Here is a 56,181-nt window from a genome sequence, read left to right as displayed (position 1 = left end):
CCACCATGCCCCGCCGCTCGGCGCGATGGGGCGGCGGCGTTTCGATCGACGATGGCGTGCAGGCATGGACCAGGGCATTGACCGACATGGGATGAACCTTTGAAAGCAGGGCTGGGGTGGCGACGCTGGGCGGGTGCATTGCCGTTTGTGCAGGGACACGTTTCGCAATGCCTGGACAAAGTCTAGAAAGCGGCCTGGCGGGCGTCCATCGCACAAATGGACTAGTGGGCAACAGCGGTTTGTGCGCAATACTTGCTGTATGCCTGCCCGTCTTCTGCTTGTGGATGACCACACCCTGTTTCGCACCGGACTGCGCCTGATCGTGGAGGACCACCCCGAGGTGGCCGCCATCGCGGAAGCAGGCTCGGTAGCAGACGCCTGCGCGCAGTCGCGCGCAGACATTGACCTGGTGCTGCTGGATATCCAGATGCCCGGCATGAGCGGCCTCGATGGCCTGCGCCTGCTCCGCCAGCACTGCCCCAGAGCGCGCATCGTGCTGGTGTCGGCCAGCGTGGCGCCCGATGCGGTGCATGAGGCCTGGTTGCGCGGCGCAGACGGCTTCCTGTTCAAGTCCGCCAGCGGGGATGACATCCTGAACGCCATCACGCTGGCGCTGGCAGGGCAGCCGTGCTTTCCCGTTCCGCTCGGGGGCGCGGCCAGTGCCGGTACCGCTCGGCCTGCCGGTACGCCGACGCTCACGGCGCGCCAGCTTGATGTGCTGGAACTGCTGTGCACCGGCAAGCCCAACAAGGTGATTGCGCGCGACCTGGGTCTGAGCGAGAACACCGTGCGTGTGCATGTGGCCGCCATCTTTGCCCAGCTGGGCGTAAACAGCCGCAGCGCAGCGCTGCTGACGGCACAGCGCATGGGGCTGTGCACTCCGCAGTTCCATGACGCCACCTGAACCTGCCCCCGCGGCGCCCGCGACTCCCGCGACTGGCTCCGGCACGCGCTGGAGCTGGCCCGGGCGCGAACCCGACGAGGTGCTGCGCGAGCAGGTGACCCTGCTGCGGCAGAACTTCCCGATGACGCTGCTGGCCTCGCTCGCCACGGCGTTCGGCACGCTGTGGGTGATGGCACGCGTGGCCGACACGGACATGGTCACCCTATGGCTCATCGCCCATGCTGCAGTGGTGTGCGGTGTGTACCTTTCCGTGCGTGGCATCTCGCCCCTTACCGACCCGCCCGCGCGCGCAGCGGCCAAGCTGGTGGCCTGCATGGCGCTCATGGGCATCAGCTGGGGCAGCCTGGGCTATGTGGTGCTGTACTGGGGCACCGCCGACAGCGTGGTCTATGCCATCGGCATCATCAGTACCGTGTCGTCGGGCGCGCTGGGGCTGGGTGCGCCGCTGTACCGCGCCTACATGGCGTACCTGAGTTGCGCCATCGGCGGCGTGATGCTGTCGATCGCGCTGGCCGGAGGCCCCGCGATGTGGCCCGCGCTGTTCCTGACTGGCGTGTATTACGCCCTGACCTGCATGCAGGCGGGTACGGCAGACCGCGCCACGCGGCGCAGCATCGCGCTCATGCTGGAGAACAACCGCCTGGTGACCGAGCTGCGGGCCGAATCACACCGTGCGCTGGCCGCGCAGCAGGCTGCAGAGCGTGCCGACCGCGACAAGTCGCGTTTTCTGGCCGCAGCCAGCCACGACCTGCGCCAGCCGTTGCATGCCATGGGGCTGTTTCTCGAATCACTGCAGCGCAGTCCGCTCAACGACCACCAGCGCACGGTGCTGGGCCACGCCCACGCCGCATCCGGTGCGGCGGCCGAGATGCTCACGACGCTGCTCGATTACTCGCGGCTGGAAGCAGGCGTGGTCAAGGTCCGGCCCGAGGCTTTTGCCGTGCAGCCGCTGCTGACCGTGCTGGAGCAGGAATTCGGTGTGCAAGCCGATGCCGCGGGCCTGGTTTACCGCACGCGCGAAACGTCGGCGGCTGCCTTTGCCGATCGCTCCCTCGTGGGGCTGGTGATGCACAACTTCATCTCCAACGCCATCCGGTACACCGCGCGCGGCGGGCTGCTGATTGCCTGCCGCACCCGCGGTAAACGCCTGGCGCTGGAGGTGTGGGACACCGGAGCGGGCATCCCCGAAGCGCATTGGGAGGACATCTTCAAGGAGTTCCACCAGCTCGGAAACCCTGAACGCGACCGGCGCAAGGGGCTGGGCCTGGGCCTGGCCATCGTGCAAAGGCTGGTCCGCGAGATGCATACCTCGGTGGAAGTGCGGTCCATTCCCGGCCGTGGTTCGGTTTTTCGCCTGTGGCTTGACCGTTGGCAGGGTGCCCTGGACGACCACATCACAACACCGCTGGATGCGCGCATTCTGGTGGGCCTGAGGGTGCTGGCCGTGGATGACGATGAAACCGTGCGACTGGGCATGCAGTCACTGCTGCACAGCTGGGGCTGCCAGTGCATCACGGCAGAGTCGGGCACCGATGCGCTGGAGCGCCTGGAGGACCTCACGCCAGACCTCATCATCACGGACTTTCGCCTGCGGCACGAAGAGACGGGCAAGCAGGTGCTGCAGGCGCTGCGTGCCTATCTGGGCACACATGTGCCGGGCATCATCATGACGGGCGATACATCGCCCCAGCGGCTGCGCGATGCACAGACCGCTTCTGCCTACCTCCTGCACAAGCCGGTCTCCACCGGCCAGCTGCGCGAAGCCATGGTGCGGCTGATGACCGGACAGCTGCCGGAGTACGAATACGACTCCGCGCCCGCCCCCCTGGCTGAAGACGGACCCGTAGCTACAGCCAGCGGCGCAGCATCCCCATGAGCTGATCGAAGCGCGGGCCGTACGGCGGATAGAACAGCGAACCCATCGACCAGCGCGACTGCACCAGCACCGACTTCTGGTGGCAAAACCGCAGGAAGCCCTGCTCGCCGTGGTACGCACCCCAGCCGCTGTCGCCCACACCGCCAAACGGGAGGTTGTCGTGTGCGATGTGCATCAGCGTGTCGTTCACCGTCACGCCCCCGCTCACGGTGCGGCGCAGTACATCGTCGCGCACCGATTCGCTCTGGCCGAACCAGTACAGCGCCAGCGGGCGCGGCCCGGCGTTGATGTGGGCAATGGCGTCGTCCAGCTTCTCGTAGGCAATGACCGGCAGCACCGGGCCGAAGATTTCTTCCTGCATGAGCTGCATGCCAGACGTGGCACCAAACACCAGCACCGGCAGCATCTGGCGGCTGGCCCCGTCGCCCAGTGTGCCTTGTGTGGTGACTTGTGGCTTGCCTTCGGTGGGGTCGATCACCTGCACCTCGGCGCCCTGCGTCTGCGCCTGCTGCAGCATGGTGCGAAGCCGCGCGTGGTGGCGCGCCGTGATGATGGAGGCGTAGTCGCCATTGCCCTCGATGGTGGGAAACAGCCGCGCCACCGCCGCCCGGTAGGCCTGCGCAAACTCGGCCTCGCGCCCGCGCGGCAGCAGCACGTAGTCGGGGGCAATGCAGGTCTGCCCGGCATTGAGCAGCTTGCCGTGAGCGATCTTCAGGGCGGCGTCCTGAATGTCGCAGTGGCCGTCGATGATGCAGGGTGACTTGCCGCCCAGCTCCAGCGTGGTGGGTGTGAGGTGCTGGGCCGCCGCCTGCGCCACCTTGCGACCCACGGCGGTGGAGCCGGTGAACACGAGGTGGTCAAAGGGCAACGATGCAAACAGCGCCGACAGGTTGGCGTCGCCCTGCACCACGCAGAACTCATCGGGCGTGAAGAACTGGGCCACCAGCCGCGCCAGCTGGGCCGACGTGTGCGGCGTGAGCTCGCTGGGCTTGAGCATCACACGGTTGCCGGCGGCCAGGGCCGTGATGGCGGGCGCCAGTGCCAGCTGCACAGGGTAGTTCCACGGCGAGATCACGCCCACCACGCCCAGCGGCTGGCGGTGGATATAGCCCTGCGCGGGCTGAAGATGCAGCGGGGTGCGCACCTTCTGCGGCCTCGTCCAGCTGGCCAGATGCTTAAGGGTGTGCGACAGCAGGGTGCGCAGTACCAGGAAATCTGCCACCTCCGTGAGGCGCGGCGAGCGCATGCCGAAGTCGGCCTGCACAGCCGCGGCCAGCACGGGGCCGTTTTCATCCAGCAGCTTGCGTATGCGCAGCAGCCGCTCGCGGCGTACCAGCAGGGGCACATCGACGTGTTCGCGGCTGGCCTGGCGCTGGAGCTCGAAATGGGAATGGATGTCGGCGGGTGTCATGGCTGCATCATAGAAGAGGCCCCGGAACACGCAGGGCGCAACAGGGCGAATCAAAAAGACCGCCAGCAGGCTGTGAAGCCGGGCGGTCTGTAGGGAGTCTGCGAAGGGCGCTACCGAACCTGTCGCGGCTCGACGTCCGTCACCTCTTGCACACCTGGCAACACGCCGCCGCGGCGCGAGGGCGAGGCGGTGGCACCCGCGTCATCCGGCGTTACCGGGGCGGACCGGGCAGACTGGGCGTCAGCCGACCAGCGCGCAGAGCGGAACACCGTTCCAAACCCGGTGCGCGGGTCCATGCGCATCACCCACGGGTTGACCGGACGACCTGTGAGGCGCGCCCATCCCGCCCGTAGGCCCCAGGCCGCAGCCAGCACCAGCGTGGCCAGCAGAAGGCTCGCAAACAGCACCAGGCCGGCAGCCGCGGCGATGAGCCACATCAGCAACCGGGCGATCCCGGCAACAAAGTCATTCAAGCGAAACCTCCTGTTCAACATGCGCGTAGCGGGCCTGCCCGCCACCGCGCCACCTTACCGCACACGGGTAGCAACCCCTTATGCAAACTGGAACACCCCCGGCTCCAGCACCGGATTGACCGTGACCGCAATCGTGCTCTTGGGCGGAAAGCGCCCTTCCAGCAGCAGCTTGGACAGCGGGTTCTCGATGCGCTGCTGGATGGCCCGCTTGAGCGGTCGCGCACCGAACACGGGGTCGAACCCCACCTTGGCCAATTCTGCCAATGCAGCGTCGGACACCTGCAGCTCCAAATCCATCTTCGCGAGCCGGTTTTGCAGCAGCTGCAGCTGGATCCTGGCGATGGACGCGATATGCGCAGCATCCAGCGCGTGGAACACCACGGTCTCGTCGATGCGGTTCAAAAACTCGGGGCGGAAATGGTTCTTGAGCTCGCCCCACACCGCATCCTTGATGTCCTCATAGTCCTGCCCCACCATGGCCTGGATCAGGTGCGAGCCGATGTTGCTCGTCATCACGATCACGGTGTTCTTGAAGTCCACCGTGCGGCCCTGGCCGTCCGTCAGGCGGCCATCGTCCAGCACCTGCAGCAGCACGTTGAACACATCGGGGTGGGCCTTTTCCACCTCGTCGAGCAGAAGCACGCTGTAGGGCTTGCGGCGTACGGCTTCGGTCAGGTAGCCGCCCTCCTCGTAGCCCACGTAGCCGGGCGGCGCGCCAATCAGGCGGGCCACCGAATGCTTCTCCATGAACTCGCTCATGTCGATGCGCACCAGGTGGTCTTCGCTGTCAAACAGGAAGCCTGCGAGCGCCTTGCACAGCTCGGTCTTGCCCACGCCCGTGGGGCCCAGGAACAGGAACGAGCCCGTAGGCCGGTTCGGGTCCGACAGGCCCGAGCGCGAGCGGCGGATGGCGTTGGCCACGGCGGCAATCGCTTCCTCCTGCCCCACCACGCGTTCGTGCAGCTTGGTTTCCATCTGCAGCAGCTTGTCCTTTTCGCCCTGCATCATTTTCGACACCGGAATGCCCGTCGCGCGGCTCACCACCTCGGCGATCTCTTCCGCGCCCACCTGGGTGCGCAGCAGGCGGTTGGGGGTCGATGCGCCGTCCTTGCCGTCTTCCTTGGCCTGGGCTTCCTTGAGCTTGCGCTCCAGGTCGGGCAGGCGGCCGTATTGCAGCTCGGACACCTTGGTCAGATCGCCCTTGCGGGTGAATTCGACAATCTGCAGCTTGATGCGCTCTATCTCCTCGCGCACCTGGGCCGAGCCCTGGGCCTGGGCTTTCTCACTGGTCCAGATTTCTTCCAGGTCGGCAATTTCCTTTTGCAGGCGCTCGATCTCTTCCTCGATGAGGCCGAAGCGCTTTTGCGAAGCCTCGTCCTTTTCGCGGCGCACGGCTTCGCGCTCGATCTGCAGCTGGATCAGGCGGCGGTCGAGCTTGTCGATGGCTTCGGGCTTGGAGTCGATCTCGATCTTGATCTTGGCCGCGGCCTCGTCGATCAGATCAATCGCCTTGTCGGGCAGGAAACGGTCGGTGATGTAGCGGTTAGAGAGCTCGGCCGCGGCCACGATGGCCGGGTCGGTGATCTCCACGCCGTGGTGCGCCTCGTACTTTTCCTGCAGGCCGCGCAGGATGGCGATGGTGGCTTCCACGCTGGGCTCGCCCACCAGAATTTTCTGGAACCGGCGCTCCAGCGCAGCGTCTTTTTCGATGTACTTGCGGTACTCGTCGAGCGTGGTGGCGCCCACGCAGTGCAGCTCGCCACGCGCCAGCGCGGGCTTGAGCATGTTGCCCGCGTCCATCGCGCCCTCACCCTTGCCGGCGCCCACCATGGTGTGCAGCTCGTCAATGAAGACGATGGTCTGGCCCTCGTCCTTGGCCAGCTCGCTCAGCACGGTTTTCAGTCGCTCTTCAAACTCGCCGCGGTACTTGGCGCCGGCCAGCAGGGCAGCCATGTCGAGGCTGAGCACGCGCTTGTTCTTGAGCGACTCGGGCACCTCGCCCGCCACGATGCGCTGGGCCAGACCTTCGACAATCGCCGTCTTGCCCACGCCGGGCTCGCCGATCAGCACCGGGTTGTTCTTGCTGCGCCGCTGCAGCACCTGGATGGCGCGGCGGATCTCGTCGTCGCGGCCGATCACGGGGTCGAGCTTGCCGGCGCGGGCGCGCTCGGTCAGGTCCATGCAGTACTTTTGCAGCGCGCCGCGCTGGCCCTCGGCCTCGGCGCTGTCCATCTTCTGGCCGCCGCGCACGGCGGTGATGGCGGCCTCCAGACTTTTGCGGGTCAGGCCGTTGTCCTTGGCGATCTGGGCGGCTTCGCCCTTGCTGTCGATCAGCGCCAGCAAGAACAGCTCGCTGGCAATGAACTGGTCACCACGCTTGATGCCTTCTTTTTCGGTGGCCTGCAGCACGCGGCCCAGCTCGGGCCCGCCCTGCACCTGGTCGTGCCCCTGCACCTGGGGCAGGCGCTTGACGGCGGCCTCGGCCGCGGCCGTCAGGCCGGGTACGTTGGCGCCCGCCCGCTGCAGCAGCGCCTTGGGGCCGTCGTCCTGCTTGAGCATGGCCAGCAGCACATGCACGGGCTCGATGTAGGCGTGGTCATGGCCGAGCGCAATGCTCTGCGCATCGCCCAGAGCTTCCTGAAACTTGGTGGTGAATTTGTCGAGACGCATGGTCTAAGTCCTCCGAATTACCCAGCACGTGGGGCGGGCGCTGCCTTATTTCAAGGCAGCGCCCGCATCGGGGGATTGACCTGTGTCAGCAACGCGCGCAGGTTGCTACATCTCGTTTGCTATACTTTTCATAGCTACCAGACATTGATTTACGTGCGCTATCGGCCTATTTGGCTTGAAAACCGCCCTGCGACCACAAATCTATGCATTGCTGGCCACAATGCCCCAGCGCGCCAGTGCCGCGTCGTCGCTCACGCGGGCGTCCACCCAGCGTGCGCCACCGGGCGTTTGCTCCTTTTTCCAGAACGGCGCCTGCGTCTTGAGGTAGTCCATCAGGAACTCGCAGGCCTGAAAGCTCTGGCCGCGGTGCGCGCTGGTCACGGCCACCAGCACGATCTGGTCGAGCGGCTGCAGCAGCCCCACACGGTGGATCACGCGCGCGCCGAAGATGTCAAACCGCCGGAAGGCCTCGTCCACCATGGCCTCGATGGATTTTTCGGTCATGCCGGGGTAGTGCTCCAGCTCCATGGTCGATACGGCGTCGCCCTCGTTGCGGTCGCGCACGGTGCCCACAAAGCTGCACACGGCGCCCACGCCAGGCTGGCCCTGGCGCAGCGCCGCGATCTCGCGGCTCAGGTCGAAGTCTTCGGTCTGGATGGAAACACGGGGCTGGCTCATGGCAAGACTGGGAGATAGGCAAAACGAACGGCGGCAGGCGGGGGCCGGGGGGGGGCCGGGGTTATGGCGAGCGATGCAGGCGCGGCGCGGCCAGCATGGCGCGCTCTTCCTCCAGCACCTTGTGCAGCTGGATGTGGGCCGGTGTAGGCGGCAGCCGGGCCGCCAGGGCCTGCAGCCGCGTGATGTCGCCCACCGTGGGCGCCACCTTGATCTGGGCAATGGCGGCAGCCACGTTGCCGCCCTGGATGAGGGCCATCACCTTGGCGGGCCACTCGCTTTTGTTTCTGGACATGGGTTGAAGCTGCGGTTGTCGACAGCAATTGTCGGTAGGATCGCCGCACTGTACCCGCACCTTGCCCGCACCGCGGGCTGTGCCGCACATTGCACCCACACCCATGGCCACCCAGACCATCGAGACCGCCCTCTACAAGCTGTACCCGTCGCCCCGCAACGCCACGCGCGATGTGTTCGCGCACCAGGTGTTCGTGCCGTACCCGTACGCGCTGATCGACCTGCCCAGCATGGACCTGGCGGGCAAGACCACGCTGTTTGGGGCCTGCCGCCTGTCCGACATGAAGATGGGCCAGGTCGTAACCTTCGAGCTGCCCGCCGATCAGGCACGCTTTGAGCGTCTGTTCACCCCAGACTGAAGCGCCCGCCACGCCATCACGCCGCAACCCGATGTACGAAGACGACAACCAGATCCACGTGCCGCCATCGTTCATGGCCGTGTACACCGACGCGCGTGGCCGCCTGAACGAGAAAGCCGCCACGGTGCGCACGCGCTACGAGCTGTGCGAAGACCTGGCTGGCCACCTGGTCGAGCATGCGCAGACGCTTTACCACGTGCAGGCACCGTCCGAGGCCGAGATCCTGCGGCGCATCCATGCCGGGTTGTGCACCGCCGAGTCGGGCGTGTCGGTGGCCGAGGCCACCTGGATCGTCACCCGCCTGGCCGAGCTGCTGAACTGGCAGTGCCCGGACCTGCCGGCTCCCGCGCCGGATGCCGGGCCGCAAGGCACTGTTGCGGGCTGAACACGCCCGCCACGGCTTACCCTCGCAGGTACACGGCATGTCAACAGCCCCGCCTATACTGGCCGCCATGCCCGCGCACCGCACTCCTCAGACTGCCAACACCCCCGTGGTGGCAGCGCAGTGCGCAGGCAAAACCAAAAAACCAGAGCTCATCTGACCGGAGCTGTGGTTCCGTCCGGATGAGCGACGGAACCACCTGGCAGACAGACAGCCCCCGGCCCCCTGCCCTCGCGGCCCTTCGTGCGCACACCCTGACGGTTCTTCCACTGGTCGAACCCGCAAAGGACTTGCTGCACCATGACTGTTTCCGCCCTCTCCTCCATCTTTCCCGCCGCGCCCATGGCAACCCTAGCGTCTGCCGAACCACGCTTTCGCGGCCTGTGGATCGCCCTGGTCACGCCGTTTCTGGACGACGGCAGCGTGGACCACATCGCCCTGGCAGCGCTTACCGAACGCATGCGGTCCGCAGGCGTGTCAGGCTTGGTCGCCTGTGGCTCGACCGGCGAGGCAGCAGCGCTGTCCAAGGCCGAGCAGCTGCAGGTGCTGGAGACCGTGCTGCAGGCCGCCCAGGGCCTGCCCGTGGTGATGGGCGTATCCGGCTACCACCTGGGCCAGACGTTAGAACAGGTACAGGCTTTGGCGGCATACCCACAGCTGGCGGGCGTGCTGGTGCCGGCGCCGCACTACATCCGGCCGTCGCAAGACGGGTTGCTGCACTGGTTCAACGCCATTGCCGATGCCAGCCCGGCGCCGATCATCGTCTACGACATCCCCTACCGCACGGGTGCCGTGCTGGCCGCTGATACGCTGCTGAGCCTGGCCCGCCACCCGCGCATCGTCGCCATCAAGGACTGCGGCGGCGACATGGCCAAGATCCAGGCGCTGATCGCCGATGGCCGCCTGGCCGTGCTGACCGGCGAAGACGCGCAGATTTTCAGCACGATGGCACTGGGGGGCGCGGGCGCCATCGCAGCCAGCGCGCACTGGCAAACCGAACGCTTCGTGGAGCTGGTGCGACTACTGGAGGCCGGACATCTGCCGCAGGCGCGCAGGCTGTGGCATGGGCTGCTGCCCTGGGTGCAGGCCTGCTTTGCCGAGCCCAACCCCGCACCGCTGAAGGCCGTGCTGGCGCACGCTGGCTGGATGCGCAATGTGCTGCGCGCGCCGATGATGCCGGCCTCCCTGGCGCTTGCCGAGCGTCTACAGGGCCTAGTGGCGGAAGGGGAGTTGCGCCAGCGCATCTCATAAACAGGCATCGCCACCGCAAGCAAGCGGGGCTTTGAGACCGCGCGCAAGCCCGTGCAAGGCTGCCCGAGACGCGCTGCGCGGGTTGACTTGCTCAGCCCTCGCCTCGCACCCCGCCGGCGGAGCAGTACAGCTGGGGTGCCGCGCGCCTACCCGCCCGTCACCGGCGGGAAAAACGCCACCTCGGCCGCATCCGGCAGCGCGGCCGATTCATCGCTGAGCGTCTGGTCCAGCGCCATGCGCACGGCCTTGCCGCGTGCCAGGCTGGCAGCGTGGGCACCGCCGCGGGCAATCAGCTCGTCGCGCAGCGCGCCCAGCGTGGCGGCAGCGGTTTCCACCACCTCCTGCCCGGCGCCCACGGCCTCGCGGATGGATGCGAAATAGCGCACGGTGATCTTTTTCATCGCCCTACCGTTCAAAAACAAAAACCGATGCGGCGACTGGCGCACGCGGCAGCGCAGCGTGGCAACCACCGGTCATGACAGGAGATCCGAGAACGCGATGTACTGCACCGTGTCGCCGGGTGCAATGGTGCAGCCGGCCGGGTTGTCGACCACGCCATCGCCCCACGCGGCCGAGGTCAGCACGCCCGAGCTCTGGTTGCCAAACAGCTCCAGCCCGCCTTCTGCCCGGCGGCGCACGCGCAAGAATTCACGGCGTTTGTCGGCCCGGGCCCAGGTGAAGTCTGCCGTGGCAGCTATGGATTTGGGAGCAACATCGCGCACTCCCTGCAACCGCAGCACAAAGGGCCGCACCAGCAGCGCAAATGTCAGAAAGCTCGACACCGGGTTTCCGGGCAGCCCCATGAAATGCGCGGTGCCACCTCCACGCGGGATCTGGCCATACGCAAAGGGCTTGCCCGGCTTCATGGCGATCTGCCACAGGTCGAGCCGGCCCAGCGACTCGACGGCGGGCTTGATGTGGTCTTCCTCGCCCACACTCACGCCGCCGCTGGTGAGGATGAGGTCGTGCGCGCTGCTGGCCTGTCGCAGTGCGTCGATGGTGGCGTCGCGCCGGTCGGGCACGATGCCAAAGTCGGTGACCTCGCAGCCCAGGCGCAGCAGCATGGCGCGCAGGAAAAACCGGTTGCTGTTGTAGATGGCGCCCGGGCGCATCTGCTCGGGCGGCACATCGCCGGGCATCACGAGTTCGTCGCCGGTGGAAAACAGCGCCACCCTGGGGCGGTGCGCCACCTGCAGCTGGTGCAGGCCAATGCTGGCGGCCAGGCCCAGTTCGGCCGGCGACAGGCGCGTGCCTGCGGCCAGCACCACGGCGCCGCGGGTGACGTCTTCGCCTGCGCGGCGAATCCACTGGCCCGCCTGGGGCACGGCGTTGATGCGCACCCGGGCCGCGCCACCATCGCCCGAGTTGGCGCCCAGGCCGGCATTGAGCGCTTCGCAGTCTTCCTGCATCAGCACGGCATCGGCCCCGGCGGGCACGGGGGCGCCGGTAAAGATGCGCGCGGCGGTGCCGGGCTGCAGGGGCTCGCCTGCACTGCCGGCGGGAATGCGCTGGGACACGGGCAGCTCGGCGCCCGGGGCGGTCACGTCGGCGCGGCGCACGGCGTAGCCGTCCATCGCGCTGTTGTCCTGCGGCGGCACCTGCAGGGCCGAGATGCAGTCTTGCGCAAGCACCCGGCCATCAGCATCGAAGGTGGTCACGATGTCGCAGCCGGGCAGCGGTACAGCCTGCTCCAGCAGGTCGGCCAGGGCATCGTCCAGGGGCTTCAGGGGCTTGGGGGTAGGCTTCATGGTGGGCAGAAAACGGGGGATCTCAGGCGATCTCAACGCACTGTGGCAGGCAGCACGCCACCGTGCAGTTCCCAGTCGTATTCAAAGCGGTGGGCCTGCTCCAGCAGGAAGTCGGCCACGGCCGACGGGGAGTTGAGGTCGAGCACCGGCAGGCCCGTGCGCACGGGCAGGTGTTCCGGTGCGTCGGTGGCTACGGCCACCACAAAGTCGTCGTCGGGGTAGCGCACGGGCCGGGCCGTCTGGCCCGCCTCGGGAAGGCGCCATACCTCGATCTTGAGCAGGTCGCTTTCCTTGAAACCCTCGACCAGCACCCAGTCCACGCCCTGGTACAGCTCGGCCAGCAGATGGTGCACGCTGAGCACGGCAGGCTGCTCGAACTCGCGCACCAGCATCAGCCGCTTGTCCGACGCGGCCACCACCTCAAAGGCACCGGCCTCGCGGTGACGGTAGGTGTCCTTGCCGGGGTGGTCCACGTCAAAGCTGTGGTGGGCGTGCTTGACCACCGAGACGCGCAGCCCTCGCATGCGCAACTCGGGGATCAACTGCTCGACCAGCGTGGTCTTGCCACTGCCGGAAAAGCCGGCAAAACCTGCAACCTTCATCCAACGCTCCTTGTATAGCTATGCTATTTATAGCTGCCAACGCTTACCAGACAAGCGCGTGGGGCATTTTTTATCTAAAAACCGGTTTCAGCCGACCCTGACGGGCTACGCCACAGCCGAATCGCAGTGGCGCTCGATGTAGGCCTTGACCAGTTCCACGTCGGCCGGCATCACCTGCACGCGCTTGGGCAGCGCTTCGATGCCGTCGAACTTGGCAGGCCGCTCGGGCGCGTGGCCCAGCGCCTCGATGATGGTCTCGGCAAACTTGATGGGCAGCGCGGTCTCCAGCACGATCATGGGCACGCTCGCGTCCTGGTGGTGCTCGCGCGCCACCTTCACGCCGTCGGCCGTGTGAGTGTCGATGGTGACGCCGTGGCGCTCGAAGTTGTCACGGATGGTGGCCAGGCGGTCGGCATGCGTGCTCCTGCCGCTTTCAAAGCCGTATTTGGCGGCGGCCTCGGCGAATAGCGGGTCGGCGCTCAGGTCGAACCGGCCGTAGGTTTGCAACGCAGCGCTGAACAGCGCCTTGGTGCGCTGGCCGTTGCGGCCCAGCAGGTCAAAAATGAAGCGCTCGAAGTTGCTGGCCTTGCTGATGTCCATCGAGGGGCTGGATGTCTCGTGCGTGTCGGCCGCGGCCCGCACGCGGTACACGCCGGTGCGGAAGAACTCGTCGAGCACGTCGTTTTCGTTGGTGGCCACCACCAGCTTGTGGATGGGCAGGCCCATCATGCGCGCCACATGGCCTGCGCAGACGTTGCCGAAGTTGCCCGACGGCACGGTGAAGCTGACCTTCTGGCTGTTCGTCTCCGTGGCCTGGATGTAGCCCGCAAAGTAGTACACCACCTGCGCCAGCAAACGGGCCCAGTTGATGGAGTTGACGGTTCCGATCTTGTACTTGCGCTTGAAATCCAGGTCGTTGCTCACGGCCTTGACGATGTCCTGGCAGTCGTCGAACACGCCTTCGATGGCGATGTTGTGGATGTTCTCGTCCTGCAGGCTGAACATCTGTGCCTGCTGAAAGGCGCTCATGCGGCCGTGCGGGCTGGTCATGAAGACGCGTACGCCTTCTTTGCCGCGCATGGCGTATTCGGCGGCGCTGCCGGTGTCGCCACTGGTGGCCCCCAGGATGTTGAGCTGCTCACCGCGGCGCTTGAGTTCATATTCGAACAGGTTGCCCAGCAGTTGCATGGCCATGTCCTTGAAGGCCAGCGTGGGGCCGTTGGACAGGGCTTCGAGCCAAAGGCCGTCTTCGAGATGGCGCAGAGGCACGATCTCGCCGGTGCCGAACACTTCGGCGGTGTACGTTTTGGCGCACAGGGCTTTCAGGTCGGCCGCAGGAATGTCGTCGATGTACAGCGACAGCACCTGGAACGCCAGCTCGGCGTAGCCCTGCTCGTGGTAGGCCTTGCGCAGCCGCGTGAGCATGGCGTCATCCACCTTCGGGTAGTGCTCGGGCAGGTACAGGCCGCCATCGGGGGCCAGACCTTCGAGCAGGATGTCGCAGAACTGCTTGCGGTCGGCATGGCCGCGGGTGCTGAGGTATTTCATGGGAATTCCCGTGGGTAGCTGGTCTCGGATGCTGCGCTCAAAAGCTGATGCCGTAGACCTGGATGTCAATGTAAAAGCGCGAGGCGATCAGCGCCGCGAAGCCGCCGATCAGCACCAGCCAGTGCAGGGGCTTGTCCTGCAGGTTGTCGGTGCGATCGAGGAGCACGAAATACAGCCACGCTGCCGCAAAGCTGCCCGCGCCGTTGAGCAACGCATCGGCCCGCGACATGGAACCCGAAAGGGCCAGCGTGACCAGCACCCCGAACCAGAAGGCCAGGTGCCAGCGCGGCATGTCGACCGCGGACAGCTTGAGCAGCGCCACCAGCGTCAGCACGGCAACGAGGGTGGGCATGGCACTGCGCAGGGATCATGGGCGGGCGACTGATGCGGCAACGGTCAGTTGAGCTCTTCCTTGCGGATGCGCGTGATGGGCGCCAGCACCGTGGGCAGGGCCTGCATCTGGGCGATGACAGCGTCCATGGTGCCTTCGCGGGTGTTGTGCGTGAGGATGATCAGGTCCGTCTGCGTGGAACCTTCGCCCCCCACCTCGTCGGCCTCGCGCTGCAGCACGGCGTCGATGCTCACGCCGGCCTCGGCCAGCAAACCCGTGACCTTGGCGAGCACGCCGGCCTGGTCGGCCACGGAGAGCCGCAGGTAGTAGCTGGTGACCACCTCGCTCATGGGCAGCACGGGCAGGGCGTCCATGGCGTCGCTCAGCGTCTGCGGCTGGAAGGCCAGATGCGGCACGCGGTGTTCAGGGTCGGCCGTGTGCAGGCGGGCAATGTCCACCAGGTCGGCAATCACGGCGCTGGCGGTAGGCTCGCTGCCCGCGCCCTTGCCGTAGTACAGCGTGGTGCCCACGGCATCGCCCTGCACTACCACGGCGTTCATCGCGCCTTCCACATTGGCAATCAGGCGCTTGGTGGGCACCAGGCTCGGGTGCACGCGCAGTTCCACGCCCTTGTCGGCGCGCTTGGTGATGCCCAGCAGCTTGATGCGGTAGCCCAGCTGCTCGGCGTACTTGATGTCGGCCGCGCCCAGCTTGGTGATGCCTTCCACGTAGGCCTTGTCGAACTGCACCGGGATGCCGAAGGCGATGGCGCTCATCAGCGTGACCTTGTGCGCGGCGTCCACGCCTTCGATGTCGAAGGTAGGGTCGGCTTCGGCATAGCCCAGGCGCTGGGCTTCCTTGAGCACCACGTCGAAGTCCAGGCCCTTGTCGCGCATCTCCGACAGGATGAAGTTGGTGGTGCCGTTGATGATGCCGGCAATCCACTGGATGCGGTTGGCCGTGAGGCCTTCACGCAGCGCCTTGATTATGGGGATGCCACCGGCCACGGCGGCTTCAAACGCCACCATCACACCCTTGGCCGATGCGGCCGCAAAGATCTCGGTGCCGTGCACGGCCAGCAGCGCCTTGTTGGCGGTGACCACATGCTTGCCGGCGGCGATGGCTTCGAGCACCAGCGCGCGGGCAATGCCGTAGCCGCCGATGAGCTCGATCACGATGTCGATATCGGGGTTGGCAATGATCGCGCGCGCATCGTTGACCACCTGCACTCCAGCGCCCACCACGCTCCTGGCGCGCTCGACATCCAGGTCCGCCACCATGGTGATCTCGATGCCGCGGCCAGCGCGGCGGCTGATCTCGTCCTGGTTGCGCTGGAGCACGCTGAACACGCCGCTGCCGACGGTACCGATGCCCAGCAGGCCTACTTGGATGGGTTTCATGGTCATAACTCTTGTGAACTCGAAATCGTTGTAAATACAGATGGGCGGGGAGGCCCGCAGCTACCGGGTCACGTACGCGGGCAGTTGCCAGGCGCCGCCGGGGAACCCGCGGCACATGCTGTCGCCCTGCTCGCCCGTCAGCACAAAACCCTTGCCATCAAAGCGCCAGGAGCGCATCCACCAGCAGTCGCCAATGCCGCGGCCCTTCATGGCCGAGCGCACCTCGCCGGTGGCGGGGTCAAACTCGCCGTCCACATCCTCCAGCAGCCGGGGCTGGTAAGGCGCGCGGTCATTGGTCATGAAAAGGAGGCTGCTGAAGTTGTAAGCGCCCATGCCGCACGGCACCTCCAGCAGCAGCTTGCGGTCGGTCAGGCGGTGGACCTTGACATCAGACGCATCCGGCAGGCCACCATTGCACTGCCCTTCCAGGTCGGCACGGCCCACAGCGGCCAGCAGTGGCCCGGCCAGCGCCGCATCGCCCTTGCGGGCAGGGATGGGTTTGACGGATTTCACGACCGGAGCGGGCACCGCCGGCGGCACGGTGGATTCGGGCTGTGTGCCTTTGCGCACGATTGCGCCAGGTGTGTTCAGACGGCCCTGAACCTCATCCATTTTCAGCAGCACCGCATTGGCCCCCGCCAGGGACAGCACCCAGCGGTCCTTGCCGGCAGTCACGATGGCCTCTTCGCTGCGCAGCAACTCCTGCAGCAGGCGTGGCACCTGCGCGGCAGGCACTTGCGGGCTGTTGCCATCAAGGCCCGTCAGCCTGAACTTACCCGCCGTGACCTGGAGAGCCGCCGGGCTGGCTTTTTCGGTGTAGACCTGCAGGTCGACCTGCACCGCAGTCCCCGGGCCAGCCGCGCGGGTCAGCCGGATCGACACGGGTTCAGAGTCTCCGCTTTCAGCCTGGTAACCCACCGCGGCGCAGGCACGGGTGTTATCGCACTGCAAGGCCCAGTCCTTGTGCGAAAAGCTCACCGCAGCAGGGTCGGCAGCCAGTGCGCCTGCGGGCACCATCGCGAATGCCAGCAACCATCCCGCACGCCCGAGGCTGCGAACATTCACATGGGTTGCGCGCACGGCAAGGGCTCCCGGGACGGGTCAGGCCGCAAGCGCCTGATTGCGCTTGCGGTACTGTTCCAGGAACCGCGCCACACGCCCGATGGCATCACGCAGGTCATCCTCATGCGGCAGGAACACGATGCGGAAATGGTCTGGCGCGGCCCAGTTGAAGCCCGTGCCCTGCACCAGCATGACCTTGGTTTCCTGCAGCAGCTCCAGGAAGAACTGCTGGTCGTCCTTGATGGGGTACACGGCCGGGTCCAGACGCGGGAACATGTACAGCGCGGCGCGCGGCTTCACGCAGGTGACGCCCGGGATCGCGGTGATCAGCTCGTACGCCAGGTCGCGCTGCTTGCGCAAACGGCCGCCTTCGCATACCAGCTCGTTGATGCTCTGGTGACCGCCCAGCGCGGTCTGGATGGCCCACTGGCCCGGCACATTGGCGCACAGCCGCATGTTCGAGAGCATGTTCAGGCCCTCGATGTAGTCGCGCGCGGGCTTCTTGTCGCCCGACACCACCAGCCAGCCGGCGCGGTAGCCGCACGAGCGGTAGCTCTTGGACAGCGAGTTGAAAGTCAGCGTGAGCACGTCCTCGCTCAGCGAGCCGATGGCGGTGTGCTTTGCGCCGTCGTACAGCACCTTGTCGTAGACCTCGTCGGCAAAGATCACCAGGCCGTGCGCCCGTGCGATCTCGACAATGCCCTTGAGCAGCTCGTCCGAGTAGAGCGCACCGGTAGGGTTGTTGGGGTTGATGACGACGATGCCCTTGGTGCGGGGCGTGATCCGGGCGCGGATGTCGTCAAGATCGGGCATCCAGCCATTGGCCTCATCACACAGATAGTGCACCGGTGTGCCGCCCGACAGGCTGGCCGCGGCGGTCCACAGCGGGTAATCGGGCGATGGGAGCAGCAGCTCATCGCCCGTGTCCAGCAGCGCATTCGTGGCCATCACGATGAGCTCGCTGGCGCCATTGCCCAGATAGATGTCATCCAGGGTCACCCCCTTGATACCCTGCTTCTGGGTTTCGTGCATCACCGCCTTGCGCGCTGCAAAGATCCCTTTGCTGTCCGAATAGCCTGCCGAGTTGGGCAGGTTGCGGATCATGTCCTGCTGGATCTCTTCCGGGGCGTCGAAGCCGAACACGGCCAGGTTGCCGATATTGAGCTTGATGATCTTGTGGCCGTCTTCTTCCATCTGCTTGGCCGCATCCATGATCGGGCCCCGGATGTCATAACAGACGTTGGCGAGCTTGGCGGATTTATGGACGGTTTTCATGCGCTGGCAATGGTGCTGGGGCCTTGTGCCGCCGACGGGCGGGCACACTGGGGCGAAACCTATAATTTGACCACAGTTCAGCAGCGCGCCTGGGTGCCAGCGCCTGTACGAGCCTGTACCAGCCACCCCTTACACGCTTCGCCCGAAGACCCCATCCCCATGAAATTCCAGCCCGACCGCTCAGAAGCGCAAACCATCAGCGGCTACGGGCCGGGATGGATCACGGTGGATGGGGAAAAGATTGCGCAAAGCGTCATTCTCGGATCGAAAGGAACGCGCGAGCCCTGGGCCTGCGCGCGGTTCGAGGACCTCACCGCCGAGCATTTCGCGCAACTGGCCCTGCTGGAAGCCGAGCTGGTGATCTTCGGCAGCGGCAAGCGCAACCGCTTTCCGCCTCCGGCCTGGCTCGCCCCCCTGATGGCCCGTCGCATGGGCCTCGAAACCATGGACACGGCGGCGGCTTGCCGCACGTACAACATCCTCGCCAGCGAAGGCCGCACTGTGGTGGTGGCGCTCTTGCTGGAAGGTGAGTGAGGGGCGAATCGCCGATTCCGCTCGCCTTCTGTCACCGTCTGCGAAGCAGCTCCGCCTGAGACACAGCACAGCCGACCGACGGGGAGCAGCGCGGCGCCCATAGCGCCCCTCGGCACAGAGCCGACACACTGTCTTACATTTGGTCGGGAAGGGGTTTCGGGGTAAAATCACGGGTTGCGGTCGGGGCCACTCACAAGAGCAATAACACACCCAACACCCCGACTTACCAACGACTACACCTGAGAGATTGAAGTGCTATGGCGATCGTTGTCAACAAACCCCTCCCTGAATTTGAAGCCAACGCGACCGGTGGTATCAAGGTCTCCAACACCTCCCACCTTGGCCAGGTCATCGTTCTCTATTTTTACCCCAAGGACAATACCCCTGGCTGCACCACGGAGGCCATGCAGTTTCGCGACAAGTACAAGGACTTCGTGAAGGCCGGGGCAGCTGTTTTCGGTGTGTCGCGCGACAACATGAAGTCGCATGACGAATTCAAGGAAAAGCTGGAACTGCCCTTTGAACTCATCGCCGACACGGAAGAAAAAATGTGCCACATGTTCGGTGTGGTGAAGAACAAGATCATGTACGGCAAGAAGGTCAAGGGCATCGAGCGCAGCACCTTCCTGGTCGGCCCTGATGGTCTGCTGGTGCAGGAATGGCGCGGCCTGAAAGTACCCGGCCACGTGGATGACGTCCTCAAGGCGGTGAAGTCCATCAAGGCGCTGAAGAAGGCCGCCTGACTGTTCATTGCGTCTGGCAGACGCTGTCGTTTTATCCCTACTCGCCCTGCGCTGTTCCGCCTTGGCCTGTAGGCATAATGGATCGATGCTGCCGGTACACGCAACGCTTGCCCCCACACGAAAAGCCGCCTTGGCCTCCAGGCGGCTTTTTGCTTTCTGATCACCCCACTGACCGAGGCCCTGCCACCCATGCCCCTGCCACCCGCACCCAGCCGACGTGCTGCGCTCCTGGCGCCTGAAGCATTCGAGATCACTGCCCGCCCCCGTAAGCCCGCCGCCGACACCGCAGAGGTGACGGCAACCGATGCGCCCGCACGCTCCAGCGCCACCGGCCGCAGTGGCCGCAAGGCAGACAGCGTTGCGTCGGCCTCCATGCCTGCCGCCAGCGGCGGCATGGTGCAGGTCGAGACGCGCGGCCGCGCGGCAGCGCCCGCCCCTGCGATGGCAGCCCCGGAACGCGCCGAAGCACCTGCACGCAGCACGCCCCGCCGCACCGCCAAGGCACCTGCGGCAGCCACGCAGTCCGTTGCCGAAGCCGTGGCTCCGGCCACCACGCCAGCGGCAGGTGGCCGCACCAAGCGTGCCAGCCGCCCACGCGGCCCCGCCAAGCTGTTCGTGCTGGACACCAACGTGCTGCTGCACGACCCGACCAGCCTGTTCCGGTTTGAAGAGCACGACATCTTCCTGCCGATGATCGTGCTGGAAGAGCTTGACGGTCACAAGAAGGGCATGACCGAAGTCGCCCGCAATGGCCGCCAGACCAGCCGCACGCTCGATGCCCTCGCCGGCGTCCAGGGTGCCGACATCGGCCGCGGGCTCAAGCTGGACTCCACCGGCCAGCGCGCCGCTGGCGGATGCCTGTACTTCCAGACCGCACCACTGGACTACAGCCTGCCCACCAGCCTGCCCCCGGGCAAGGCCGACAACCAGATCCTGGGCGTGGTCGCGGCCCTGGCAAAGGAGCACACTCAACGGGAAGTGGTGCTGGTGTCCAAGGACATCAACATGCGCGTCAAGGCGCGCGCCCTGGGCCTGAACGCCGAGGACTACCAGAACGACAAGACGCTGGAAGACGGCGATCTGCTCTACGCCGGCGTGCTGGCCCTGCCACAGGATTTCTGGTCCAAGAGCGGCAAGAATGTGGAGAGCTGGCAGAGCGGCGCACACACGTACTACCGCATCGGCGGGCCCATCGTGCCGCAGCTGATGATCAACCAGTTCGTGTACTTCGAGGCGCCCGGCGAGCCCAGCCTGTTTGCGCGCGTGAGCGAGATCCGCGAAAAGACCGCGGTGCTGCAGACGCTCAAGGATTACGGTTCGGCCAAGAACGCGGTGTGGGGCGTGACCACCCGCAACCGCGAGCAGAACTACGCCATGAACCTGCTCATGGACCCGGAGATTGACTTCGTGACGCTGACCGGCACCGCTGGTACTGGCAAGACGCTGCTGGCCCTGGCCGCGGGACTCACGCAGGTGCTGGACGACCGGCGCTACACCGAGATCATCATGACCCGCGCCACGGTGAGCGTGGGCGAGGACATCGGTTTCCTGCCCGGCACCGAGGAAGAAAAGATGGGTCCCTGGATGGGCGCGCTGGACGACAACCTTGAATTTTTAGCCAAGGGCGATGGCGGCAACGCCGGCGAGTGGGGCCGCGCAGCCACCAACGAGCTGATCCGCAGCCGGATCAAGATCAAGAGCATGAACTTCATGCGCGGGCGTACCTTCCTGAACAAGTACGTGATCATCGATGAGGCGCAGAACCTGACGCCCAAGCAGATGAAAACGCTGATCACACGCGCGGGCCCGGGCACCAAGATCATCTGCATGGGCAACCTGGCGCAGATCGATACGCCGTACCTCACCGAAGGTTCGTCGGGGCTCACGTTTGCCGTCGACCGCTTCAAGGGCTGGCCACACAGCGGACACATCACGCTGGCGCGCGGTGAACGCTCGCGCCTGGCCGACTTTGCCAGCGAGGTACTCTGACCATGGTCGGCTGGGTCACCGCACTCAAGCTCGTGCCCTGGGGCGATGTCATCGAGGCCACGCCCCAGATCCTCAACGCCGCCAAGAAGCTGCTGGGCACCACACGCAAGGGCAAGGCCGATGCGCCGGGCGCCGCATCCATTGCGGCATCCGGTGAAGAGGCCGCCCTGCCTGTGGAAACCCAACTGCTGCACCTGCGCGAACGCGTCGGGCAACTGGAGCAGGAGCAAATCGATGGCGCAGCGCTGATCCAGTCACTTGCGCAGCAAAACGCGCAGGTGATACGGGCCGTGGAAGACCTGCGCAAGCGCAACCGGCGCCTCACCCTGGCGATCACGGTACTGGGAGCGACCTGCCTGGGGCTGCTGATCTGGGCAGTGACGCAATAGAGCCGCGGGCTGCGGCTGCTGTACGCGCTGACAACGCCGAAAAGTGCCTGGCAGGCCCACGCGGCACGGCAGCGCGTTTGCCGGGCCTTTGGCGACAAGCGGGGAGCAGGTGTCGGGCCTCAGCAGGTGCGTACGGCTGGTGCTGTTGCGCGGATTAGGGTGGACGCCAGCGCTGTGACACGCCAGCACATTTGCTATGTTTTAGATAGCAATAGGTGCTTGCAAATCAAGCGCTACAGCCCATTTTGACTAGTAATCGTCTCCAGAACCCATCGCCAGGTTCTCGAAACGCGTCTGGTTCTTCTGGAAGTACAGCTTCACCGTGCCGGTGGGGCCGTTACGCTGCTTGCCGATGATCACTTCGGCCACATTGGGCTCCTTGGAGTCCTTGTTGTAGTAATCGTCGCGGTAGATGAACATGATGATGTCGGCATCCTGCTCGATGGCGCCGGACTCGCGCAGGTCGGACATCATGGGGCGCTTGTCGGTGCGCTGTTCGACCGAGCGGTTGAGCTGCGACAGCGCGATCACCGGGCACTGCAGCTCCTTGGCCAGCATCTTCAGCCCCCGCGAGATCTCACCCAGCTCGGTGGCGCGGTTGTCGGAGCCTGATGAACCGGAGCCGCTCATCAGCTGCAAATAGTCCACCACGATCAGGCCGAGCTTGCCACACTGCCGCGCCAAGCGCCGCGCGTTGGCGCGCAGTTCGCTGGGCGTGAGGCCGGGGGTTTCGTCGATGTGGAGCGACACGGTGCGCAGCTTCTCGATGGCTTCCGTCAGGCGGGGCCATTCCTCGTCGGTCAGCTTGCCGGTACGCAGGTTGCCCTGGTTCACGCGGCCGATGGAGCCCACGATACGCACGGCCAGCTGGGCCGCGCCCATTTCCATCGAGAAGATAGCCACGGGCAGGCCTTCGTTGAGCGCCACATGCTCGGCGATGTTCACCGCGAACGAGGTCTTGCCCATGGAGGGGCGCGCTGCCAGCACCACCATGTCGCCCGCCTGCAGGCCGGACGTCATGCGGTCCAGGTCGGCAAAGCCGGTGGGCACGCCCGTCACGTCCACCGGGTTGTCGGCCATTTCCTGGACGCGGTCGAGCAGGTCGATCACCAGCGTGTCGAGCGACTGGAAGCCCTGCTTGGTGCGCGAGCCCTCTTCACCGATGGCGAAGATCTTGGCCTCGGCCTCGTCCAGGATGCGCTCGACTGTCTTCCCCTGCGGGTTGAATGCGTTGGTGGAAATCTCGTCGCTGGCCGTGACCAGCTTGCGCAGGATGGCCCGCTCCCGAACGATCTCGGCATAGCGCCGGATATTGCTGGCACTGGGCACGTACTGGGCCAGGTTGTTCAGGTAGGTGAGCCCACCGATATCCTGCGCCTTGCCCAGGTTGGTGAGGTGCTCGAACACGGTGATCACATCGGCCGGCTTGCTGGCATTGATGAGCGCGCCGATGGCCGTGTAGATCATCTGGTGCTCGTGCCGGTAAAAGTGGCTTTCGACCAGCAGGTCGCCCACGCGATCCCAGGCGTTGTTGTCCAGCAGCAGCCCGCCCAGCACGCTCGATTCCGCCTCGATCGAGTGCGGGGGCACGCGCAGCTTGGCTATCTCGCGGTCTGGCACCGGGGTGAAGCCGTCGTCGAGGGGGGGAAACACAGCAGACATGAAATCCTTTGACACCGAGAGCAGAGAGCCCTCCGAAAATACGGCCCGGGGACGCAATGTCGCCCACGGCCTTCGCCCAGCGGGTACTTGGTGACCCTGCTCCTACGGGCGCCTTGCGGTCGCCGCGTTTGTCATCGCTAACCGCGCCTCGGGCGCGGCCGCTGCTGTCGGCTTGACCAGTCGTTTCGCAGACCCATTGCGAGCCACGAAGCAGATCGAGGCCCGCGCCAGACATCCCGGGACAATCGCACGCAACCGTGGGCAACCCGTGATGCTATCGCCGGCGCAGCGCGCCGTCATTGCACAAGTCTGTGGATAACGCGTGCACTGCCGGTGGGCAGATGTGTATGAAACCGCTGGTTCGCGGCTGCACCACCGGTACAAAAAGAAAAGCCGCCCGAAGGCGGCTTTCTTTCGTGGCAGTTGCCGGGGAATCGGTCAGGCGGTTTCGCCGAGCACCGTCACCGTCACGTCCACCACCACGTCGGTGTGCAGGGCCACGCTCACAGTGGACTCGCTCACGACCTTGATGGGGCCATTGGGCATGCGGACCTGGGCCTTGACAACCTTGTAGCCTTGCTTGTTCAGCTCTTCGGCGATGTCATGGTTGGTCACGGAGCCGAACAGACGGCCGTCAACGCCAGCCTTCTGGGTCAGCTTGACGGTGGTGCCGCCCAGCTTTTCGCCTTGAGCCTGGGCTTCGGCCAGCTTGGCAGCTGCAGCCTTTTCCAGTTCAACGCGCTTGGCTTCGAACTCGGCCTTGTTGGCTTCGGTGGCGCGGCGTGCGCGGCCCGAAGGGATCAGGAAGTTGCGGGCGTAGCCGTCCTTGACCTTGACGATTTCGCCGAGGTTGCCGAGGTTCACAACCTTGTCGAGCAGGATGATTTGCATGGGTTGTGCTCCTTAGATCTTGTGCTGGTCGCTGTAAGGCACCAGGGCCAGGAAGCGGGCGCGCTTGATGGCGGTGTTCAGCTGGCGCTGGAAGATGGCGCGCGTGCCCGTCAGGCGTGCGGGGATGATCTTGCCGTTTTCGGCGATGAAATCGCGAAGCGTGTCGACATCCTTGTAGTCGATTTCTTCAACACCCGTCACCGTGAAGCGGCAAAAGCGCTTGCGCTTGAACAGCAGGGACTGGGTGTTGCGCTTTGGGCGCTTGTCTTTGTTGAACTTCTTGAATGCGGCCATTGCGGACCCCTTGCAAATTAATTTTGTTGAATATCCTGGATGTGCAGCACCGCGGTCTTGCCATTGCGCGGGGTGGCCAGAAAACCGGTGAAAGTCCAGAGACTTCCGATGTTCTGCCTTGCCAGGCGCTCGGCCATTGCTCCAAAAGCAATCGCCTTCATGGCAGCCTTGACTTCGCGCGGGGTGCCTGCTTCCGTCTGCCGGGACTCGTGTTCGAGTCGCAGCGTGATGGCGGGCAGTCCGGCGGGCGTGTAACGCAGGGGCTCAGCCTCTGCAATACAGGCGGTCAGGGCTACGCGGTTCTCCACTCCAATGAAGATGGATCAGCGGTCGCCGCGATCCGGGCGGTCACCGCGGTCTTGGCGCTCACCGCGCTCGCCACCGGCAGCTGCGTATTCCGCCTGGCTAGCCTTGCGGGCTTCTTCGCGCTCGACAGTCTTCATCATCGAAGATGGACCCGTGTCGGCCTTCTTCTTCTGGACCGTCAGGTGGCGCAGTACGGCGTCGTTGAACTTGAAGGCGTGCTCCAGTTCAGCCATCACAGCCTGGTCGGCTTCGATGTTCACGCACAGGTAGTGGGCCTTGGCCAGCTTGTTGATCAGGTACGCCAGTTGACGGCGGCCCCAGTCTTCCACGCGGTGCACCTTGCCACCGCCAGCGGTGATCATGCCCTTGTAGCGCTCCAGCATTGCTGGAACTTGCTCGCTTTGATCCGGATGGATCAACAAAATGATTTCGTAATGACGCATGCATACTCCTTTTGGGTAAGACCACCCGTTGCGTCCCGACCCGGATGGGTCGTGCGGTGTGGCAAGGCAAAGCCGGCGATTATAGCCCTGACTTGGCGGGCTTGTACACTCCCGCTGGCAAAACGGCTGTCTGCAGTGGCTCTGCATCAGGCAAACCGCCCGGTGGCACTTGCAAAAACGCAAGACGGGCCGACATCTGAGGCACCACCGGCCATCACCAGCAACAGCCCAGGCAGCCCCCGCGTTCCAAGCTGACCATGCCCCTACACGGGGGCTTGAATTCCGGCCGAAGGCCCGCAGCTACCGCGCGTACCCGCTCCATTACCTCTACAAGACCATGTCAGATCACAGCGAAACCAATCTCTCCCAGAGCGCTCCCGCCCCTGAAGAAGTCGAAGCCGCCATGGCCGCCCACGCGTCGGACGAACTGGCCCGCCTGCAGGGCGAGCTGGCCGAGCTCAAGGCCAAGAGCGCCGATCTGGCCGACCAGTTCCTGCGGGCCAAGGCCGAAGCCGAGAACGCCCGCCGTCGCGCCGAGGATGAAGTGTCCAAGGCCCGCAAGTTCGGTATCGAGAGCTTTGCCGAGAGCCTGCTGCCCGTGGCTGACAGCCTGGACGCCGCCCTGTCCATCAAAGAGGCCACGCCCCAGCAGCTGCGCGAAGGCGCTGATGCCACGCTGCGCCAGCTCACCTCGGCCCTGGAGCGCAACAAGGTGATGGCGATCAACCCCGCCGCAGGCGCGAAGTTCGACCCGCACCAGCACCAGGCCATCAGCGTCGTGCCTGCCGAGCAGGAACCCAACACCGTGGTCGCCGTGCTGCAAAAAGGCTACGTGATTGCAGAGCGCGTACTGCGCCCGGCCCTGGTCACCGTGACCGCGCCCAAGTGAGCTTTTGCAGATAAATCGACACGGATGACTTGAAGCAACGCAAGTTATCCACAAGTTACCAGTCATCCAAACCATTCAAGCATTCGGAGAAAAATCATGGGAAGAATCATCGGCATTGACCTGGGCACCACGAACAGCTGCGTTTCCATCATGGAAGGCAACACCACGCGTGTGATCGAAAACAGCGAAGGCGCCCGCACCACGCCTTCCATCGTGGCCTACCAGGAAGACGGCGAGATCCTCGTCGGCGCCTCGGCCAAGCGCCAGGCCGTGACCAACCCCAAGAACACGCTGTTCGCCATCAAGCGCCTGATCGGCCGCAAGTTCACCGAAAAGGAAGTGCAAAAAGACATCGACCTGATGCCCTACTCCATCGTGGCTGCCGACAACGGCGACGCCTGGGTGGAAGTGCGCGGCAAGAAGCTGTCAGCCCAGCAAGTGTCGGCCGACATCCTGCGCAAGATGAAGAAGACCGCCGAGGACTACCTGGGCGAGCCCGTGACCGAGGCCGTGATCACCGTGCCTGCGTACTTCAATGACGCACAGCGCCAGGCCACCAAGGACGCCGGCCGCATTGCAGGCCTCGATGTAAAGCGCATCATCAATGAGCCTACCGCTGCAGCCCTGGCCTTTGGCCTGGACAAGCAGGAAAAGGGCGACCGCAAGATTGCCGTGTATGACCTGGGTGGCGGCACGTTCGACGTGTCCATCATCGAGATCGCGGATGTGGACGGCGAAAAGCAGTTCGAAGTGCTGTCGACCAACGGCGACACCTTCCTGGGCGGCGAAGACTTCGACCAGCGCATCATCGACTACATCATCGACGAGTTCAAAAAGGAATCCGGCGTCAACCTCAAGAACGACGTGCTGGCCCTGCAGCGCCTGAAGGAAGCCGCCGAAAAGGCCAAGATCGAGCTGTCGAACTCGGCCTCGACCGACATCAACCTGCCCTACGTGACGGCCGATGCCTCGGGCCCCAAGCACCTGAACATCAAGCTGACCCGCGCCAAGCTGGAAGCCCTGGTGGACGAGCTGATCGAGCGCACCATTGCGCCCTGCCGCATGGCCATCAAGGATGCTGGCGTTTCGGTGTCCGACATCCATGACGTGATCCTGGTGGGCGGCATGACCCGCATGCCCAAGGTGCAGGAGAAGGTCAAGGAATTCTTCGGCAAGGAACCCCGCAAGGACGTGAACCCTGACGAAGCCGTGGCCGTGGGCGCTGCCATCCAGGGCCAGGTGCTGTCGGGCGACCGCAAGGACGTGCTGCTGCTGGACGTGACCCCTTTGTCGTTGGGCATTGAAACCCTGGGCGGTGTCATGACCAAGATGATCACCAAGAACACGACCATCCCGACGAAGTTCGCACAGACCTTCTCGACGGCCGATGACAACCAGCCTGCCGTGACCATCAAGGTGTTCCAAGGCGAGCGCGAGATGGCCTCGGGCAACAAGCTGCTGGGTGAGTTCAACCTCGAAGGCATTCCACCCGCAGCCCGTGGCACGCCACAGATCGAAGTGTCGTTCGACATTGACGCCAACGGCATCCTGCACGTGGGCGCCAAGGACAAGGGCACGGGCAAGGAAAACAAGATCACCATCAAGGCCAACTCCGGCCTCTCGGAAGAAGAAATCCAGAAGATGGTGAAGGATGCCGAGCTGAACGCCGCCGACGACAAGAAGAAGCTGGAGCTGGTGCAGGCCCGCAACCAGGGCGAAGCCGCTGTGCACAGCGTCAACAAGAGCCTGGCCGAGCATGGCGACAAGCTCGACGCGGGCGAAAAGGACGCGATCACTGCGGCCGTGAAGGCCCTGGAAGAAGTCTTGAAGGGCGAAGACAAGGCCGCCATTGACGACAAGACCACCGCGCTGATGGCCGCCAGCCAGAAGCTGGGCGAGAAGATGTATGCCGAGTCGCAAGCGGCGCAGGCAGCCCAGGCGGCCGGCGGTGCAGAGGCCGCAGGTGCATCGGCCGGCGCGTCCGCCAAGCCCGCTCACGACGACAACGTGGTCGACGCCGAGGTCAAGGAAGTCAAGAAGGGCTGAGCGAGCCCCCGTTGATCCGAGCCGCCGCGCATTGCTCGTAACGGGCTGCGCGGCGTTCCTGTTCCAACCGGGTTCTGAATGACCATGTCCAAAAGAGACTTTTACGAAATCCTGGGCGTTCCCAAGAACGCTTCGGACGAAGAAATCAAGAAGGCGTATCGCAAGCTGGCGATGAAGCACCACCCTGACCGCAACCAGGGTGATGCCGCCAAGCCTGCCGAAGAGAAGTTCAAGGAGGCCAAGGAGGCTTACGAGATGCTCTCCGACCCGCAAAAGCGGGCTGCCTATGACCAGTACGGCCACGCCGGCGTAGACCCGAACATGCGCGGCCCCGGTGGCGCGGGCGCGGAAGGCTTCGGCGGCTTTGCCGAGGCGTTTGGCGATATTTTTGGCGACATGTTCGGCCAGCAGGGCGGACGCGGGCGCGGTGCCGGTGGCCGCCAGGTCTACCGCGGCAGCGACCTCAGCTACGCCATGGAAATCACACTGGAAGAGGCCGCCCGCGGCAAGGACGCGCAGATCCGCATCCCGTCGTGGGAGAGCTGCGACACCTGCCACGGCAGCGGTGCCAAGCCCGGCACCAGCGCCAAGACCTGCGGCACCTGCCAGGGCGCGGGCACGGTGCAGATGCGCCAGGGCTTCTTCAGCGTGCAGCAGACCTGCCCGCACTGCCGCGGCACGGGCAAGATCATTCCCGAGCCGTGCACCACCTGCCATGGCCAGGGCAAGCTCAAGAAGCAAAAGACGCTGGAAGTGAAGATCCCCGCCGGCATTGACGACGGCATGCGCATCCGCAGCACGGGCAATGGCGAGCCGGGCACGAATGGCGGCCCGCCGGGCGACCTGTACATCGAGATCCGCCTGAAGAAGCACGACATCTTCGAGCGCGACGGCGACGACCTGCACTGCCAGGTGCCGGTGAGCTTCATCACCGCCGCACTGGGTGGCGAGATCGAGGTGCCCACGCTGCAAGGCAAGGCCGCCATCGACATCCCTGAAGGCACGCAGGCCGGCAAGCAGTTCCGCCTGCGCGGCAAGGGCGTCAAGGGCGTGCGCGCCAGCTACCCGGGCGACCTGTACTGCCACATTGCGGTAGAGACGCCTGTCAAGCTGACCGAGCACCAGCGCAAGCTGCTGCGCGAGCTGGAAGACTCGCTCAAGAAGGGTGGCGCACGCCACTCGCCCAGCGGCGAGAGCTGGACCGACCGGCTCAAGAACTTCTTCAGCTGACCACGCACAGGGCCCTGCAGGCCCGTGCCCACAGAACCGCCCGCCGCCGCACAGGCCCGGGCGGTTTTCTTTTGTGGCGCCTGCAGCGGGGCTGCCCACATGGCAGCTTGATGACACCCATCGCCCCGACCTTGACCTGAAGCAAGAAACCCCGGCTCACCCCAAGGGCGGCGCCCACAGCGCAGTAGGATGATTCATCAACGCTGGCGTATGGCCAGCTGCGGCTTCAGCCAAGGATCCGACATGGACGTCAACATCACTTTTCTCGGTGGCTCGGGCACCGTCACCGGCTCCAAGTACCTGGTGCGCCACGGCGGCAAGTGCCTGCTGGTGGACTGCGGGCTGTTCCAGGGCTACAAGCAGCTGCGCCTGCGCAACTGGCAGCCGCTGCCGGTCACGCCCGGGCAGATCGACGCGGTGCTGCTGACCCATGCCCACCTGGACCACAGCGGCTACCTGCCGCTGCTGGCGCGCGACGGCTATACGCGCGCCATCCATGCCACACCGGCTACCCGCGACCTGTGCGCCATCCTGCTACCCGACAGCGGCCACCTGCAGGAAGAAGACGCCGCCTTCCTGAACCGCCACCAGCTCAGCAGCCACAGCCCTGCCCTGCCGCTGTACACGCGGCTCGATGCGGTGCACTGCATGCGCCAGTTCAAGGTGCACACCATGAACGCCGCGTTCGAGCCCCTGCCCGGCTGGCGCGCCACCTTTTCGCCTGCAGGCCACATCCTGGGTGCGGCCAGCGTCTTGCTGGAAGTGGGCGGGCGGCGCATCCTTTTCTCGGGCGACCTGGGCCGGCCAGACGACCTGCTGATGAACCCACCCGACGCGCCCCCCGTGGCTGACACGGTGCTGATCGAATCGACCTACGGCGACCGCCAGCATCCACCCGAAACCCTGCTGGAAGAACTGGGCCCTGCCCTGCAGCGCTTGGCAGGCCGCGGCGGCGTGGCCGTGGTGCCCGTGTTTGCCGTGGGCCGTGCGCAGATGGTGCTGCACGCCATCGGGCTGCTGAAGGCGCAAGAGGCGGTGCCCAAGTCACTGAAGGTGTTTCTCGACAGCCCCATGGCCGTGAGCACCACGGGCCTGTACCAGCACCACCTGGGCGAGCACCGGCTGAATGCGCGCGAGGTGCAGGCCATGGAGCACGGTGCCACCATGGTGCAGACGCCGGAGCAATCGAAGGGGCTGGCGCGCCTGCACGGGCCGATGGTGATCCTGGCGGCCAGCGGCATGGCCACCGGCGGGCGCGTGCTGCACCACCTGGCGCTGCATGCAGGCGACCACCGCAACATGATCATCCTGACCGGCCACCAGGCACCGGGCACGCGCGGAGCCCGGCTGGCCGACGGCGAAAAGACTATTCGCATCCATGGGCAGGACGTGAGCGTGAGCGCCGAGGTGGTCAAGCTCTCGTCTGCATCGGCCCATGCCGACGGCAACCAGCTCATCGCGTGGCTGCGCAGCATGGGGCACGCGCCCGACCAGGTGTTTGTGGTGCACGGGGAGATGAGCGCAGCCGACCACCTGCGCCAGCGCATTGCGCACGAGCTGCGCTGGCGGGTGAGCGTGCCGGAGCATGGGAGCACGGTGGCGGCGTGATCAGGGTGTGATGGGCAGAGTTGCGGAGCCGATGGTTGCGCACGGCCCAGCCACCTGCCTGGATTGCGCGTACTTCTCCCGCTGTCGTCGCCCCGCCAGCATTGATCATTGCCTTAGTGCCAACCCGCACTGGCTCAACCTGGGGTTGCCCCCCTCCCAGTCGCATCCCCCAGTGCTGCACCAATATGCTATACATTTGATAGCTACAAGTGCAATAAATACGTGCGCTAGCGGTATATTTGACCGAGAAGTTGCTGGAAAAGGCTCTTTTGACCGCCAGCCCAGCGCCAGAAAAAACGTCCATTCAGCGACCTCGGCCATCGCATTCCACGATGACAACGTGATGAAATGCCGCTGAAAATAACGATCCTTCTCCGAACAAGAGGCCTCCACCCTCCATGAAAAGCTCCGAGCGCAGTTTTGCGCGCCGCATTGACCTGACCTCGCTCCAGCTGTTTGTGGCGGTGTGCGAGCTGGGCAGCATCGGCCGCGCTGCGGAGCGCGAATTCATTGCGGCGTCAGCCGTCAGCAAGCGCCTGTCGGACCTGGAAACGGCGGTGGACACCCCCCTGCTGTACCGCCACAGCCGCGGCGTCACGCTGACACCCGCGGGAGAGAGCCTGCTGCACCACGCACGCACGGTGCTGTTCGGCCTGGAGCGCATGCAGGGCGAGCTCAGCGAATACGCCGACGGTGTGCGCGGCCATGTGCGCATGCACGCCAACATCTCGGCCATCTTTCAGTTTCTGCCCGAAGACCTGGGCGCTTTTGCCCGGCTGCACAGCCAGATCAAGATCGACCTGCAGGAGCACCTCTCCAGCGCCGTGCTGCACGCCGTGCAGGAAGGCGCCGCCGACCTGGGCATCTGCAACCTGGGCCAGGCCAGCACCGCACCCGCACCGGGCCTGGCCGAAGCGCCTCTTGCAGAGCCACCAGGCGCTACGGCTGCCGCGCCGCGCACTGCCGCCGGTTTGCAAAGCCGCCCCTACCGCACCGACCGCCTGATGCTGGTAGTGCCGCAGGGCCATGCACTGGCCGCCCGCGACAGCATTGCTTTTGAAGAAGTGCTCGACTGGGACATCGTAGGACTGCATGCCAACAGCAGCATCAGCCTGGCGATGCGCGCAGCCGCCGCCACGGCTGGGCGCACGCTGCGCCAGCGCATCCAGGTCACCGGCCTCGATGCCATGTGCCGCATGATCGACAACGGCCTGGGCGTGGGCCTGCTGCCCGACCGCGCCTTTGAGCTGATGCAGAGCGTGGGCCACCTGCACGCCGTGCCGCTGACCGACGCCTGGGCCCACCGCGAACTGCGCGTGGTGGCCCGCGACTTCGACGCACTGCCGGTGACGGCGCGCCTGCTGGTGGAGCACCTGGCACCGCGCGAGCCGCTACCCGTACAGGCCATTACGTCCGCCACGGCGGCTGCTGCGCCTGCACGCCAGGCACACCACTAGAATTTCCCACCCACCTGAAAACCAAGAAAGCCTCGCCATGGGACGCACCCTCTACGACAAGATCTGGGACGAGCACGTTGTGCACACCGAAGAAGATGGCACGTCCATCCTCTACATCGACCGCCATCTGGTGCACGAGGTGACCAGCCCCCAGGCCTTTGAGGGCCTGCGCGAAGCCGGTCGCAAGGTCTGGCGCATGAGCTCCATCGTGGCCACCGCCGACCACAACACGCCCACCACCGGCTGGGAAAACGGCTACGACGGCATTACCGACCCGATCAGCAAGGAGCAGATCACCACGCTGAACGACAACATGGCGCAGATCACGCCCGCGGCGTTCTTCCCGTTCATGCACAAGCGCCAAGGCATCGTCCATGTAATTGGCCCCGAAAACGGCGCCACCCTGCCCGGCATGACGGTGGTGTGCGGCGACAGCCACACCAGCACGCACGGCGCGTTTGGTGCACTGGCCCACGGCATCGGCACCTCCGAGGTCGAACACGTGATGGCCACGCAGACCCTGCTGGCCAAAAAGGCCAAGAACATGCTGGTGCAGGTGGACGGCACGCTGGCCAAAGGCGTGACGCCCAAGGACGTGGTGCTGGCCATCATCGGCAAGATCGGCACGGCGGGCGGCACGGGCTACACCATTGAATTTGCAGGCTCCGTCTTCCGTGCCATGAGCATGGAAGGCCGCATGACGGTATGCAACATGGCCATCGAAGGCGGCGCGCGCGCGGGCCTGGTGGCGGTGGACGACAAGACCATCGAATACGTCAAGGGCCGCCCTCTGTCACCCACGGGCGTGGAATGGGACCAGGCCGTGGCGTACTGGAAGACGCTGCACTCCGACCCCGACGCGAAGTTCGACACCGTCGTCAAGCTCGATGCCGCCGATATCGTGCCGCAGGTCACCTGGGGCACCAGCCCCGAGATGGTGCTCGGCGTGGATGCTCGCGTGCCCGACCCTGACAAGGAAAAGGATGCGAACAAACGCGGTGCCATCGAACGCGCCCTCACCTACATGGGCCTGCAGCCCGGCAAGGCCATCAACGACATCACCATCGACAAGGTATTCATCGGCAGCTGTACCAACAGCCGCATCGAAGACATGCGCGAAGCCGCTGCCGTGGTGAAGAACCTGGGCCGCAAGGTGGCCAGCAATGTGAAACTGGCCATGGTGGTGCCCGGCTCGGGCCTCGTCAAAGAGCAGGCCGAGCGCGAAGGCCTGGACAAGATCTTTCTGGCCGCAGGCTTTGAGTGGCGCGAGCCGGGCTGCAGCATGTGCCTGGCCATGAACGCCGACCGCCTGGAGCCCGGCGAGCGCTGCGCATCCACCAGCAACCGAAACTTTGAAGGTCGTCAGGGCGCTGGTGGCCGCACCCACCTGGTGAGCCCCGCGATGGCTGCAGCCGCTGCCGTGCACGGCCATTTCGTAGACATTCGCCAGTTCGCCTGACCCCATCCACCCACGCATCAAGACTGAAGGAACCTCGCCATGAAGAAGACCGCCACCCTCATCGCCCTGTCCCTGGCTTTTGTGCTGGCCGGCTGCAACACCGTCAAGGGTGTGGGCCAGGACATCGAACGCGCAGGCAACGCCATCGAGCGCGCAGCCAAGTAAACAAGGTCCCCATGCAGAAATTCACCTTACTCAAGGGCCTCGTGGCCCCGATGGACCGCGAGAACGTCGACACCGACGCCATCATCCCCAAGCAGTTTCTGAAGTCGATCAAGAAGACCGGCTTTGGCGTGAACCTGTTTGACGAATGGCGCTACCTGGACCACGGCGAGCCGGGCCAGGACCCGGCCAGCCGCAAGCCCAACCCCGACTTCGTGCTGAACCAGCCACGCTATGCAGGCGCCTCCGTGCTGCTGGCGCGCAAGAACTTCGGCTGCGGCTCCAGCCGCGAGCACGCGCCGTGGGCGCTGGACCAGTACGGCTTTCGCGCCGTAATTGCGCCCAGCTTTGCCGACATCTTCTTCAACAACTGCTTCAAGAACGGCCTGCTGCCCATCGTGCTGCCCGAGACCACGGTGGCCCAGCTGTTTGATGAAGTGCACGCCTTCCCCGGCTACCAGCTCACCATCGACCTGGAGCGCCAGGTCATCGTGCGCCCCCAGGGCGAAGAGATCCCGTTCGAGGTGCAGGCCTTTCGCAAATACTGCCTGCTCAACGGCTTTGACGACATCGGCCTGACCCTGCGCCAGTCCGACAAGATCAAGGCTTTTGAAGCCCAGCGCCTGGCCACCAAGCCTTGGCTGGCGCATTCGATGGTCTCCTGATCCACATTTCAAGCAAAAACGGCCTGTAGCGCATGCAAATCATGCGCTGGCAGCTATCAATAACAGAGCAAACAACAATGAAGATCGCAGTTCTGCCGGGTGACGGCATCGGCACCGAAATCGTGGCCGAGGCCGTCAAGGTTCTCAAGGCACTCGACCTGAAGTTCGAGATGGAATCCGCACTGGTCGGCGGCGCCGCGTACGAGGCCCACGGCCACCCGCTGCCCGAGTCCACGCTCAAGCTCGCCAAGGAGGCCGACGCCATACTGTTCGGCGCTGTGGGCGACTGGAAGTACGACAAGCTCGACCGGCCGCTCCGCCCTGAGCAAGCCATTCTGGGCCTGCGCAAGAACCTGGGCCTGTTCGCCAACTTCCGCCCCGCCATCTGCTACGAGCAACTGGTGGGTGCATCCAGCCTCAAGCCCGAGCTGATCGCAGGCCTCGATATCCTCATCATCCGCGAGCTGACGGGCGACATCTACTTCGGCCAGCCACGCGGCCGCCGCGTGGCTACCGACGGCCACTTCCCTGGCGCCGAAGAAGCCTTCGACACCATGCGCTACAGCCGCCCCGAGATCGAGCGCATCGCCCACGTCGCCTTTCAGGCCGCCCGCAAGCGCAGCAAGAAGGTCACCAGCGTGGACAAGGCCAACGTGCTGGAAACCTTCCAGTTCTGGAAGGACGTGGTCACCGACGTGCACAAGGAATACCCCGACGTCGAGCTGCAGCACATGTACGTGGACAACGCGGCCATGCAGCTGGTGAAGGCCCCCAAGGCGTTCGACGTGGTGGTCACCGGCAACATGTTCGGCGACATCCTGTCGGATGAAGCCTCGATGCTCACCGGCTCCATCGGCATGCTGCCATCGGCCAGCCTGAACAGCAGCAACCAGGGCCTGTACGAGCCCAGCCACGGCAGCGCGCCGGACATCGCCGGCAAAGGCGTGGCCAACCCGCTGGCCACCATCCTGAGCGCCGCGATGATGCTGCGCTTCAGCCTGAACCAGGAAGCCGCCGCCCAGCGGATTGAAGCGGCTGTGCAGAAGGTGCTGGCGCAAGGCCTGCGCACGCCAGACATCTACAGCGAAGGCACCACCAAGGTGGGCACGGCGCAGATGGGCGATGCCGTGGTGAAGGCGCTCGCCAGCTAAATTTGGCAGCTTTATCCACCCCGCAAAGCGCCGGTTATCCGGCGCTTTTTCTTTGGGGGTTCGCCCGCTTTAGACCCACCCGTTGTCGATGAATTCCAGGATGGAATAGCGCCGGTTTTCCAGCGCCTGCCGGCGCACAGCGGCCACGATCTGCGCGACGCCGTCGGCGTACGGTGCGTCGCCATACACGCGGGTTTCCATCCGGATGCTGCAGGCGCCGTCCTCGATCGCCACCTCATGGAAGGCGTGTCGCGCCAGATGCTCGGGCGGAATCTGCAGTGCGTTTTGCTGAACCTGTACGTCTCGCACCGACCTAATCTCCGACGCATCCAGCCCCAGTGACTCGGCCATGCTGACCGCCGTGCCCGGCACGGACGTCTTGCCCGCCTGGTGGGATTCGACCAGCCCGATGCGGTAACCGCGGAACAGCGCCCCGCTGCGCCCGAGCATCGCCATGAACTTGAGCATCAGGATGTTGGTGTTGGGGCACAGGATCACGGGGCACGCCACCGGGCCCTCTTCGAGCACAGAGCCGGTGGCCAGCTCCACCAGCGCCGACTGCGTGGTTTCGCAAAAGCGCCGGACCTCGTCGATCTCGCGACCCGAGCCCGCGTGGACGACGACAGATTTGGCGGTTTGCAACTCCCCCGACCGCCATGCCACGACACGGCCACCAAGCCCGGCATCCAGCGCCGCCAGCAACTCCCGGGCGAGCTTGCCCGACCCCACGACGATGACTTGCATGTTCCGCAATCCGATCCAATGACGACGAGGGAGCGACTGTAGACGCTGGAGCGGGACCAGAAGATAGCTGCAGGCCTATTGCGGTCACCAGACCGTGCCAAACGCCGCGGCATCCGTGCACAGCCTGACTGCGGCGGAGCTGCGTTCACCGCATCAGCTACAATTCCAGCCCATGTTTGCCGCCCGCCCGTTCGCCCTGAACACAGCATCCGCCGCCCAGGCCGGTGTGGCTGCGCGCGCAATCATGATCAAAACCACGACCACTATTAAGGGCTGATCCAGCTCCGGTATCGTCGTGCGCCCTCCCTGGCCCAGACGAGCCGGGGCAGACAGTCCGGTCGGGCACTGTTTGTAACTATGAAAAGGGGCGAGAAATGAGCAAGTTGGTAGGTTTGGTCGGCTGGCGCGGCATGGTCGGCTCGGTGTTGATGGACCGCATGGTGCAGGAAAAGGACTTCGACCTGATCGAGCCCCTGTTCTTCTCCACCTCCAACGCAGGCGGCAAGGCCCCGGCCCAGGCCAAGAACGAAACCACGCTGCAGGACGCGTTCAACATCGAGCAGCTCAAGCGCTGCGAAATCATCATCACCGCCCAGGGCGGCGACTACACCAGCGAGGTGTACCCCAAGGTGCGCGCTGCCGGCTGGAACGGCCACTGGATCGACGCCGCATCCTCGCTGCGTATGGAAAAGAACGCGGTCATCGTGCTGGACCCAGTCAACATGCCGGTCATCAAGAATGCGCTGGCCAACGGCGGCAAGGACTGGATCGGTGGCAACTGCACCGTGAGCTGCATGCTGATGGGCGTGGGCGCGCTGTACAAGGCAGGCTTGGTGGAGTGGATGAGTACCCAGACCTACCAGGCGGCGTCGGGCGGTGGCGCCCAGCACATGCGCGAACTGCTCACGCAGTACGGCACGCTCAATGCTGAAGTGAAGGCGCTGCTGGACGACCCAAAGAGCGCCATCCTGGAGATCGACCGCAAGGTCATCGCCAAGCAGCGCAGCCTATCTGCAGCCGAAACGGCCAACTTCGGCGTGCCTCTGGGCGGCTCGCTGATCCCGTGGATCGACAAGGACCTGGGCCTCGGAAAAAGCCAGGACGAGCTTGGCTGGGGAATGTCCAAGGAAGAGTGGAAGGGCATGGCCGAGACCAACAAGATCCTCGGCATGGGCGAAGGCTTCAACTCGGCCGCCATCCCGGTCGACGGCTTCTGCGTGCGTGTAGGCGCCATGCGCTGCCACAGCCAGGCGCTGACTTTCAAGCTGAAGAAGGACGTGCCCGTGGCCGACATTGAGGCCATGATCGCCGCCGACAACGAGTGGGTAAAGGTAGTGCCTAACACCCGCGAGGCAACCATCAAGGACCTGACTCCCGTGGCCGTGACCGGCACCATGACCATCCCGGTCGGCCGCGTCCGCAAGCTGGCCATGGGGCCGGAATACGTTGGCGCCTTCACCATTGGTGACCAGCTGTTGTGGGGCGCTGCCGAGCCCTTGCGCCGCATGCTGCGCATCCTGCTCGACGCCTGATCCGCACCCTCGAAAGCGCGCACAACCTTCGATGTGCGCGCTTTTTCGTTGGCGATGCCAAGACACAACCAGTTACGCCTCGTTGGCAATAGGCAACATGTGTTCGCACCAAAGCGGGGCGCTAACCGGGCGCTGAAAGCTTCCGCAGCACCTCAGCTTGTCAGTGCAAAACATTGATGCTATGGTGCTTTTTACATATTTTCACGCGCCGGGGCGGGACCAGACCATGCGAAAAAAAACGCCGCTCGACCGAGCCGTTCAAAAACCTCATCAGTTGTTGGCAAACATGCATCGTTGGAAATTTTCTGTCCTGGCGGCCGCGGCCGTCGCGTCGGCCGGCTTTTACTCGGCTGACGCGTCCGCGCTGGCGCTGGGTCGCATCACAGTGCAGTCTGCCTTGGGCGAGCCGTTGCGCGCCGAAATCGACATTCCCCAGATCACCCCTGCCGAGGCAGACACCCTGCGGGCAACCACGGCTACGCCCGATGTCTTCCGCACGCAAGGGATGGAGTACACCCAGCTCGTCAGCAATCTGCAGTTCCAGTTGCAGCGGCGCCCTGACGGCACGGCGTTTTTGCGGCTGAGCAGCGAACGGCCCGTGAACGAGCCGTTCCTCGACATCGTTCTGGATGCCAACTGGGGTTCTGGTCGCATCGTGCGCAGCTACACGATGCTGTTTGACCCGCCAGCCTTGCGCCGCCCAGCGCCAGCAGCCACTGCAGCTCCACAGATCTCGGCACCCGCTTCGCCCGCAGTGCAGGCACCGTCGGCTGCGCCACGTTCGCCAGCAGCCGTGCGATCTGCCGAGCCCACGGCCCCACGATCTGCACCTGCGCCCGCAGCTGCCCGCGCTGCCCCAGCCGGGGGTGTGACCGTACAGTCCGGCGACACGGCCGGCCGTCTGGCCAGCGCTTACCGACCCGCAGATGTTTCCCTCGACCAGATGCTGGTTGCCATGATGCGCGCTAATCCGGACGCATTCATCCAGGGCAACGTGAACCGTCTCAAGGCCGGCGCTGTGCTGCAAATGCCTGACCAGGCAGCAGCCCAGGCCACTCCGGCGCCGGAGGCGCGCCAGATTCTTGCAGCCCAGGCCCGCGACTTCAACGAGTTCCGCCGCAAGCTGGCTGGGGCCGCACCCTCCACCGAAGTGGCTGCAGCCCAGCGTTCAGCCACAGGCACGGTACAGACGCGTGTGGAGGACCGGAAGGCTGCGACTGCAGCGCCTGACAAGCTGACGCTTTCAAAGGGATCGCTGCAAGGGCAGAAGGCCGCCGAAGAAAAAGTGGCCAAGGACAAGCAGGCCGGCGAAGCAGCCACGCGAATGGCCGAGTTGTCCAAGAACATCACCGACCTGAACAAGCTGGGCGCGGCATCAGCGGCCGCTGGTGCAGGCACTACACCCGCGCCTTCGGCCAGCGCCGCCGCTGGTGTAGCCGTAAAGAGCCCCGTGGTACCGGCCACGCCGGTAGCGCCTGAAACCCCGGCTGTCGCGGCACCCGCCGCGCCCGCGCCAGCACCGGTTGCCAGCGCTCCTGCGGAAGCCCCGCCCGCAGCAGAGGCGGCATCCGCACCGGCATCTACCCCTGCCGAGGTGCCAGCCCCTCCGCCCGCGCCCGCTGCTCCACCACCGCCACCCGTCGCTGTGCCGCCCCTCGCCGCTGAACCCAGTTTCATGGACGGCTTGATGGAAGACCCCATGTTGCCTCTCGCGGGCGGTGGACTGCTCGCACTTTTGCTGGGCTATGGCGCTTACCGCATTGCACAGCGGCGCAAGCAGGCCGGCGGCGTGGACAGCTCTTTCCTCGAAAGCCGCATTCAACCGGACTCGTTCTTTGGCGCCAGTGGCGGCCAACGCGTGGATACCGCCAACAGCGACATGACGACCGGTTCGTCCATGGCCTATTCCCCGAGCCAGCTTGATGCTGGCGGCGACGTGGACCCCGTTGCCGAGGCCGACGTTTATCTGGCCTATGGCCGTGACCTCCAGGCTGAAGAAATCCTCAAGGAAGCCATCCGGCACAACCCCGCCCGTGTGTCCGTACACGTCAAACTGGGCGAGATCTACGCGAAGCGCCAGGATCGCAAGGCATTGGAAGCGGTGGCGGGTGACGTCTTCAAGCTGACCCAGGGCGAAGGCCCCGACTGGGCGCGGATTGCCGAACTTGGCCGCGAGCTTGATCCCGAGAACCGCATCTACCAGCCAGGCGGCCGCCCTGGCATGCCTGACGAGGACTATCCGTCGCTTCCACCGGGCAGCTTTGCCAGCACCTTCCCTGGCGCACCTGCCGCTGGAGCAGCCGCCGTTGCCATGGCGCCCCCTGACTTGGATCTGGATCTGGACCTTGATCTGGACCTGCCCGATGATGCTTTGACCGACGCGCCAGCCGCACCAGGGGGCTTTGCAGCCGCCGCGGCAGCTGCGTCAGCGCCGAACCGGGGGAACGCCACTTCGGATGCAGACGACATTTCCACCGTCCGCCCCGGCCTGGAGCCAGTGGCATCGACTGACTGGGCACCGCAGGAAACAGCACCAAGCCCCATCGCACCTGCGCCCATGGCTTCCAATCTCGATTTCCCGAGCGTTGACGATCTCAGCATGGCGCCATCGGGCCCCATGCCGCTGATCGGCGACCCGCCAGATTCGGCGCCGATGGAGTTTGACCTTGGCGAACTGTCTCTTGATCTGAACGCGCCCTCTCAGCCCATGGCACGCCCAGTTGCTGCCCCGGTATCAGCCGCGGCACAGCCGGACTATGAGGATGACGGCTCTGCAGCCGCGCAGGATGATCCGCTGGCCACCAAGCTCGCATTGGCTGAGGAATTCAACGCCATCGGCGATACCGACGGCGCCCGCACGCTGATCGAAGAAGTCGTGGCGGAAGCCACAGGCACGCTCAAGACCCGCGCCCAGCGGATGTTGGCCGATCTCGGCTGATGCTCCGCGGTAGTACGCAGCCCATCACTTCCCGATGCCCCCACCGGGTCACCCCATGACGCGGGTGGCATTGGGGGTGAGCTACAACGGCCAAGCCTACAGCGGCTGGCAGAGCCAGCTTTCTGGCAACACCATCCAAGACAAGCTGGAAACCGCACTGGCGCGGTTTGCGACCCATCGGTTGAGTACGCTGTGCGCTGGGCGCACAGATGCAGGCGTGCACGGGCTGATGCAGGTGGTGCACTTCGACACCGTGCTCGACCGTCCTGCGGCCTCTTGGGTGCGCGGCACAAATACCTTCCTGCCCCCGGACATCGCGGTGCAGTGGGCGCAACCGGTTCCGGACGACTTCCATGCGCGCGGCAGCGCAACAGCCCGGCGGTATGCCTACGTTCTGCTGCAGTCGCCGGTGCGGCCCAGCGTTGATGCAGGTCGGGTGGGCTGGGTTTTTCGCCCCCTGGACCATGACGCCATGCAGAACGCAGCGGACCAGCTTGTGGGCGAACACGACTTCACGTCATTTCGCGCCTCGGCCTGCCAGGCCAAGTCGCCCGTCAAGACGCTTCAACCCATCCGCATCACGCGCAGGGGCACGCAAGCGCCGCATCCCGAACTGGGCTGGGCGCCTTGCTACTGGCGCTTTGAGTTTGAAGCCAATGCCTTCTTGCACCACATGATCCGGAACATCATGGGATGCCTGATCGCCGTGGGCCAAGGCGACAAGCCCGCAGGCTGGATGGAGCATGTGCTGCAGACGAAATCGCGCGACGCGGCTGCCCCCACGTTCTCGCCAGATGGTTTGTACTTTCTGGGGCCCGTCTACGACGCCCGCTGGGGTCTGCCCCAGCGCACGGCTGCGTATGATTGGCTCCCATGACCACGACTTCTGACGCAAGCCTTCCACCCCACACATCGCGGCCCGTAAGCGGACGGGCCGGTGCCGAATTACGAGGATGGACGGGGCTTGACGATCTGGTGGGCCATCCGGATTCAGGGCTGCGCTACACCGCAGCGAGGACACGCATCAAGATTTGTGGGCTCACCCGTGAAGAGGATGTGGACGCAGCGGTTGCCGCTGGCGCAGACGCCATCGGTTTTGTGATGTACGCCCCCAGCCCGCGCGCGGTATCCCCGGAACGCGCGGCACAACTGGCAAGTCGGCTCCCGCCCTTCGTGTCGCCGGTACTGCTGTTTGTGAACGAAGCCACCGCGACTGTGCAGGCCATCAGCGCGCAGGTGCCCGGCTGTGTGCTCCAGTTTCATGGTGACGAAAGTCCGCAAGAGTGCATGGCGGGCGCCGCCAGCCCCAGCCGGTCCTACATGCGGGCTGCCAGGATTCCCCTTGGCGACGGTGCGGCGCAGTTCGACCTCGTAAAATACGCCAACGATCATTCTCACGCGCAAGCGATACTGCTCGACGCCCACGTCGAAGGGTATGGCGGCAGCGGCAAGGCATTCAATTGGTCACTCCTTCCACCAAGCGTCAGCTCTCACCTCGTTTTGTCTGGTGGACTCACGCCTGCAAACGTGACCGATGGCATTTTGCAAGTCCGCCCGCGTTGCAAGACGCTGGCGGTTGATGTCAGCTCCGGCGTTGAGGCCGATGGCCCCGATGGCAAGCCCGTCAAGGGCATCAAGGACGCCGAAAAAATCCAACGCTTCGTAGCCGCAGTGCGCGCGGCCGATGCACAGCTTGCAAAGAACCTTCATGACCTCCTATCAGCAACCTGATCCCGCGGGCCACTTTGGCCCCTATGGCGGCAGCTTCGTCAGCGAAACGCTGACACATGCCATCCAGGAACTGCGCGACGCTTACGCGCGCTACCAGCACGACCCCGAGTTTCTGGCCGAGTTCAACTACGAGCTCAAGCACTTTGTGGGGCGGCCATCGCCGATCTATCACGCGGCCCGGACGAGCCGCGAGATGGGCGGGGCACAGATCTACCTCAAGCGCGAAGACCTGAACCACACCGGCGCACACAAGATCAACAACGTGATCGGCCAGGCCATGCTGGCCAAGCGCATGGGCAAGCCACGCGTGATTGCCGAGACCGGCGCTGGCCAGCACGGGGTGGCCACCGCCACCATCTGCGCCCGCTACGGGCTGGAATGCGTGGTGTACATGGGCGCCGAAGACGTCAAACGCCAGAGCCCCAACGTGTACCGCATGAAGCTGCTGGGGGCCACCGTGGTACCGGTCGAATCGGGCAGCAAGACGCTGAAAGATGCCCTGAATGACGCCATGCGCGACTGGGTGGCCAATGTCGACAACACCTTCTACATCATCGGCACGGTGGCGGGCCCCCACCCCTACCCCATGATGGTGCGCGACTTCCAGAGCGTGATCGGCAAAGAATGCATCACCCAGATGCCCGCCATGCTGGCCGAGCAGAAGGTGCTGGGCGAGCAGCCCGATGCAGTCATTGCCTGCGTGGGCGGCGGCAGCAATGCCATGGGCATCTTCCATCCCTACATCCCGTTTGCAAAGACCCGCCTGATCGGCGTGGAAGCGGCTGGCGAGGGGCTGGAGTCAGGGCGTCATTCGGCCTCCCTGCAAAAAGGCAGCGCCGGCGTGTTGCACGGAAATCGCACATTCATCCTGCAGGATGAAAACGGCCAGATCACGGAAACGCACAGCATCAGCGCCGGACTGGACTACCCCGGAGTAGGGCCTGAGCACGCCTGGCTGCAGGAAATCGGCCGCGCCGAATACGTGGGCATCACCGACAAGGAGGCACTGGAGGCCTTCCACTATCTCTGCCGCACGGAAGGCATCATTCCTGCGCTCGAATCGAGCCATGCCGTGGCGTACGCAATGAAGCTGGCCAAAACCATGCGGCCAGACCAGTCCATCCTGATCAACCTGTCCGGGCGTGGCGACAAGGACATCGGTACCGTGGCTGACCTGAGCGGAGCAGACTTCTACTGCCGCCCCAGCTGCCAGGGCCAGTCGGTCAAGGGCGGTGAGCAGACCGTGAAAGTGATGATCAAATGAGCCGCATCGAAGCGACTTTTTCGACCCTGAAGGCCCAGGGCCGCAAGGCATTGATTCCCTATGTGACCGCGGGCTTTCCGTTCGCCGACATCACCCCGGCGCTGATGCACGGGATGGTGGAGGCAGGTGCCGATGTGATCGAACTGGGCGTACCCTTTTCAGACCCGATGGCCGATGGCCCGGTCATCCAGAAGGCGGGCGAGAAAGCTCTGAGCCTGGGTATCGGCATGGTGCAGGTGCTCGACCACGTACGTGAATTCCGCAAGCGCAACAGCACCACACCGGTGGTACTGATGGGGTATGCCAACCCGGTGGAACGCTACGACCAGAAGCACGGATCGGATGCATTTGTGCGCGACGCCGCTGCGGCCGGTGTGGACGGCGTGCTCATCGTGGACTACCCCCCGGAGGAATGCGAGGCCTTTGCCGCCAGCCTGCGCGCCCACGGCATGGACCTGATCTTCCTGCTCGCCCCCACCAGCACCGATGCACGGATGGTGCAGGTGGCCCGCGTGGCCAGCGGCTACGTGTATTACGTGTCGCTCAAGGGGGTCACGGGTTCGGGTGCGCTGGATACCGCCGCCGTCGAGCAGATGCTGCCACGCATCCGCCAGCACGTGCACATTCCGGTGGGCGTAGGTTTCGGCATCCGTGACGCTGCAACGGCGCAGGCCATTGGCAAGGTGGCCGATGCGGTCGTGATCGGCAGCCGGATCATCCAGCTGATTGAGGACCAGGAGCACGCCAAGGTGGTGCCCATCACCATCGACTTCCTGCGCGGCATTCGCAAGGCGCTGGACGCGTAGAATAAAGAGCATCCCCCTGAGCGGCTTTGCCGCTTCCCCCTTCTCTCGCGCTATGCGCGGGATGGGGGACGCTCCCAGCGCGGCGGGGCGGCCCTTGCGCGGGAGCCCTGGTCTTCGGGCCGCGCCAGTATCAAGGGCGCGCCGCCGCTGGCCCATTCATACAGAGGAAATCCATGTCCTGGCTTGAAAAACTTCTGCCCTCCAAGATCCAGCAGACCGACCCCACCGAGCGCCGCCAGGTCCCTGAAGGCCTGTGGATCAAGTGCCCGAGTTGCGAGACGGTGCTCTACAAGGCGGATCTGGAGCAAAACCAGAATGTGTGCCCGACCTGCAGCCACCACCATCGCATCGGCGCGCGTGCACGCCTGGATGCGTTCCTTGACGCCGAAGGCCGCTATGAAATCGGCCAGGAAGTCCTGCCGGTGGATGCCCTGAAGTTCAAGGACAGCCGCAAGTACCCCGAGCGCCTGAAAGAAGCGCTCGAAAACACGGGTGAGACGGACGCGCTCATCGTGATGGGCGGTGCCGTCAAGAGCATCAACGTGGTGGCCGCCTGCTTTGAGTTCGACTTCATGGGCGGTTCGATGGGCTCTGTGGTCGGCGAGCGTTTTGTGCGCGGTGTCGAAACCGCCATTGAGCAAAAGGTCCCATTTGTCTGCTTTACCGCCACCGGTGGCGCCCGCATGCAGGAGGGCCTGCTCTCCCTGATGCAGATGGCCAAGACCAATGCCGCCCTCACACGCCTGGCCAAGAAGGGCCTGCCCTACATCAGCGTCCTGACCGACCCGACCATGGGCGGCGTGAGCGCCGGTTTCGCGTTTGTGGGCGACATCGTGATTGCCGAACCCAAGGCCCTGATCGGTTTTGCCGGCCCGCGCGTGATCGAATCCACCGTGCGCGTGACATTGCCCGAAGGGTTCCAGCGCGCCGAGTTTCTGCAGACCAAGGGCGCCGTGGACTTCATCTGCGACCGCCGTGAACTGCGCAACACCGTGGCCAGCAGCCTGGCGATGCTTCAGCGACTGCCCGCCGACTCGGTGATGTAGTCAGCCGCTGCATCCATCGGCTCGCACCAGCGGTGCCAACTGATGCGCGACACCAGGATAAGCCACCCGGCAGGAAGCAAAAAGCTACTTTATTGATAGCATTCGACCATTGCAATATGTGCACTCCGCGGGCTTTTTGCTTTAATCGCCCGATTCAGCGCATCACGCTGGATTGCAGATGGCCAAGTACGATCATCGCCACTTGCAGCAGCACAAGCAGCACCAATGGCGAGAGGTCGATGCCCCGGGCCAGGGGCACGAACCTCCTTATCGGCCTGAGCACCGGTTCGCAAAGCCGCCCGATCACATCTGCAATGGGAGAGCGGGTCTGCAGCCACGACATCACGGCGTACACGATCATCAGACCGATCAGCCCGGACACAGCCACGCGCACCAACCCGAAAAGCGCCATCCACGGCAACCAAGCCCATGCGGCCCCAGCGCCTATCAAAAGCAGAACCAATGCGTACTGGACCAGTTGCACCAGGGCCGCGGCCATCAGGCTGGAGAGATCCCATCGCCCCACTGGCGTGATCACCTTTCGCAATGGCATCACTAACCAGTCGGTGAGCGCAAACACCAAGCCACCTACCGGATTGGAGAACGACACACGTTGCAGCTGCATGTAAAGCCGCAACAGGCAGGCGCCTGTGAGCAGGCCACCGATGACGTCAAGAAGAAAAGTGGCGATCTGGTAGAGCATGGCGAGCAACAAAGCGGCGGTACAGCTGCGAAAGCGGGTGAGGTCGTGGGATGATAGCGGCCAGCCTTCCACTTGCCCCATGCCACAGCCACTGACACTGTCATCGCTGCCTCTCTTCCCTCTGGGCTCCGTGCTCTTCCCCGGAGGGCTTCTCGCGCTACGGGTGTTCGAGGTGCGTTATCTCGACATGGTGCGCAAATGCCACCGCGCAGGAGCTCCGTTCGGCGTCGTGGCGCTTAGGGAAGGGAAGGAGGTGCGCCAAGCGGGTGCAGCGCAGGAACAGTTCGGCGATGTTGGGACATTGGCAACCATTGAAGCGCTGGACACCCCCCAGCCCGGGCTGATCACGCTGCTTTGCCGAGGCACGCAACGCTTTCGCATTCTGCGACGCACCCAGCTCACGCATGGCCTCTGGACGGCCGACGTCGAGCAGATCGATGACGACGTGGCGGTGCAGGTGCCCGACGACCTCAGGATGACGGCCACGGCGTTGGCTCAGGTCCTGCAGACACTGCGGCAGCGCGAACAGGGCGCCCCACACCTTGACGCGCCAACAGCAGCACAGCTAGAAGATTGTGGATGGGTAGCGAACCGCTGGTGCGAATTGCTGCCCGTTCCATTAGAGCTGAAGCAACGACTCATGGAGCTGGAGACACCCCTGGTCAGGCTGGAACTTGTGGGGGATGTGTTGGAGCGCACCGGCATAGCGCCTACCCTGTAGGCTTGACCCGTTTGCAAACCCTCCTGTCTGTCTGTAGCTCATCCTTTTCCTTCCGCACATGCTGAGTTCCATACTTTCGTGGCCACGATCCCTCAAGCGACTCTTTGTAGTTTGTCTGGACCTGTGCATCGGGATCATTGCCATGTGGCTGGCTTTTACCCTGCGCCTGGACACTCCGCACTGGCCGTCTGGTCTGCAGTGGTTAGCCTATGCCCTGGGACCGACCTTGGCACTTCCAATCTTCGTACGAATGGGCCTGTACAGGGCAATATTCCGTTACACGGGTGTCGCAGCGTTGATAACGACCGGAAAAGCTGTGGCGCTTTATGGCACCATTCTTTTGAGCATATTGCTCGCAGCACAATGGGAGGGCGTTCCTCGTAGCGTCGGCGTGCTGCAACCGCTAATACTGCTGCTGATGGTGGGCGCGAGCCGCGCACTGGGCTGGTTCTGGCTGGCGGGCAGGCCCGAAAATGCCACACACCGATTGTTGATTTATGGCGCCGGAAGTGCAGGCGCGCAAACAGCCGCAGCCATGCAGAACATGCGGCAGTACCGGCTTATGGGTTTTGTAGATGACGACCACAAAAAGGCCGACAGCACCATCAATGGCGTACGTGTCTACAGCCCGGGCAACCTGCCCGAACTGATCGAGCGACTGAAAATCACTGATGTACTGCTGGCCATTCCGAGCACCACCCGCGAGCGCAGACACGAGATCATTCAAGACTTGGGGGACGCTGCGGTGCGGGTGCGCACCTTGCCTGGGTTGTCAGACCTAGCCAGTGGCCGCGTCACCATGGCAGACTTTCAGGATCTGGACATTGAGGACTTACTGGGCCGGGAGCCAGTAACCCCGAACCCCCAATTACTAGACAGGAACATTCGGGGAAAAACCGTTTTGGTGACGGGAGCTGGTGGCAGCATTGGCAGCGAGTTATGCCGGCAAATCGCGGCCCAGTCTCCCGCGTGTTTGGTACTGCTAGACCATAGCGAATATGGGTTGTACAGCATTCACCATGAACTGGACGCTTTAAAGGGTAAAGGCATCCGCGTATCTGAGCTTGTGCCGATATTGGCGAATGTGCGAGATGAGTCGCACCTCGTACGCATCTGCAAGCAATACCGTCCGCACACTATCTACCATGCTGCTGCATATAAGCACGTGCCCATGGTCGAGGTCAATCCTGAGGAAGGTGTGCTGAACAACGTATTCGGGACCTTGCACACGGTCAAGGCTGCCATTGCAACCGAGGTGCAAGACTTCGTGCTGATTTCAACCGATAAGGCAGTACGACCAACGAACTTAATGGGTGCTACCAAACGCGTGGCAGAACTTATTTTGCAGGCCTTGGCAGCCTCCACAACTCACCCTTTTCCATCACATAAAGATACCGCGGATGCCACTTGGGAAAGCCCTACAAGGTTTTCAATGGTACGCTTTGGCAATGTGCTCGGCTCGAGCGGCAGCGTTATCCCTCTGTTTCGACGGCAAATCGCGGCAGGAGGACCCGTAACCGTAACCCACTCAGAAGTAACGCGTTACTTCATGACCATCCCTGAGGCCGCGCAACTGGTATTACAGGCAGGCGCTATGGCTGAAGGAGGCGACGTTTTCGTTCTGGATATGGGTACGCCTATAAAAATTTTGGAACTAGCAAAGCGAATGGTGAGGCTTTCGGGGCTAAGTATAAGGGACCAGAGCCACCCGCACGCTGACATCGACCTCGTATTTACTGGGCTGCGACCTGGCGAAAAACTATACGAAGAGTTACTGATCGGCGATAACGTACGACCAACGGAACATCTTCGAATACTGCGTGCCCGCGAGGAATACTTGTCCTGGGAAATATTACAACCACAGCTACAAGCCCTAGCTGAGGATATGCAAAGTCACCATGGGTCGAATCTTAAGGACTTGATTCGCCGGCTAGTTCCGGCCTACGCCCCAGAAACATTATGATGCATAGATTTAAAATCAATGCAATTATTTCAGCAAAGAGGTAGTGCATTATTTAGCCGGTGGCGACGAAAACAAGTGCGACGGCTCCACAAACAGGAAGACCTGCATACAACCCTGGAATTCAGTAGCTATTTTTTGTGAAAAGACGGTGTGACGCTCACTGTCATAGACATATCCTTTTGAATTTTCAAAGTGTGATGGTAAACAACAAGGCGTTTCTTGTTATTTTTTCCAGTTTCAACGAACACAAAAAATATGTCAAAGCTTTTTCCGGCAACCACCACGCCAGCACCAGCCCCTACTGACAGTACGTCGGACAGAAGGGCACCAATTTATGTTACTCAGCCTGCCCTCCCGCCGTTGCAAGACTTCATTCCTTATCTTGAGGATATATGGACCACGAAAATTCTCACAAATGCAGGCCCGTTTCACCAGCAGCTTGAAAGAGCACTGTGTGATTACCTGGGTGTGCAGCATCTGGCGCTTTTTTCTAACGGGACGCTAGGTCTGGTTACTGCGCTACAAGCCCTACGCATAACGGGCGAAGTCATCACCACACCGTATTCCTTTGTGGCAACCGCCCATTCTCTACTCTGGAATGGGATTAAACCTGTTTTCGTGGATGTACACCCCGACACCCTCAACCTTGACCCTGCTCGTATTGAGGCCGCCATCACCCCGCAAACTACTGCGATCATGCCAGTGCATTGCTATGGCCACCCTTGTGACGTAGATGCCATACAGCGTATTGCCGAAAAATACAACCTGAAGGTGATCTACGACGCCGCCCATGCCTTTGGCGTTCAAGATGCAGGGGGCAGCATCCTGCGCCACGGCGACCTGTCGGTAGTTAGCTTTCACGCCACCAAAGTGTTCAACACCTTCGAAGGGGGCGCCATCATCTGCCCCGACGTCAAAACCAAGCAGCTTATAGACCACCTGAAGAACTTTGGCTTTGTTGATGAAACAACCGTCGTAGCGCCTGGGATTAATGGAAAGATGAGCGAGATTAATGCAGCGTTTGGCCTACTGCAACTCAAGCACGTCGATGCTGCGTTAGCCGAACGTGCACTAATAGATGCGTTCTACCGCGAAACACTTAAAGACGTACCGGGGATTCACTGTCTTCAAAAATCCGGCGAGCGCGTTGCTAACCATTCGTACTTTCCGATATTGGTAGAGCGAGATTATCCACTAGATCGCGACACACTCTACTACAAATTCAAGGAAAATAATATATTTTCACGCCGATATTTCTATCCCCTGATAACCGAGTTCCCGATGTACCGAGGAATACCATCCGCGTGTGGCGAGAACTTGCCGGTGGCTATAGCTGCCGCTCAAAGGGTTCTTTGCCTCCCAATTTATCCGGGCCTGACTTATTCAGATTTGGTGCGCATAACCTCCATCATCAAAGGAGAATAAGATGGAAAGAATCACCTTTGGACTAATTGGCGCAGGCGGCTTTGGACGCGAGGTGATGCCATTTGTAAAAGATAGCGTTTCGAAATCCTTGCTGACCCCTATATGCAATATTGATGCCTACTTCGTTGAGACCTGGCAACCTAGAGATCGTCAAGTAAACAACTATCCCATCATTTCTTTAGAAGATTTTTCTAGAATCGACGGGAAGAAGTTTTTTAACATTGCCATCGGTAACGGGGAACACCGTGCATCACTAGTTGCCGAAGCGAGCTCCAAGGCAGAGCCACTCACTTTATTATCTCCACAGACCCTTGTGTTGGACTGCAACGTTATAGGAGCAGGCTCAATATTTTGCGCCAATACAACAATTACATCAAATACGATTATTGGCAAATTCTTCCAATGCAATATTTATTCTTATATTGCACATGACTGTGTTATTGGCGATTTTGTTACTTTTGCGCCTGGCGTTCACTGCAATGGACGAGTTCATATAGAAGATTACGCTTATATCGGAACAAACGCCGTGATTCGGCAAGGCACCTCGGACAAGCCTCTTCGCATAGGAAAGGGTGCTGTCGTAGGGATGGGAGCTGTAGTCACAAAAGATGTACCTCCTGGCGCAACGGTCATTGGCAATCCTGCCCGCATTATGGAAGGCCGGTAGTTTGTGTCCCTAAAGCGCAACATCCTCACCAGCTATGTCAGCCAGATTTACGTTAGCTTGGTCGGTATTCTGGTGCTGCCACTGTACTTGCGGTACATGGGGGCGGAGGCTTATGGCCTTGTAGGCTTTTTCGCCATGCTCCAGGTTTGGTTCAATCTGCTCGACCTGGGGCTCACGCCCACCGTGGCGCGCGAAACCGCCCGATTCAGAGGTGGTGCAATCAAGGAACTGAGCTACCTCCGACTGTTACGTGGGCTGCAAATTATTTTTTGCACCATGGCCGTGCTTGGCGGCGGCTTATTGTTTGCATTTTCCGGTGTGCTTGCCGAGCACTGGCTCAACGTTCAAAGCCTGCCGATTTCACAGGTACAACTGGCGTTGCAATTGATGGCTGTAGGCGTGGCCTTCCGCTGGATGTCGGGTCTTTACCGAGGATGTATTTCAGGGGCCGAACATCTAGGCTGGCTTGGCGTGTTCAACGTACTCATAGCCTCGATCCGATTTTTGGGCGTGATGCCCTTTTTGATCTGGATAGATTCAAGCCCGACGACATTTTTCATTTACCAAACTACTATATCCCTTCTTGAAACCGCGGGGCTTTTTTTAAAAACGAGCCGCTTAAACGCACACTCCGGTGACAGGAAAACTATTGGTTGGCACCCAAAAATACTGACACACGATTTACGTAAAAACTTGCAATTCTCCTTGTCTATTGCGTTCACATCGACTGCTTGGATCATAGTTTCGCATACCGACAGACTGCTACTTTCTAAATACCTTCCACTTGCCGATTATGGATATTTTACTTTAGCCGTACTTGCAGCAAGCGCGGTGCTGCTGATAAATAGCCCCATCAGCAGTGCATTGGTACCGAGATTGACAAAACTACATGCAGAAGGGAAGAACGATGAGCTCATCGCACTCTACTGCCGCGCAACCCAATTAGGAACTACTATTGCAACTCCTGCATGCGTTTTGTTGGCATTTTTTCCAGAAGAAATAATTTTTTCTTGGACGGGGGATAGAAATCTTTCGAGCCATGCTGCACCTGTCTTACAAATCTACGCCGTTGGAAACTTTCTGGTGGCGCTAGCCACGTTTCCGTATGACCTCCAACTGGTCAAAGGTAATTTAAAAAAACACGTCCAAGGAAATATTATTTTTATAGCCTTCTGGATTCCATCGATAGCATGGAGCACATCAAAATACCACGCCATGGGGGCTGCATACACATGGTTGTTTTTTAATAGCTTATATTTTTTTATCTGGCTTCCGCTGGTGCACAACCAATTTCTAGAAGAGCTCCATAAGAAATGGGCACTTCAAAACATTGCACCGATTTTTGCAGCCGGCCTTTTATCCGCGTTCATGATTCGCAGAATCTTCGAAACGCCCTCCGCCAGAGACGAAAGTTTATTACTGGTATTGTCCGCCGGTTTTTTTATAACAGGCTGCTGCTTGATTTCATCAAGGCTCGGAAGAAATTCGCTCACTAAATTTTTCAAAAAATGAAAAATTTTATTATTTACGCACCGTCTTACGACTCATCCAGCGGTGGAACAATAGTCCTTCACAAACTATGCGATGAGTTAAACAGGGGAAATGCCAATTGCAAAATTTATCCACTACAGCATTATAAAATACAAAAAAATCCACTGGAAATAGCAAAATCACTAATTAGAACAACGGTCTTGAAAATATTAAAAATCTCATTCAAGACAAATAGTCATTTTGAAACACCGGTTGTCACCGATTTCGACAGGGAAAATACCGTCGTAATATATCCGGAAATTGTTAAAAACAACCCACTCGGCGCGAAACATATTGTTCGATGGCTGCTATTCAAAGACAATTGGTTCTCAGATCACCCGGAAAAATATCAAGACAACCTGTTCTTTTTCTACCAAGAAGCTTTTCGCCCTATTGAAAACAACATTCATTGCGCAGGCGAATTGCAGATAACACATTTACAAACGGAGATTTACTTCAATCGTGGAAATCAGAAGAGGCAAGGCACCTGCCACGCCATAAGGAAGGGGAGAAAATTTGGAAAAATATTGGCGCCAAGATCTTTGTTGATAGATAAACTTTCACACGAAGAGATTGCATCCGTCTTTAATAATTGCGAAAGATTCATTTCATACGACCCCTACACACTTTATTCGCAATATGCCGCGATTTGCGGATGTCTTTCCATTGTTGAGCCGATTGAAAATTTGACCAAAGAGCAGTGGCAACCCATTGAAGGACTTCGATATGGCGTTGCATACGGAAATGAAGATATCCATTGGGCAATCAACTCACGGGAAAAAGTTTTACCCTATCTAAAAAGCAAGGAAGAAGAAAATAAGGAGTCTGTAAAACGATTCATATTCGAATGTGAAAAATTTTTCAAAATCCAAAATGAATTTTTATGATACTTACTGCATCATAGTAACATTCTTCCCGAAACAACAGAAACTTGCGCAAGTTGTCCGAAGCATCGCCGCAAACAACTGCAAAATAGTAATTATTGACAACACCACCGAAAACACGGAATTCAAAGACTTACCAGATCATCATGTGATTCGATTAGGGAAAAACACTGGGATATCCTACGCGCAAAACGTAGGTATACGCTTCGCGATAGAACAGGGAGCAGGCTATATATGGCTAAGCGATCAGGATACAATATATTCAAGAGATTTCCTTGAAAAAATGCTTGCCGCCGCTATCGACTGTCGCAAGCATGGAATTAACTTTGCCGCACTCGCTCCAGTGTATTTCGACACCCAAAAACGCTCGCCTCAGCCTTTTATTAGACATAATCCTTTTACAGAAAAATTCACCCCAATGGGCGGCCTGAACGAAATATCTCACTCAATCGCTTCAGGCACCATAATTCCGATTACAGTATTAGAAATCACGGGATTAATGCAAGAAAATTTGTTCATTGACTGGGTTGACTTGGAATGGTGTTGGCGCGCGAAAAATATATTCGGTTATCGAATAATCGGCGTCGGAGATGTACTAATCCAGCACACTCTTGGCGATGGATTTGTAGTTTTTCTCGGGAGAAAAGTTAGTATCCGTTCGCCTCTGCGGCACTACTACATGGTACGAAACGCTGTACATATTGCACTGCACTCACGCTCAGCGACCATACCTATCCGGTGCGAGATCTTTGTCAAAGCGGTTGCATGGACGTTCATCTTTCCGCTGATCGCCCCCAGCCCAAAAAGACAGCACCTGCGCGCAACGCTGACGGGGCTTTGGGATGGTCTGCGCAACCACATGGGCCAGAAATCCCTGACCTGAGCCAAACTTGATGCACAAACCCGACAAACAGCCCATAGTGCTCGTCCTACTGGCCGCGTTTAACGGCATGGCCTATCTGCCGGCCCAGATGGCCTCGCTGCTCGGCCAGCAAGCAGTCGCGGTGAAGGTTGTCCTCAGCGTGGACTATTCCACCGATGGTACCGAGGCTTGGGCGGCCGAGCTCGCAACACGTGAAGCGCAGGTTTCGGTACTGCCAGGGGGCCAGGTTTTTGGTGGTGCAGCGCCCAATTTCTTCCGCCTGCTGCGCGATGTGGACATGGCCGGTTGTGACTACGTGGCCCTGGCCGATCAGGACGATCTGTGGCACACCGACAAGCTGGCTCGCGCCTGCCAGCAACTGCGACTCACAGGTGCGGCGGGCTATTCGGGCAACGTCACCGCTTTTTGGCCCAGCGGACAAGAGCGACTGATCGACAAAGCCCAGCCGCAGCAGCCTTGGGATTTTTTGTTTGAAGGTCCAGGTCCAGGGTGCACCTTTGTGCTGGCGCAACCAGTGGCGCTGGCGCTGCAAACGTGGATTCGCCAGCAGGGGCAGGCGCTGCATCCGGTGGACTTCCATGACTGGTTCATTTACGCGTGGGCGCGCGCGCGGGGCTCTCAATGGCTGATCGATGCTCAGCCGCACCTGCACTACCGGCAGCATGCCCACAACCAGCTGGGCGCCAACGCCGGGTGGCGGCCCCTACTGCACCGGGCCCGGCAAATGGGCAACGGCTGGTGGCTGGGCCAAGCCATACTGTTCGCCCGACTGCTGCAACTGCAAGAGCACCCTTTTGTGGCACCCTGGCTGCAAGGGCAGCGGCGCGGACTATTACAGCTGGCCCTGCGGGCCGGGCAATGCAGACGGCGGCCGCGTGACCAGCTTCTTTTCTTTTTGTCATGCCTGTGGATGGCGATCTACTTGCCCGGACGCGGGAGGGCGCCATGCGCACCTGCCTGATCACCGGGGCCTCCGGCTTTATTGGCAAGGCTCTGGCCTCTGCGCTTGCGCACGCCCAGCAGCCGTGGCAACTGCGTTTGGTGGGTCGCAGCGCTGCGCGGCTACCTGACTGTGCAGGGGCCACGCAACACACGATCCGCGCACTGGATGCCAGCACCGACTGGTCTGGCATGCTTCAAGGTGTGGATGTAGTGGTGCATGCTG

General features: G+C 62.6%; 55 protein-coding genes (2 of these 55 running past the window's edge). 34 read left to right on the top strand and 21 right to left on the bottom strand.

Going from position 1 to position 56,181, the window contains the following annotated elements:
* On the bottom strand, window positions 1-88 hold the 5' end (the start) of the coding sequence (locus ACTPOI_RS08110; RefSeq protein WP_440108083.1) for a hypothetical protein. 572 nt of this gene lie to the left of the window's left edge; the window shows 88 of its 660 coding nt (coding positions 1-88); its start codon is at window positions 86-88; its stop codon lies off the left edge, out of view.
* A 171-nt stretch (window positions 89-259) separates the two neighbouring features.
* On the opposite strand from ACTPOI_RS08110, the gene ACTPOI_RS08105 reads away from it, so the two are divergent.
* Window positions 260-904 (top strand): response regulator, encoded by a 645-nt coding sequence (locus ACTPOI_RS08105; protein ID WP_440108082.1) that lies wholly within the window; start codon window positions 260-262, stop codon window positions 902-904.
* A complete protein-coding gene (locus ACTPOI_RS08100) occupies window positions 891-2,780 on the top strand; it encodes an ATP-binding response regulator (RefSeq protein WP_440108081.1) in 1,890 nt (629 codons plus the stop codon). The genes ACTPOI_RS08105 and ACTPOI_RS08100 overlap by 14 nt, the downstream gene beginning before the upstream one ends.
* Here the strand turns inward: ACTPOI_RS08100 and ACTPOI_RS08095 are convergent.
* From ACTPOI_RS08095 to ACTPOI_RS08075, 5 genes are all read right to left on the bottom strand, one after another.
* A complete protein-coding gene (locus tag ACTPOI_RS08095) occupies window positions 2,752-4,191 on the bottom strand; it encodes a coniferyl aldehyde dehydrogenase (RefSeq protein WP_440108080.1) in 1,440 nt (479 codons plus the stop codon). The two genes, ACTPOI_RS08100 and ACTPOI_RS08095, sit on opposite strands and share 29 nt — an antisense overlap.
* A 110-nt stretch (window positions 4,192-4,301) precedes the next feature.
* Complete coding sequence (locus ACTPOI_RS08090; RefSeq protein ID WP_440108079.1) at window positions 4,302-4,664, bottom strand: hypothetical protein; 363 nt, start codon at window positions 4,662-4,664, stop codon at window positions 4,302-4,304.
* Window positions 4,665-4,742: 78 nt separating this feature from the next.
* Window positions 4,743-7,334, bottom strand: coding sequence for an ATP-dependent chaperone ClpB (gene clpB / locus ACTPOI_RS08085; protein WP_440108078.1), 2,592 nt, complete (start codon window positions 7,332-7,334; stop codon window positions 4,743-4,745).
* 201 nt (window positions 7,335-7,535) lie between these two features.
* Complete coding sequence (locus ACTPOI_RS08080; protein ID WP_440108077.1) at window positions 7,536-8,012, bottom strand: molybdenum cofactor biosynthesis protein MoaE; 477 nt, start codon at window positions 8,010-8,012, stop codon at window positions 7,536-7,538.
* Between the two features lie 61 nt (window positions 8,013-8,073).
* Entirely contained in the window at window positions 8,074-8,304 is a 231-nt protein-coding gene (locus tag ACTPOI_RS08075; protein ID WP_291518991.1) for a hypothetical protein, read from the bottom strand.
* Window positions 8,305-8,407: 103 nt separating this feature from the next.
* On the opposite strand from ACTPOI_RS08075, the gene ACTPOI_RS08070 reads away from it, so the two are divergent.
* The 3 genes from ACTPOI_RS08070 (at window position 8,408) to dapA (ending at window position 10,295) form a co-directional block, all read left to right on the top strand.
* Window positions 8,408-8,662, top strand: coding sequence for a hypothetical protein (locus ACTPOI_RS08070; RefSeq protein WP_440108075.1), 255 nt, complete (start codon window positions 8,408-8,410; stop codon window positions 8,660-8,662).
* Between the two features lie 31 nt (window positions 8,663-8,693).
* Complete coding sequence (locus tag ACTPOI_RS08065) at window positions 8,694-9,047, top strand: hypothetical protein (RefSeq protein WP_440108074.1); 354 nt, start codon at window positions 8,694-8,696, stop codon at window positions 9,045-9,047.
* Window positions 9,048-9,386: 339 nt separating this feature from the next.
* Window positions 9,387-10,295, top strand: coding sequence for a 4-hydroxy-tetrahydrodipicolinate synthase (dapA, locus tag ACTPOI_RS08060; protein ID WP_440108293.1), 909 nt, complete (start codon window positions 9,387-9,389; stop codon window positions 10,293-10,295).
* Between the two features lie 146 nt (window positions 10,296-10,441).
* Here dapA and ACTPOI_RS08055 read toward each other — a convergent pair whose 3' ends face one another.
* From ACTPOI_RS08055 to ACTPOI_RS08020, 8 genes are all read right to left on the bottom strand, one after another.
* Window positions 10,442-10,696 (bottom strand): MoaD/ThiS family protein, encoded by a 255-nt coding sequence (locus tag ACTPOI_RS08055; RefSeq protein WP_440108073.1) that lies wholly within the window; start codon window positions 10,694-10,696, stop codon window positions 10,442-10,444.
* 72 nt (window positions 10,697-10,768) lie between these two features.
* On the bottom strand, window positions 10,769-12,043 hold the full coding sequence (locus ACTPOI_RS08050) for a molybdopterin molybdotransferase MoeA (RefSeq protein WP_440108072.1): 1,275 nt from the start codon (window positions 12,041-12,043) through the stop codon (window positions 10,769-10,771).
* A 32-nt stretch (window positions 12,044-12,075) separates the two neighbouring features.
* On the bottom strand, window positions 12,076-12,645 hold the full coding sequence (mobB, locus tag ACTPOI_RS08045; protein ID WP_440108071.1) for a molybdopterin-guanine dinucleotide biosynthesis protein B: 570 nt from the start codon (window positions 12,643-12,645) through the stop codon (window positions 12,076-12,078).
* 105 nt (window positions 12,646-12,750) lie between these two features.
* Window positions 12,751-14,193 (bottom strand): threonine synthase, encoded by a 1,443-nt coding sequence (thrC, locus tag ACTPOI_RS08040; protein ID WP_440108070.1) that lies wholly within the window; start codon window positions 14,191-14,193, stop codon window positions 12,751-12,753.
* Window positions 14,194-14,230: 37 nt separating this feature from the next.
* Window positions 14,231-14,545 (bottom strand): response regulator, encoded by a 315-nt coding sequence (locus ACTPOI_RS08035; RefSeq protein ID WP_440108069.1) that lies wholly within the window; start codon window positions 14,543-14,545, stop codon window positions 14,231-14,233.
* A 44-nt stretch (window positions 14,546-14,589) separates the two neighbouring features.
* Window positions 14,590-15,924: a homoserine dehydrogenase gene (locus tag ACTPOI_RS08030; RefSeq protein WP_440108068.1), complete on the bottom strand. Its 1,335-nt coding sequence runs from the start codon at window positions 15,922-15,924 to the stop codon at window positions 14,590-14,592.
* A 60-nt stretch (window positions 15,925-15,984) separates the two neighbouring features.
* Entirely contained in the window at window positions 15,985-17,004 is a 1,020-nt protein-coding gene (locus tag ACTPOI_RS08025; protein ID WP_440108067.1) for a DUF1176 domain-containing protein, read from the bottom strand.
* A gap of 21 nt (window positions 17,005-17,025) precedes the next feature.
* Window positions 17,026-18,261: a pyridoxal phosphate-dependent aminotransferase gene (locus ACTPOI_RS08020; RefSeq protein WP_440108066.1), complete on the bottom strand. Its 1,236-nt coding sequence runs from the start codon at window positions 18,259-18,261 to the stop codon at window positions 17,026-17,028.
* Between the two features lie 159 nt (window positions 18,262-18,420).
* On the opposite strand from ACTPOI_RS08020, the gene ACTPOI_RS08015 reads away from it, so the two are divergent.
* The 4 genes from ACTPOI_RS08015 (at window position 18,421) to ACTPOI_RS08000 (ending at window position 21,916) form a co-directional block, all read left to right on the top strand.
* On the top strand, window positions 18,421-18,795 hold the full coding sequence (locus tag ACTPOI_RS08015) for an Mth938-like domain-containing protein (protein WP_440108065.1): 375 nt from the start codon (window positions 18,421-18,423) through the stop codon (window positions 18,793-18,795).
* A 257-nt stretch (window positions 18,796-19,052) separates the two neighbouring features.
* On the top strand, window positions 19,053-19,538 hold the full coding sequence (locus ACTPOI_RS08010; RefSeq protein WP_440108064.1) for a peroxiredoxin: 486 nt from the start codon (window positions 19,053-19,055) through the stop codon (window positions 19,536-19,538).
* 189 nt (window positions 19,539-19,727) lie between these two features.
* Window positions 19,728-21,527 carry a PhoH family protein gene (locus ACTPOI_RS08005; protein WP_440108063.1) on the top strand — a complete coding sequence of 600 codons (1,800 nt, stop codon included), beginning with the start codon at window positions 19,728-19,730 and terminating at the stop codon, window positions 21,525-21,527.
* A gap of 2 nt (window positions 21,528-21,529) precedes the next feature.
* On the top strand, window positions 21,530-21,916 hold the full coding sequence (locus ACTPOI_RS08000) for a hypothetical protein (protein WP_440108062.1): 387 nt from the start codon (window positions 21,530-21,532) through the stop codon (window positions 21,914-21,916).
* Window positions 21,917-22,165: 249 nt separating this feature from the next.
* On the opposite strand, the gene dnaB is transcribed toward ACTPOI_RS08000, so the two are convergent.
* From dnaB to rpsF, 5 genes are all read right to left on the bottom strand, one after another.
* Window positions 22,166-23,578, bottom strand: a complete 1,413-nt coding sequence (gene dnaB / locus ACTPOI_RS07995) for a replicative DNA helicase (protein ID WP_291516585.1) — start codon at window positions 23,576-23,578, stop codon at window positions 22,166-22,168.
* Between the two features lie 438 nt (window positions 23,579-24,016).
* Window positions 24,017-24,469, bottom strand: coding sequence for a 50S ribosomal protein L9 (gene rplI / locus ACTPOI_RS07990; RefSeq protein ID WP_291516587.1), 453 nt, complete (start codon window positions 24,467-24,469; stop codon window positions 24,017-24,019).
* A 12-nt stretch (window positions 24,470-24,481) separates the two neighbouring features.
* On the bottom strand, window positions 24,482-24,763 hold the full coding sequence (gene rpsR, locus ACTPOI_RS07985) for a 30S ribosomal protein S18 (protein WP_119108310.1): 282 nt from the start codon (window positions 24,761-24,763) through the stop codon (window positions 24,482-24,484).
* A gap of 17 nt (window positions 24,764-24,780) precedes the next feature.
* The gene (gene priB, locus ACTPOI_RS07980; RefSeq protein WP_069105171.1) at window positions 24,781-25,071 is read right to left on the bottom strand and encodes a primosomal replication protein N; all 291 of its coding nucleotides are present in this window, start codon (window positions 25,069-25,071) and stop codon (window positions 24,781-24,783) included.
* A 15-nt stretch (window positions 25,072-25,086) separates the two neighbouring features.
* Window positions 25,087-25,512 (bottom strand): 30S ribosomal protein S6, encoded by a 426-nt coding sequence (gene rpsF / locus ACTPOI_RS07975; protein WP_440108061.1) that lies wholly within the window; start codon window positions 25,510-25,512, stop codon window positions 25,087-25,089.
* Between the two features lie 337 nt (window positions 25,513-25,849).
* On the opposite strand from rpsF, the gene grpE reads away from it, so the two are divergent.
* From grpE to leuB, 9 genes are all read left to right on the top strand, one after another.
* Window positions 25,850-26,401 carry a nucleotide exchange factor GrpE gene (gene grpE, locus ACTPOI_RS07970; RefSeq protein ID WP_069106622.1) on the top strand — a complete coding sequence of 184 codons (552 nt, stop codon included), beginning with the start codon at window positions 25,850-25,852 and terminating at the stop codon, window positions 26,399-26,401.
* A gap of 96 nt (window positions 26,402-26,497) precedes the next feature.
* A complete protein-coding gene (gene dnaK / locus ACTPOI_RS07965; RefSeq protein WP_440108060.1) occupies window positions 26,498-28,447 on the top strand; it encodes a molecular chaperone DnaK in 1,950 nt (649 codons plus the stop codon).
* A gap of 84 nt (window positions 28,448-28,531) precedes the next feature.
* Window positions 28,532-29,677, top strand: a complete 1,146-nt coding sequence (gene dnaJ / locus ACTPOI_RS07960) for a molecular chaperone DnaJ (RefSeq protein WP_440108059.1) — start codon at window positions 28,532-28,534, stop codon at window positions 29,675-29,677.
* Window positions 29,678-29,920: 243 nt separating this feature from the next.
* Entirely contained in the window at window positions 29,921-31,285 is a 1,365-nt protein-coding gene (locus ACTPOI_RS07955) for an MBL fold metallo-hydrolase (RefSeq protein WP_440108058.1), read from the top strand.
* Between the two features lie 398 nt (window positions 31,286-31,683).
* Window positions 31,684-32,742, top strand: coding sequence for a LysR family transcriptional regulator (locus ACTPOI_RS07950; RefSeq protein WP_440108057.1), 1,059 nt, complete (start codon window positions 31,684-31,686; stop codon window positions 32,740-32,742).
* A gap of 37 nt (window positions 32,743-32,779) precedes the next feature.
* On the top strand, window positions 32,780-34,201 hold the full coding sequence (gene leuC, locus ACTPOI_RS07945) for a 3-isopropylmalate dehydratase large subunit (RefSeq protein ID WP_440108056.1): 1,422 nt from the start codon (window positions 32,780-32,782) through the stop codon (window positions 34,199-34,201).
* A 39-nt stretch (window positions 34,202-34,240) separates the two neighbouring features.
* Window positions 34,241-34,366, top strand: coding sequence for an entericidin A/B family lipoprotein (locus ACTPOI_RS07940; protein ID WP_069105166.1), 126 nt, complete (start codon window positions 34,241-34,243; stop codon window positions 34,364-34,366).
* Window positions 34,367-34,377: 11 nt separating this feature from the next.
* Window positions 34,378-35,028: a 3-isopropylmalate dehydratase small subunit gene (gene leuD / locus ACTPOI_RS07935; RefSeq protein ID WP_440108055.1), complete on the top strand. Its 651-nt coding sequence runs from the start codon at window positions 34,378-34,380 to the stop codon at window positions 35,026-35,028.
* Between the two features lie 77 nt (window positions 35,029-35,105).
* The gene (leuB, locus tag ACTPOI_RS07930) at window positions 35,106-36,179 is read left to right on the top strand and encodes a 3-isopropylmalate dehydrogenase (protein ID WP_440108054.1); all 1,074 of its coding nucleotides are present in this window, start codon (window positions 35,106-35,108) and stop codon (window positions 36,177-36,179) included.
* 69 nt (window positions 36,180-36,248) lie between these two features.
* On the opposite strand, the gene ACTPOI_RS07925 is transcribed toward leuB, so the two are convergent.
* Complete coding sequence (locus ACTPOI_RS07925) at window positions 36,249-36,923, bottom strand: dihydrodipicolinate reductase (protein ID WP_440108053.1); 675 nt, start codon at window positions 36,921-36,923, stop codon at window positions 36,249-36,251.
* Window positions 36,924-37,297: 374 nt separating this feature from the next.
* Between ACTPOI_RS07925 and asd the strand changes: the two genes are divergently transcribed.
* The 7 genes from asd (at window position 37,298) to accD (ending at window position 46,240) form a co-directional block, all read left to right on the top strand.
* A complete protein-coding gene (gene asd, locus ACTPOI_RS07920; RefSeq protein ID WP_440108052.1) occupies window positions 37,298-38,455 on the top strand; it encodes an aspartate-semialdehyde dehydrogenase in 1,158 nt (385 codons plus the stop codon).
* Window positions 38,456-38,741: 286 nt separating this feature from the next.
* The gene (locus tag ACTPOI_RS07915) at window positions 38,742-41,393 is read left to right on the top strand and encodes a FimV/HubP family polar landmark protein (RefSeq protein ID WP_440108051.1); all 2,652 of its coding nucleotides are present in this window, start codon (window positions 38,742-38,744) and stop codon (window positions 41,391-41,393) included.
* Window positions 41,394-41,448: 55 nt separating this feature from the next.
* Window positions 41,449-42,270 (top strand): tRNA pseudouridine(38-40) synthase TruA, encoded by an 822-nt coding sequence (truA, locus tag ACTPOI_RS07910; RefSeq protein WP_440108050.1) that lies wholly within the window; start codon window positions 41,449-41,451, stop codon window positions 42,268-42,270.
* On the top strand, window positions 42,267-43,124 hold the full coding sequence (locus ACTPOI_RS07905) for a phosphoribosylanthranilate isomerase (protein WP_440108049.1): 858 nt from the start codon (window positions 42,267-42,269) through the stop codon (window positions 43,122-43,124). Before truA ends, ACTPOI_RS07905 begins: the two co-directional genes overlap by 4 nt.
* Window positions 43,102-44,388 carry a tryptophan synthase subunit beta gene (gene trpB, locus ACTPOI_RS07900; protein WP_440108048.1) on the top strand — a complete coding sequence of 429 codons (1,287 nt, stop codon included), beginning with the start codon at window positions 43,102-43,104 and terminating at the stop codon, window positions 44,386-44,388. The genes ACTPOI_RS07905 and trpB overlap by 23 nt, the downstream gene beginning before the upstream one ends.
* Window positions 44,385-45,194, top strand: a complete 810-nt coding sequence (gene trpA / locus ACTPOI_RS07895) for a tryptophan synthase subunit alpha (RefSeq protein ID WP_440108047.1) — start codon at window positions 44,385-44,387, stop codon at window positions 45,192-45,194. The genes trpB and trpA overlap by 4 nt, the downstream gene beginning before the upstream one ends.
* Window positions 45,195-45,367: 173 nt before the next feature.
* Window positions 45,368-46,240 (top strand): acetyl-CoA carboxylase, carboxyltransferase subunit beta, encoded by an 873-nt coding sequence (accD, locus tag ACTPOI_RS07890; protein ID WP_440108046.1) that lies wholly within the window; start codon window positions 45,368-45,370, stop codon window positions 46,238-46,240.
* A 154-nt stretch (window positions 46,241-46,394) separates the two neighbouring features.
* On the opposite strand, the gene ACTPOI_RS07885 is transcribed toward accD, so the two are convergent.
* Window positions 46,395-46,943: a YggT family protein gene (locus ACTPOI_RS07885; RefSeq protein ID WP_440108044.1), complete on the bottom strand. Its 549-nt coding sequence runs from the start codon at window positions 46,941-46,943 to the stop codon at window positions 46,395-46,397.
* A 79-nt stretch (window positions 46,944-47,022) separates the two neighbouring features.
* On the opposite strand from ACTPOI_RS07885, the gene ACTPOI_RS07880 reads away from it, so the two are divergent.
* The 9 genes from ACTPOI_RS07880 to ACTPOI_RS07840 all read left to right on the top strand — a co-directional run.
* Complete coding sequence (locus ACTPOI_RS07880) at window positions 47,023-47,664, top strand: LON peptidase substrate-binding domain-containing protein (protein WP_440108042.1); 642 nt, start codon at window positions 47,023-47,025, stop codon at window positions 47,662-47,664.
* 58 nt (window positions 47,665-47,722) lie between these two features.
* A complete protein-coding gene (locus ACTPOI_RS07875) occupies window positions 47,723-49,627 on the top strand; it encodes a polysaccharide biosynthesis protein (protein WP_440108041.1) in 1,905 nt (634 codons plus the stop codon).
* Between the two features lie 255 nt (window positions 49,628-49,882).
* Window positions 49,883-51,052 (top strand): DegT/DnrJ/EryC1/StrS family aminotransferase, encoded by a 1,170-nt coding sequence (locus ACTPOI_RS07870; RefSeq protein WP_440108040.1) that lies wholly within the window; start codon window positions 49,883-49,885, stop codon window positions 51,050-51,052.
* A gap of 1 nt (window position 51,053) precedes the next feature.
* On the top strand, window positions 51,054-51,719 hold the full coding sequence (locus ACTPOI_RS07865; protein ID WP_440108039.1) for an acetyltransferase: 666 nt from the start codon (window positions 51,054-51,056) through the stop codon (window positions 51,717-51,719).
* A 3-nt stretch (window positions 51,720-51,722) separates the two neighbouring features.
* Window positions 51,723-53,231, top strand: coding sequence for an oligosaccharide flippase family protein (locus tag ACTPOI_RS07860; RefSeq protein WP_440108038.1), 1,509 nt, complete (start codon window positions 51,723-51,725; stop codon window positions 53,229-53,231).
* Window positions 53,228-54,136, top strand: a complete 909-nt coding sequence (locus tag ACTPOI_RS07855) for a hypothetical protein (protein ID WP_440108037.1) — start codon at window positions 53,228-53,230, stop codon at window positions 54,134-54,136. Before ACTPOI_RS07860 ends, ACTPOI_RS07855 begins: the two co-directional genes overlap by 4 nt.
* Window positions 54,099-55,016 carry a glycosyltransferase family 2 protein gene (locus ACTPOI_RS07850; protein WP_440108036.1) on the top strand — a complete coding sequence of 306 codons (918 nt, stop codon included), beginning with the start codon at window positions 54,099-54,101 and terminating at the stop codon, window positions 55,014-55,016. The genes ACTPOI_RS07855 and ACTPOI_RS07850 overlap by 38 nt, the downstream gene beginning before the upstream one ends.
* Before the next feature lie 10 nt (window positions 55,017-55,026).
* Window positions 55,027-55,977: a glycosyltransferase gene (locus ACTPOI_RS07845; protein WP_440108035.1), complete on the top strand. Its 951-nt coding sequence runs from the start codon at window positions 55,027-55,029 to the stop codon at window positions 55,975-55,977.
* On the top strand, window positions 55,962-56,181 hold the 5' portion of the coding sequence (locus ACTPOI_RS07840; RefSeq protein ID WP_440108034.1) for an NAD-dependent epimerase/dehydratase family protein. It continues 737 nt past the right edge of the window; the window shows 220 of its 957 coding nt (coding positions 1-220); the start codon lies at window positions 55,962-55,964; the stop codon falls past the right edge of the window. Before ACTPOI_RS07845 ends, ACTPOI_RS07840 begins: the two co-directional genes overlap by 16 nt.

The sequence above is a fragment of the Acidovorax sp. BL-A-41-H1 genome, assembly GCF_051942715.1.
Note: the sequence above shows the minus strand (reverse complement) of the source record. Positions and strands in the feature narration are given on the sequence as shown.

What these genes read in the sequence shown, in the direction of transcription:
- ACTPOI_RS08105 (WP_440108082.1), top strand. Translation starts at nt 260, where the DNA reads ATGCCTGCCCGTCTTCTGCTTGTGGATGACCACACCCTGTTTCGCACC.
- ACTPOI_RS08100 (WP_440108081.1), top strand. Translation starts at nt 891, where the DNA reads ATGACGCCACCTGAACCTGCCCCCGCGGCGCCCGCGACTCCCGCGACT.
- ACTPOI_RS08095 (WP_440108080.1), bottom strand. Translation starts at nt 4,191, where the DNA reads ATGACACCCGCCGACATCCATTCCCATTTCGAGCTCCAGCGCCAGGCC.
- clpB (WP_440108078.1), bottom strand. Translation starts at nt 7,334, where the DNA reads ATGCGTCTCGACAAATTCACCACCAAGTTTCAGGAAGCTCTGGGCGAT.
- ACTPOI_RS08080 (WP_440108077.1), bottom strand. Translation starts at nt 8,012, where the DNA reads ATGAGCCAGCCCCGTGTTTCCATCCAGACCGAAGACTTCGACCTGAGC.
- ACTPOI_RS08075 (WP_291518991.1), bottom strand. Translation starts at nt 8,304, where the DNA reads ATGTCCAGAAACAAAAGCGAGTGGCCCGCCAAGGTGATGGCCCTCATC.
- ACTPOI_RS08070 (WP_440108075.1), top strand. Translation starts at nt 8,408, where the DNA reads ATGGCCACCCAGACCATCGAGACCGCCCTCTACAAGCTGTACCCGTCG.
- ACTPOI_RS08065 (WP_440108074.1), top strand. Translation starts at nt 8,694, where the DNA reads ATGTACGAAGACGACAACCAGATCCACGTGCCGCCATCGTTCATGGCC.
- dapA (WP_440108293.1), top strand. Translation starts at nt 9,387, where the DNA reads ATGGCAACCCTAGCGTCTGCCGAACCACGCTTTCGCGGCCTGTGGATC.
- ACTPOI_RS08055 (WP_440108073.1), bottom strand. Translation starts at nt 10,696, where the DNA reads ATGAAAAAGATCACCGTGCGCTATTTCGCATCCATCCGCGAGGCCGTG.
- ACTPOI_RS08050 (WP_440108072.1), bottom strand. Translation starts at nt 12,043, where the DNA reads ATGAAGCCTACCCCCAAGCCCCTGAAGCCCCTGGACGATGCCCTGGCC.
- mobB (WP_440108071.1), bottom strand. Translation starts at nt 12,645, where the DNA reads ATGAAGGTTGCAGGTTTTGCCGGCTTTTCCGGCAGTGGCAAGACCACG.
- thrC (WP_440108070.1), bottom strand. Translation starts at nt 14,193, where the DNA reads ATGAAATACCTCAGCACCCGCGGCCATGCCGACCGCAAGCAGTTCTGC.
- ACTPOI_RS08035 (WP_440108069.1), bottom strand. Translation starts at nt 14,545, where the DNA reads ATGCCCACCCTCGTTGCCGTGCTGACGCTGGTGGCGCTGCTCAAGCTG.
- ACTPOI_RS08030 (WP_440108068.1), bottom strand. Translation starts at nt 15,924, where the DNA reads ATGAAACCCATCCAAGTAGGCCTGCTGGGCATCGGTACCGTCGGCAGC.
- ACTPOI_RS08020 (WP_440108066.1), bottom strand. Translation starts at nt 18,261, where the DNA reads ATGAAAACCGTCCATAAATCCGCCAAGCTCGCCAACGTCTGTTATGAC.
- ACTPOI_RS08015 (WP_440108065.1), top strand. Translation starts at nt 18,421, where the DNA reads ATGAAATTCCAGCCCGACCGCTCAGAAGCGCAAACCATCAGCGGCTAC.
- ACTPOI_RS08010 (WP_440108064.1), top strand. Translation starts at nt 19,053, where the DNA reads ATGGCGATCGTTGTCAACAAACCCCTCCCTGAATTTGAAGCCAACGCG.
- ACTPOI_RS08005 (WP_440108063.1), top strand. Translation starts at nt 19,728, where the DNA reads ATGCCCCTGCCACCCGCACCCAGCCGACGTGCTGCGCTCCTGGCGCCT.
- ACTPOI_RS08000 (WP_440108062.1), top strand. Translation starts at nt 21,530, where the DNA reads ATGGTCGGCTGGGTCACCGCACTCAAGCTCGTGCCCTGGGGCGATGTC.
- dnaB (WP_291516585.1), bottom strand. Translation starts at nt 23,578, where the DNA reads ATGTCTGCTGTGTTTCCCCCCCTCGACGACGGCTTCACCCCGGTGCCA.
- rplI (WP_291516587.1), bottom strand. Translation starts at nt 24,469, where the DNA reads ATGCAAATCATCCTGCTCGACAAGGTTGTGAACCTCGGCAACCTCGGC.
- rpsR (WP_119108310.1), bottom strand. Translation starts at nt 24,763, where the DNA reads ATGGCCGCATTCAAGAAGTTCAACAAAGACAAGCGCCCAAAGCGCAAC.
- rpsF (WP_440108061.1), bottom strand. Translation starts at nt 25,512, where the DNA reads ATGCGTCATTACGAAATCATTTTGTTGATCCATCCGGATCAAAGCGAG.
- grpE (WP_069106622.1), top strand. Translation starts at nt 25,850, where the DNA reads ATGTCAGATCACAGCGAAACCAATCTCTCCCAGAGCGCTCCCGCCCCT.
- dnaK (WP_440108060.1), top strand. Translation starts at nt 26,498, where the DNA reads ATGGGAAGAATCATCGGCATTGACCTGGGCACCACGAACAGCTGCGTT.
- dnaJ (WP_440108059.1), top strand. Translation starts at nt 28,532, where the DNA reads ATGTCCAAAAGAGACTTTTACGAAATCCTGGGCGTTCCCAAGAACGCT.
- ACTPOI_RS07955 (WP_440108058.1), top strand. Translation starts at nt 29,921, where the DNA reads ATGGACGTCAACATCACTTTTCTCGGTGGCTCGGGCACCGTCACCGGC.
- ACTPOI_RS07950 (WP_440108057.1), top strand. Translation starts at nt 31,684, where the DNA reads ATGAAAAGCTCCGAGCGCAGTTTTGCGCGCCGCATTGACCTGACCTCG.
- leuC (WP_440108056.1), top strand. Translation starts at nt 32,780, where the DNA reads ATGGGACGCACCCTCTACGACAAGATCTGGGACGAGCACGTTGTGCAC.
- ACTPOI_RS07940 (WP_069105166.1), top strand. Translation starts at nt 34,241, where the DNA reads ATGAAGAAGACCGCCACCCTCATCGCCCTGTCCCTGGCTTTTGTGCTG.
- leuD (WP_440108055.1), top strand. Translation starts at nt 34,378, where the DNA reads ATGCAGAAATTCACCTTACTCAAGGGCCTCGTGGCCCCGATGGACCGC.
- leuB (WP_440108054.1), top strand. Translation starts at nt 35,106, where the DNA reads ATGAAGATCGCAGTTCTGCCGGGTGACGGCATCGGCACCGAAATCGTG.
- ACTPOI_RS07925 (WP_440108053.1), bottom strand. Translation starts at nt 36,923, where the DNA reads ATGCAAGTCATCGTCGTGGGGTCGGGCAAGCTCGCCCGGGAGTTGCTG.
- asd (WP_440108052.1), top strand. Translation starts at nt 37,298, where the DNA reads ATGAGCAAGTTGGTAGGTTTGGTCGGCTGGCGCGGCATGGTCGGCTCG.
- ACTPOI_RS07915 (WP_440108051.1), top strand. Translation starts at nt 38,742, where the DNA reads ATGCATCGTTGGAAATTTTCTGTCCTGGCGGCCGCGGCCGTCGCGTCG.
- truA (WP_440108050.1), top strand. Translation starts at nt 41,449, where the DNA reads ATGACGCGGGTGGCATTGGGGGTGAGCTACAACGGCCAAGCCTACAGC.
- ACTPOI_RS07905 (WP_440108049.1), top strand. Translation starts at nt 42,267, where the DNA reads ATGACCACGACTTCTGACGCAAGCCTTCCACCCCACACATCGCGGCCC.
- trpB (WP_440108048.1), top strand. Translation starts at nt 43,102, where the DNA reads ATGACCTCCTATCAGCAACCTGATCCCGCGGGCCACTTTGGCCCCTAT.
- trpA (WP_440108047.1), top strand. Translation starts at nt 44,385, where the DNA reads ATGAGCCGCATCGAAGCGACTTTTTCGACCCTGAAGGCCCAGGGCCGC.
- accD (WP_440108046.1), top strand. Translation starts at nt 45,368, where the DNA reads ATGTCCTGGCTTGAAAAACTTCTGCCCTCCAAGATCCAGCAGACCGAC.
- ACTPOI_RS07885 (WP_440108044.1), bottom strand. Translation starts at nt 46,943, where the DNA reads ATGCTCTACCAGATCGCCACTTTTCTTCTTGACGTCATCGGTGGCCTG.
- ACTPOI_RS07880 (WP_440108042.1), top strand. Translation starts at nt 47,023, where the DNA reads ATGCCACAGCCACTGACACTGTCATCGCTGCCTCTCTTCCCTCTGGGC.
- ACTPOI_RS07875 (WP_440108041.1), top strand. Translation starts at nt 47,723, where the DNA reads ATGCTGAGTTCCATACTTTCGTGGCCACGATCCCTCAAGCGACTCTTT.
- ACTPOI_RS07870 (WP_440108040.1), top strand. Translation starts at nt 49,883, where the DNA reads ATGTCAAAGCTTTTTCCGGCAACCACCACGCCAGCACCAGCCCCTACT.
- ACTPOI_RS07865 (WP_440108039.1), top strand. Translation starts at nt 51,054, where the DNA reads ATGGAAAGAATCACCTTTGGACTAATTGGCGCAGGCGGCTTTGGACGC.
- ACTPOI_RS07855 (WP_440108037.1), top strand. Translation starts at nt 53,228, where the DNA reads ATGAAAAATTTTATTATTTACGCACCGTCTTACGACTCATCCAGCGGT.
- ACTPOI_RS07845 (WP_440108035.1), top strand. Translation starts at nt 55,027, where the DNA reads ATGCACAAACCCGACAAACAGCCCATAGTGCTCGTCCTACTGGCCGCG.